Origin of the sequence: Acidithiobacillus marinus (assembly GCF_002847505.1) — a bacterium.
Taxonomy (GTDB): Bacteria; Pseudomonadota; Gammaproteobacteria; order Acidithiobacillales; family Acidithiobacillaceae; genus Acidithiobacillus; species Acidithiobacillus marinus.
The window spans coordinates 1-55,556 of record NZ_MXAV01000027.1; the positions used below are offsets into that span (position 1 = coordinate 1).

Consider the following 55,556-nt stretch of genomic DNA (forward strand, 5'->3'; position numbering starts at 1 on the left):
AGGGTCTGTTGTTGGGCGGCCAAAGTGGACTGGGCCTGGGCCAGGGCGGCTCGCGCCTGGTATAGGGAGCCCACCGTCGCCTGTCCCGCCTGATGCATGACTTCCGCCGCCTCCAGATTTTTCTGGTTCTCGGCGACGGTTTTTTCATCGGCCAGCAACAAGGACTGGTTACCCAGGACCTGGTAATAAGCCTGGGCCACGCCAAAGGCCACAGACTGGATTTGTTGATTCTGAGTAAAACCTGCCACCCATTCCTGGGCTTTAGCGGCAGCGGTTTTGGCGGAGCGCAGGCCAAAGTCCCAGAGGGTGTAGCTCAGGGTCAGATTCGGATTGACGCTGTTGCGGGCCGGCACAGTAAAACCGGCGGTGGAGGCGGACTGACGGCGGGAGGCAGTGGTGTTGAGGTTCACCGTTGGCAACCAGGCACTTTCGGCAATACCAACGCCAGCGGCTTGGGCACGTAGGGCATCCCAAGCTGCCGCAGTCTGGGGATTGTGGGCGAGGGCATAAGCAGTGAGTTGGGACAGGCTCCAGACCTTGCCCTGCTCTGCTGGGTGGAGACTGTGCGCGTCGGGTACTGCAGGTAGTTTGCTCGGCCCAGTCCAGGGCTGTCCGGGTTGCTGGTTGATCCCGCCATCGGTATCAAAAGGATCGGCCAACCAGCCCGTTACCCCGGCTGTTGCCTGATTCAGGCCGACACAGGTGAGCAGCAAGACGCAAACGGCTGCACTTGGCATTTTGGGGGGCACGCTCAGGCTCCTCGTTCGTGGAGTCTGCATTCTCCTGAAAAAATCGGGTCGAGGAAAGCAGGATTTCATCCGAAATTGTTGCAAAGTGTGAATGGATACGGCGCCTTATTCACAATTTTTGACAATTTGCCGCTGGCAACCGAGAGGGTATGCCTTTAACGTGTATTTCACGGAAAGGAACCGTCCTTTCCCCCTGAGAAACGAGGAGCAGTGTGATGTCAAAACTGAAATATGTCGTATCCGGTCTGATGATGACCGTCTTGGGTGTGGCCACAGTGTCAGCATTTGCCGAAGATGCTCTCCCGCAGCCCATGGCCGGACATGGTCCCATGGAAGGTGGCATGGTGCCTGGTGGGCATTCCGGACACTGGCAGCATGGATCCATGCGCAGAGCCTGGATGCAGAACATGCCGGTGCCCATGTTGATGCCCATTGTCTGGCGCCACGCCATTGACCTGAAGTTGACCCCTGCCCAGGAAAGTGATCTGAAAAACTGGCGTACTACCCAACGCAAGGATTTTCCCACATGGCGCCAGGATGTGATGGCGCACAACAAGGCACTGCGTGAGGCCTTGCTTCATGGGGAATCGGGTGCAGCGCTGACGCCCCTGAAAGCTGCGGTGGTCAAGGATCATGAAATGATGCTGGATCGGGGAATTCAACAGGTCCAGTACCTGCACAAAATCCTGACTCCGGTGCAGTGGCAGCAGGTGGTCAAAATGACGCAGGATATGGGGCATCGTCACGGATCCTGGAGAAAATAAAATGGCAGAGAGCGGCAAGATTCTGTTGGTAGATGATGATCCCCGGGTGCGGACCATGTTGGTCCGTTATCTGGAGGGGCAGGATTTTGCCGTTCATGCCGTGGGTTCGGGACAGCAGATGGATCGCTATCTGGAGCGGGAGTATTACGATCTGCTGCTGCTGGATGTGATGATGCCCGGTGAAGATGGTTTCAGCATTTGTCGGCGTCTGCGCGAGCAGGAGCCCCATCTGCCTATCATCATGCTGACCGCCCGTGGCGACCTCAGTGATCGGGTGGCGGGTCTGGATGTGGGCGCGGATGATTATTTGCCCAAGCCTTTTGAACCGCGTGAACTGACGGCCCGTATTCGTGCAGTACTGCGTCGTAGCCAAGAAATCAGGACGGTGGATCCGGTGCCCGGAGCCATAGAATTCGGTCCTTTTCGACTGGCCCTGGATACGCGCAGCCTGTGGCGGGGAGAGGAAAAAATCTCTCTGACCGACCGTGAATTTTCTATTTTGCATGCGCTTGCCAGCCATGCCTGGCAGCCCTTGTCCAGGGAGCGTCTGCTAGCCATGAGTCATGGCACTGATGAGGTGACTGCCGGTTCCCGGGGGGTGGATGTATTCATTTCCCGGCTGCGACGCATGGTAGAAGCTGATCCGGGAGATCCACGTTACATCCAAACGGTGTGGGGGCGCGGTTATGTCCTGGTGCCCGATGGCGCCAAAGTTTCTGTGGTGGGAGATAAAACCTAGGGCAGCAGATTGTTTATGCAGTATTCATTTTGCCGTCCATGATGGAAAGTAGATGAAAAAAAATCGGGTCGGGTGGCCGGACACTTTGTTCAACCGGATGTTTCTGATTATTGCCGGGCTGCTTTTTTTGAGTCAGCTGGCGGTATTCTGGTTTTTCAATATTTATCAGGCCAATCCCCAGGCGGAGCACATGGCCCAGAACTGGGCGCAGATTCTGACCCTGAGTGAAACCCTCAGTCCTGCGCAGCGCATCGCCATAGAACCGATTTTGTTCCGGCAAGGTTTGCAAGTACTGCCGGCCACGACAATACATGGGCGTCATCCATCCATGCCGCTTCTGGTCAATGCCTTGCAACAACTCCGGCGGATGGGTTGGCCGGATGCTCAATTGCGTTTTGATCGCCGCTCCGGGATTTTATGGCTACAAACCCGTCCTGGCGCCACTCTGGCCCTGGCTATGCCGATGCCGCGTCCGGCGGGCTTGCCTTTGCCCTGGTTCAAACTGGCTGCCATTTTGCTCTTGTCGTGGTTGGGTGCTTATCTGGTGGTGCGTCAGGTGACGCGGCCACTGACCCGGCTGATGCAGGGAGTGGATGACTTGCGCAGCGGTGATGCGCCGGCAGATCTGCCGGAAGCGGGGCCAGCCGACTTACGCCGTCTGGCGGAAAAATTCAATCAAACTCTGAGAGATCTGCAACGCTTGTGGCGGGAGCGGGAAATGGTTCTGGTTGGAGTATCCCACGATTTGCGCACGCCCCTCACCCGGATGCGCTTGAGTGCCGAGTTTTTGCCCGCCGAAGAAGAGGCGCGGCAGGAAATCATCGACAATATTCAGGAAATGGACAAGGTCATCCATCAGTTCATGGGTTACGCGCGCAGCGGCGAGCGAGAGTTACTGGTGGATACGGATCTGGGCCGTTGGTTGCAACAACTGGTTTTGCGGCAGCAGGCCGAAGTGCGCTGGCATCCGGCCAGCACGCCCTTGCCGAATCTGCCCATTCAGGAGGTCGGTCTGGCGCGGGCCCTGCAAAACCTGATTGATAATGCCCAGGCCCATGGGGCAGGACCAGTGGATATTCAGGCGGAAAAAGTGGGCACACAGGTGCTGATCCGGGTGCGGGACCATGGTCCCGGCATTCCTGAGTCGGAACTGGCTCATGTTCGAGCCCCTTTTGCCCAGGCGGGGAAGGGAGGTGGCATTGGTCTGGGCCTGGCTATTGTCGAGCGAGTTATGGCCTACCATAACGGTCGCTTGAATTTGTACAATGCTCCGGAGGGGGGCTTGGTGGCCGAGCTGGTATTGCCCTTGCATCAGTCACACTGAAGTCAAATGAGCGTCGGTTCAGGACGCCGGTTTGGGCGCCGGGCACAACTTACGCAGATTGGCTTCGGCAGCAGGGCTGAGATCATGCCAGGCAATATTGCCACATCTTCCGCTGAGTGGACCCTCCAGGGAGCCTTCCTGGGAAATGGTTTTCCCCACCGGGAAATCGATGACGGACACGGTCGAAACGGTCGGGGCGGCCAGTTGCACTGCGGCCGCCGCTTCGGCTGCCTTGGGCGATTGGCGAGCTGACGAATGATGTTGCCAGAAGAAAAATGCCAGCACCGCTATCAACAGCAGGATAATGACCACGATCAGCCAGCGCCAGCTTTGGGATGATTGCTCTTGCTCCATTGCTTTGGTCCCCCCATGGTGTTTCGCTGCTTAACTGTAGCAAGGCGACGGGCAGATTGCGAAATCTGTCTGCTGCTGCGGTAAGGTTGGAGCGCCAAGGTCAAGGCTGAGGCATGGACTGGCGAAACAGGGGGCCTTTTCGCTATAGTCGCGGGCAGAAAGGAGGTGCGGGCATGAGTGAAAAAATGTGGGGCGGGCGCTTTGCGGCCGCGACAGACAGTTTGGTGGAAGCATTTACGGCGTCCATTCAGGTGGACAGTCGTTTATGTGCGGAGGATATCCGGGGCTCACAAGCCCATGCCCGCATGTTGGGGAAAGTCGGGGTGCTCACAGCCAGTGAGGCGGAAGCCATTGTTGCCGGGCTGGACCAGGTCCGTCAGGAAATTGCCGAAAATCGCCTGCCCTTTGTGGACAGTCTGGAAGACATTCACATGCACGTGGAATCCCGGCTGACGGAAATCATCGGAGATGTAGGTAAAAAACTGCATACTGGCCGTTCCCGCAATGACCAGGTGGCCACCGATCTGCGCTTGTATACCCGCAGCTGCCTGGATGATCTGCTGGTTTCCCTGCGCCATCTCCAGACCGTATTTGTGGACCTGGCCGAGCGCGAAGTGGAAACCATCCTGCCGGGTCTGACCCATATGCAGGTGGCCCAGCCCGTCAGTTTCGGGCATCACTGCATGGCCTATGTCGAAATGTTTCAGCGCGATGCCCAACGCCTGCAGGACGCCCGCAAGCGGGTCAACGTCCTGCCCCTGGGCGCCGCCGCCCTGGCGGGAACGACTTTTCCTATTGACCGCTGGGATGTGGCCCGACAACTCGGTTTTGAGGCGGTCGCGGAAAACAGCCTGGATGCGGTGTCTGATCGGGATTTTGTCATGGAGGTGCTGGCGGATCTGACCATGATTGCCGTGCATTTGTCGCGGCTGGCGGAAGAGCTGATTTTGTGGATGTCCGCGCCCTTCGGTTTCATCGATCTTCCCGACAGCTTTTGCACGGGCTCCAGTATCATGCCCCAGAAGAAAAATCCGGATGTGGCTGAAATCATTCGCGGTAAAAGTGGCCGTGTTGTGGGTGATCTGGTCGCCATGCTGGTACTCATGAAGGGCCAGCCCCTCACCTACAATCGCGATAATCAGGAAGACAAGGAAACCTTTTTTGACGCGCTGGATCAGGTGCGGACCAGTGTCGAAATCATGGGACGCATGTTGCCGGGCCTGAAAACTCGCCCGCAAGTCATGCGTGCCCAGGCCGAGCGGGGCTATGCCACGGCTACGGATCTGGCTGATTACCTGGTTCGCAAGGGCTTGCCCTTTCGGGATGCCCATGCGGTCGTCGGCAAGGCTGTGCGCTGCGCCCAGGAGCGCGATATCGGCCTGGAAGCTATGCCCCTCGACGATTTGCAGGCCCTGTCGCCGCTGATTGATCAGGACGTTTATCAGGTGCTGACGCTGGAAGGTTCTCTTGCCGCCCGCAATCATCTGGGTGGGACAGCACCTGAACAAGTCCGGGCAGCCATTGTCCGTGCCCGTGCCCGCCTGGCCCAGGAGTCATCGGCATGAAACGTCTGGTGACACTGGGCTTCATGTGTCTGTTGGTGACCGGCCTCGCAGGCTGTGGGCGGAAAACCGCGCTCAGTCTGCCACCACCTCCGGCGAAACATCCCGTTTCCACTGCGGCAGCTCCTACATCGCCGCCAGATAGTCCGCTCAGCGCGGCCACTGGGAGTGCACACTCATGAATACCTTTCACTATCGTCAGGGGGAGTTGTATTGCGAGGATCTATCCCTCGCTGCCATTGCCCAGCATTATGCCACCCCCTGTTATGTGTATTCCGAAGCCGCCCTGCGCGAACGCTATCAGTCCTTCAGCAAGGCGCTGGGTGAAAGCACGTTGGTCTGTTACGCCGTCAAAGCCAATAGTAACCTGGCGGTGCTGCGCGTATTTGCAGAGCTGGGCGCAGGTTTTGATATAGTTTCGGGCGGGGAGATGGAACGGGTGCTGCGTGCCGGTGGATCTCCCGATAAAATCATTTTTTCCGGGGTGGGCAAGTCTTCTGCCGAAATTCGTGCAGCCCTGTCCGCCGGAATTGTCTGTCTGAACGTAGAGTCTGCGGCTGAGCTCTGGCGTATCGCCGATATTGCCGCCGATCTGGGCCTGCGCGCACCTATTGCTCTGCGGGTGAATCCCGATGTGGATCCGGGTACCCATGCCTACATTGCCACCGGCCTCAAGGAAAGCAAGTTCGGTATTCCCATGGACGCGGCGCGTGCCCTCTATTTGGAGGCCGCGCAACACCCGGCGCTGGAACTGAAAGGGATTGCCTGCCATATTGGCTCCCAGTTGCTGAATCTCGCCCCCCTGGCTGAAGCGGTTTTACGGGTTCGTAGTCTTTACGAAGATCTGTCCGCCCAGGGAATAATCCTGGAGCATCTGGATCTCGGGGGTGGGGTGGGGATTCGCTATCATGAAGAAAATCCGCCCAGTCCTGCAGATTATGCCGAGCTTCTGGAGCAGGCCCTCGGCGATTTGCCGGTCAAAAGAGCCGTAGAGCTGGGTCGGGCTCTGGTAGGAAATGCCGGTGTATTACTCACCAGGGTGGAGTACCTCAAGGATAATGGCAGCAAGCAGTTCTGTGTGGTCGATGCCGCCATGAATGATTTGCTGCGTCCGGCGCTGTATGGCGCCTGGCATGATATTTTGCCGCTTCGTCAGGGTACGGAACCGGAACAGGTCATGGATGTGGTGGGTCCGGTTTGTGAAAGTGGCGACTTTCTCGCCAAGAATCGTGTTATCTCTGCCGCAAGCGGAGATATGCTCGCAGTCATGGGGGCGGGCGCTTACGGATTCGCCATGAGCAGTAACTACAATAGCCGGCCTCGCCCTCCGGAAGTGCTGGTCCACGGCCATCAGCACCGAGTCATCCGCCGCCGCGAAAACGGGGACGACCTGATGGGGCTGGAGCTTCTCTGAGCACGTCCCGGCCTCACTTTTTCTGCTATCTTTAAAAGGTCAGTTTATTTGCGCGGGCATCGCCTTTGCACCGTTTATGGATGTTCCGGCCAAAAGCCCGCACGTCAGTGAGGAGGCAGATATGGCAGCAGAAATGAAAGTATTCAGTACCGGTATTGATCCAGAAGACTGGATTCCCCAGCGTTTTGCCCACCCCGGCGATGGGCTGACGCCCTCGATTTTCTGGCAACATCTTCCCACTCATACCCAAAGTCTGGTGTTGCTCATGGAGCACAGGGAAGCCGAAGCCGGGCAACGGGTACACTGGTTGCTCTATGACATTTCCCCCGGCCTGGAAGGGTTGCATGAAGGCGGTCCCTTGCCTGACGGTATCCGCACCGGGCGTAACAGCTTCGGAACCCTGGGTTACCGGCCTCCGGAAGCAGCGGACAACCATCAGCTGCAACATTATGATTTCCTCCTGTTGGCGACAGATCTCAGCACGCTTGGCCTTGCTGAAGGGGCCGATTGGGATGCCATAAAAGCGAGGCTCCATACGCCCGGCAATGATGCTGATCAACTGGGGCCACCCCCAGCTGCAGACCGCCGCGCACGTGAATTCCATGGGCTAGGACATGTGCTGGATCATGCTGAATTTTCTGGACATTTTGCGCTGGATAATCCTTGAGCTGCTGTTCGAGTCCCCTTCTGCCCGAGGGGGCATTGTTGTGTGACTAGCAGGAGGCTTGGCTGCTTTGAGCTGGTAAAGCGGGTTTGACTTGACCGATGTGCCTTCACCCCTGATAATACGCGGCCTTGACGCTGTTATAGTGTCACTTGCGTTGTTATGGGAATGTAGCTCAGTCGGTAGAGCAGCGGCCTTTTAAGCCGTGGGTCGCGGGTTCGAATCCCGCCGTTCCCACCATTAAAAACAAACGCTTACAAGCTATTCCCTTGGTTCAAAATGCTGTCATGGGGCACTGGTGGGACACCTAGCCGCAACTCGTGGGCATCTTTGGGAATAAAAACCGCACCCCTTTAGCCTTCCCTCTGGCGTTATTGTGACAAGTCACTTTTCTGCGGATAAGTGCCCCATTTTGCCCCGCACTGCCCCATCAGTGCCCCGTATCCGCTTTCATGGTGGACTGATGATATATAAATCATTGTGTTGTCTTTCATACGCTCCGGCTATGTAAGCCATTGTTGCGCTTTTTTGCCGTGTTTGCCATAATAAAAAAACAGGCCGGGGGTGTTCTCAGCACCCGCCCAGCCCTACCACCGCAAGCTATGAAGGAGCCTGCAAAATGGATAACGCGATTATATCAATCTGGCGGGGTGCATGACATGGCCGCCATAGAGAAGCGCACCGCCAGCGACGGCACCACGTCCTATAGGGTGAAGGTCAGACTACGGGGCCAGCCTGTCCAGTCCGCCACCTTCGCCAGTCTGACGAAGGCCAAACAATGGGCCACCCAGACCGAAGCCGCCATAAGGGAAGGTCGGCACTTCAAAACGTCTGAGGCCAAGCGTCACACTTTGGTGGAGGCCATCGAGCGATACGAACGGGAGAACCTGCAAGGTATGCGGGCCAAGGATGCCAGAAAACAGCATCTTGATTACTGGAAGGCCGAACTAGGCACTCTATCCCTTGCGGACGTAACCCCTGCCGCCGTGAAGCAGAAACTAGCCCAGCTTGCCGACAATCCCAGCGAGCGCACCGGGAGGCCGCGTAGTGCTTCGACGCTGAACCATTACCGCCAAGCGCTGGCGTCTGTACTCACGGAAGCCGTAAAAGATTGGGAATGGCTGGAAGCATCGCCTATGGTCAAGGTCGGCAAGAAAGCAGAGCCAAGGGGCCGCGTGCGCTACCTGTCAGACGATGAGCGCGAACGCCTGCTATTAGCCTGCAAAGAATCCGCCAATGATGATTTATATCTTGCCGTGCTGCTGGCGCTGACCACTGGCGGCAGGCAAGCCGAGACAATGGGCGCGTCATGGTCACAGGTAGACTTGAGCCGGGCCACCTTGCAGCTTGAGGAAACGAAGAACGGCAGCCGCCGCGCTTTGCACTTGGTCGGTCCCGTGCTGGATATGCTCAAGGAGCGGGCCAAGGTGCGCCGGATAGATACGGGCTTGCTGTTCCCAAGCAAGGTGAATCCTAAGCAGCCTGTAGACCTTCGTACCCCTTGGGAAAACGCACTCAAGGCGGCAGGCATCGAGGGCTTCCACTGGCACGACCTGCGCCATACGTTCGCCAGCATGGCCGCTATGAACGGGGCCAGCCTGCCCGAACTCGCCGCGTTACTCGGTCATAAGACCTTGGCAATGGTCCAGAGATACGCGCACTTGTCGCCTCAGCATACCGCTTCACTGGCGGAACGGGTCGCCGCCCAGATGGTGGGTGGGGGTGCGGCATGATGCGCGAACTCACTCAAGAGCAAACGGAAGCCTTAGCCATTGCAGAGAAATGGGAAAAAAGGGTTTCCGAAGAAATCGCCGCCGCCACCATAGAACCATACTGCCCTACTGAAGCCGAGCGGCAAGAATTCGCCCAAGCCTTCGAGCGTGCCCACGAAGCAGGGGAAATATCTGACAAGGATTTTGCCCGCGCCCGCATTGAAGGAACGCTTGCACGGTGGCAATTGGAAGCATGGGAAGCGGCAGGCAAGCCCGAACCTGTGCCCGACAACATCACGGACGGCAGGCCGCCAATAGAAAGTGTTGGCGTGCCCGTTGTGGATAAAGCCCTACAGTATATCAACATGCCCGCGCATGTATTCCTGCGTAATGTTGCCTATCTGCTGAACGAGAGCGACGACGCCCTAGAGATTGCCGAGCGCCGGGCCAAGGATTGCGATAAGGCCGCCCGACTACTCAAGGAAGCCGCCGCGTTGCTCAGGGAAGCCGATAACGAACCGCTAGCCCGTAACGTGGAAGCATTGGCACCGTGGGCAGAGCGTGGCAAGTATGGGCGTGTGTATCCCGCCGGGCTGTCCGGGCGGCACATGCACGCAAGCCAGCACGGGGATGCTCTATCCGCTGCGTTTGCAGGGAAGCGAGGCACGCCCAGCCGTAAAGGGGCTATTGTTCGCGCCTTGGCGGGGTGTTTCACCGTTGACGGGCCTTTTGTTGAAGCAGGGGGATTTACCATCATCGCCAGAATAGCCAATCTCTGCGAGCTGGGCACTACGCCAAACTTTGTCCGCTCAGTGATGGAGCAGTCAAAGCGCACGGCAGAACCCAAGCCGGAGCCGCGACGGGATAGCAGCATAATCGGGCTATTGTCCAAACCTAAAATATAATCGCCTTTTTTACCCACTAAATATTTTAGCCCCTTTTTTGGGGCATTTCCGTTTATAGGCTTCCGTTTTTTAGCCTTTGCCCATCGCCGCAAATCGCGGCAACTTTGGAGCAAAGACAAATGCAAGATTTACCCGATTACAAATCAGTGAAGCAGTTTTCAGAATGTCACCCGGCTTTCCCTATTGGCGGACTCAGAAGCGCGATATTTTGGAAGGGCGACGAACTCGAAGCCGCCGGAGCCATCGCCCGGCTGGGGCGTAGAGTCTTGATTAATGAACCTGTATTCCTGCGCTTTGTGCAGGATGGCGGCCTGCGGAACATCCGGGGGGCAGCATGAGTGCCGGGCTTTGGTTTAGCGGTGATACCGCCATTGCGTGGACGTGCCGGGAGTTAATCAAGGGCCGCACCATATCCCATGCCGATGAAATCGCCGAAGTTGGCGCGTGGAGACTGGGCGCGATAATCCACGTTTTACGGACACGTTATAAATGGCCGATTACCACCGAGCGCCGGGGTGTCGAGCGTATCGCGTACTATCGGCTAGGCCGGAGCGCCGAACCGCTGAAACTTCCGAAAAGCGCAAGGGAAGGCGACGCCGCAAACGCCGCCAAGGATACCGAAAGCAAGCAGGCAACCACCCAAGAGCAGGGGGGAAACCATGCAGAAGCATAGCACATACAAGCAGATACGCCACAACCTAGCCCGCATGTTCTGGAGCCTGCGGAAGCTGCGCCGGGCTATGGGGGTGCAACATGGCAAATAACCCCATTGCAGCCTTTCGTGAAGCCTTGGCGTCTGCTGGTGTAATCCTTCACCCGTCCGAAACAATCCGCGCTGATGGTGTCTTGCATCGCGCCAGAAGTGCCGACGATAGGCCCGGTAAAGTGTCCTGCTGGTATCGTTTGCACCTTGACGCGCCCATTGCTGGCGCTGGTGGCTCTTGGAAGTCCGGGGCTTCCGTGCGCTGGTGCAGTAAGAGAGAATCAGCACTCACCGCCAAGGAACGCGCCGAACTCGCCGCCCGTATCCTGCGGGAACGTGCCGAAGCTCAGGCCGAACAAGAAGCCCGTTACCGTAACGCTTCCGAGCGTGCCGCCCGTATCTGGGCAGCTTCAGCGCCAGCCGACGCCATGCACCCATATTTGCAGCGCAAGGGCATACAGCCAGGTATTAGCCGCCAGTCTGGGCCTGCATTGGTTCTGCCTGTTCAGGGCTACGCCGGGAAACTTTGGGGCTTGCAATTCATCCAGCCGGACGGCGGCAAACGCTTTCTATCCGGCATGAAAAAATCAGGCTGTTTTATCCGCACCGCTGACATGCCCGCACCTGATACCCGGCTGATAATCTGCGAAGGCTGGGCGACGGGCCAAACCTTGGCGGCACTCAGCCCGGGGGCTTGTGTTATCAGTGCACTGGATGCAGGCAATTTGCAGGCCGTGGCAACCGAAGCCCGCCGCCTGTTCCCTGCGCTGGATATGGTAATTGCTGCGGACTTGGGCGAAGTCGGTTTATCCAAAGCCAAGGCCGCTGCTATTGCAGCCCGTGCCCGCTGGATATGGCCCAGACTGCCCGCTGATGCACCTGCATGGGTAAATGATTTTAACGATTGGCACACATGGCGGAAATCTCAGCGGCAGGGGGTGGCGTCATGAGCTGGGCCGACGATATACCGCCATTGGAAGCATACGACGAGTTCGAGCCATCACCGCCGCGCCTGTCCGTTGTGCAGGATACTGGGACTGCTGACGATGTTCTGCCGGAATCGGAACCCGCCGTAAACATCCCAACCGTGGACGTGGCCGGAGTCTGGGACAACCCCAGCCCTGAGCCGGATTTTGTCTGGGATAAATATATCCCGCGTGGGCATGTTTGCCTGTTATCTGGGCATGGTGGAAGTGGCAAGAGTACCGCCGCGCTTCAACTATGTGTTGCAGTGGCAATGGGTTTGCCGTTGTTCGGTGTCCCGACGACGCAAGGCCCTGTTGTGTTCTTCTCAGGTGAAGATGCAGGGCCAATCCTGCGCCATCGTCTCGCTGGCATCTGTCACAACCTGAACGTCAACCCGCATCTTCTGGCGGAGCGTTTGACAGTACTGGATGCCACCAGCGAGCCTGTTTTATATCGAGAGCTTGCGGAGTTTGGGCGGCACACCTTGGAACCTGCGCCCGTGTTCCACCGACTGGCGGAAATACTCACCGAGCGCCAGCCCGCGTTGTGCGTGGTGGATAACGCAAGCGACGCATACGAGGCCAACGAAAACGACAGGGCGCAAGTGCGGGCTTTCGTTCGTGGGCTGGCATCGCTGGGCCGCCAAGGAAGCAACCCTGCAATCATGTTGCTTACCCATACACCCAAGGCCAGCGTAAGGGGTGGCGGAGAGTCATACAGCGGCAGCACGGCATGGCATAACTCAGCACGCGCCCGCCTGAGTCTGGCACCGGACAGGGACGACACCAGCCGCGTTGTGCTGAGTCTGGATAAAATGAACCTTGCACCCATGACTGCGGAACCGTTGCGCCTTGCCCGGACAATGGGCGGGGTGCTGGTGCTGGATGAGCCTACCCACGACGCGGCAGGCGAACCAACCGAGCCACCACAAACGGCGCTGCTGCGAGTGCTGGGCGACTTTAACCACCGTGGCGAGCATGTATCAGCCGAGCAGTCAGCGCACACCAACGCATGGAAGCTATGCCGCCCAGAGCCATCATTCCCTAAGCGGGCATTCCCTGTTGCCGGGCCGTTGTTTGCCACTCTCCGCCAAATGGAACGCGACGGGCTTATTGAGAAAGGCACCTACGTCAACGCCTACCGGAAAGACAGGCAGGAATGGTTACTCACCGCCAAAGGATGGGATGCAATCGGGGAATCTGCGCCAACCGCGCCAACCGCGCCAACGTATGGGGATGGCGCACTTGACGCAGACAGCACCAGCGTTGCGCCAACCGCGCCAACGTATGGTGCAGGGGGTATGGGGGATTTTTTAGCGCAAGACGTTGGCGCAAATCTTCCCGATTCACCCTTGGCGGAAAAATCAGTCTGTCCACGTTGCGACGGTGAAGGGTGCGGGTTCTGCCAGCCAGAAGGGGCTAGCCAATGAAAACCGAGAACGTTGTCATTTTGTGGGACTACTCGCCAGCTAAGGGCGTGCATAACGTCCTTTTGGCGGAGCGAGGCAACTACCCACAAAGATTTTCAGACGGGGCCGTATATTCCGACTGGCGGGAACGGGGCGGCTTGTCGGTAGTCTTTGGCATGAAGCGCCGGAAATCCGCCCCAGCCGTAACCCCTGCATATATGGCGGCATGGGCGAAACTGTTTGCCCGCACCCCCGACGAACTGGAAGCCGAACGACAGGCCCGGAAGCCAGCACCAGCACCACAGCCACCGGGCAGCCGTGGAACAGTAAAATAGTGGAAATTGCTGGAACCGCCAAAGGCAACCCAAAGGCAACCGCCATCCTCACCACTGGCGGCACCTCCAAGGCCAAAGGCAAACGCTCAGCAAGGCTCTTTCCTTGCCCTGTGCTGCATTCTACGGCATAGGGTGCGGCCACCGTACCACTCACACGGAAAAACGCCTTAAACGCGCCCGTCATCGTGACCGCTGATAGTCAGCATTGGCAGACATTACAGCCCCATGATGGACGGATGGTGGACGTCTGTATGAATTTTGCTCACGTCCTGATGACGCAAAGTGGCAGGTGTGGTTGCACCCTGCCACCACAAAAAAAGTGGCCGGGCAAGTAGCCAGTGGCCGCCACAAAAAAAAGAGGTCGCGCCCTAGTCGCACCCTGCAACCATAAAAAAGGCTGGTGCTGTTACTGCGTAACGACACACTGACTAACTGCCCCGTGGGGCACTCATGGGACACTCAGGGGCAAAAAACGGGAGTTATTCACAATCAACAGGAAACAGCGCCAGCGTGTAAGGCTCTGTTTTTATAGTCGTATTTATTGCCCGTTTATTGCGGAGTGTGCAACGTCCCTGCCCTTTTAAGCCGTGGGTCGCGGGTTCGAATCCCGCCGTTCCCACCATTATGAAAAGCATCATAAAACCATCAGCTAGGCTCTTCACCACGAAGACCGTAGTGACGGCATTTTTTCGCCCAGTAGATTTTCCAGCTTATCCAGATCGGGAGCGTAAATGTCTTGCAGATATTGCCGCGCTGCTGGATCTATCTGGGGTTTTTTAGCGGCTTTGAGGATCAGGTTCTGATAAAGCCACCACTGCATTTTACGCGGTATGAAATGATAGCCAATCCAGCGGGCCAGGGGGCTGGAGGCACAACGACGGGACCAGTTCCCTCTGGGGGCTTTGAAGCCGTTGTGAACCTCATCGACGTCTATTTCACGAAAGGGCTGCGGGTCTATCCGCAGGTGCGCGGCCACCCGCTCTAGAGTCTGTTCGGGCGCATTGACCAGATCCTCAAATTGCAGAACCAGAACCTGGTCACGGCCAAAAGTGTGGAGATAACGCTGTACCTGATCGTGGTAAAGACCAAGATCTACGTACATATGCGAAACGCCCCAACCCTTTTGGGGCTGGGCAAAATCATCTTGCAGTAACTCCACCGAGAAGGGTTGGTCCACAAGACCTTCACGGAAATCCATCAGATAGTGGGAATGAGCGCGGCTGACGGGATCGCGCAAGAGCATGATGATGCGCGCATTCGGGGCGACGGCGTGGATGCGTTCCGCGGCCTGGGGATACCAGATATTGGAGGTGCTGGCATCGCCGATAGCCGCAAAACTCGCCGCATTCTCGTAAAGCTGGAGGTAGGCTTTCGTATCGTTCAGGTGTTCAATTAAGTGTTTGCGTTCAGGTTTGGGTTGAATCTGGGCAAAATAATGCGGTTCCTTGAAGGCAGGTAAGAATACCTCGGGATGTTTCTGAAGGTGGCGATATAATGAGGTTGTACCGCCTTTCACTGTTCCGGTAATGAAGAAATTGGGCCAAAGAGGAGTATTGAGTAGCTCCGCATGCTGAGGGACTGAACTGGACAAATCAACTCCTTATCTGAAGATTGAACACAACTTCTCCCGCCAGGGAATTCGGGACTGCTGAGAGTATAGCAGATTGAGGCTCAAACTCAGGTAAGGTATGGAGCAGAATGCGTGTCCAGGCTGATGCTTCAGGATAAATTTCGGGTCATGATCCGTAAGTAAGCCTTTTGCGCACCGGTGCTCAAATCTTCTACCTCATGCAAACGTGCTCTAATCCAGGCATCAGCTTTTTCGGCATTGCCTTTACAGGTGATCAGGCAGCGCCAGTCTTTTTCGCTGATGCCATAATGCTGCAAAATGGTACTTTCAGACGCTGCAGATTTCGTGATTGGCTGCATAACAAATTGACCCCGCTGTGTTTTTGAAAATAAAGATGCGACTTTCAAAGAGCTTAAAGGATTGGGTAGTCAAACCCTAACGATAATTATTAACGGGGATATCGATTCCGTGGAGAAGCAGCAGTTCGCCAATGCCCTTTGATTTATATTTCTTGTATGATTTCCAGAAACTTTTCCAGCATTTTCGAACGACGATCAGGCTGTGGTGCGGCCATGAAATTCAGGCAGACCATCTGGTGGCTTTCCAGTGTGGCAGTAGCAACCTGCCAGTCTGAACGCTGTTCCAGCACTCTCTGGCTCATGAAGCCTATGCCAAGATCCGCATTAATCATGGTGCCTACCGATTCGATATCAGCGACTTCAATAAAATGCCGGGGGACGATGCCACGCCGAACAAATTCCTTTTCGATGGCAGCGCGAACTGCTGAACCCGGTTCGCGCCAGATAATGGGGTAACTTTCCACTTCTTCAAAGGAAACGTCCTTGCGGCCGGCAAGAGGATGATGTAAAGGGGTGACAACGACTATTTCATTATCCTGCCAGGGAATGTTTTCAAAATAATCGGGTAGCTCAGGGAGTTCGCTGTCTCCTTCATAAAAAAATACATCCACTTCTCCTGCGGCGGCATCTTTCCAGTAACGTTCACCACTTTTGATGTAAAGATTGATGCCGGGATACTGTTGCCTGAAACGTGTCAGATAAGGCGGTAAATAGTAATTTGCGATGAGACTGGTGGAAACAATGTTGAGCTCTCCTTCTATCAGGCGTTGTCGACGAGCGATAACGCTGTCAATATCACGCATGACCCGGCGCAAGCGTTCAATATCGGGAATCAGTGCAGCCCCCGCCTGAGTCAGTTTAACGCCGTTGACTTCACGCACATACAACGGTTCGCCGACATACTCGGTCAGTTTTCTCAGGCGTTCCGAAATGGCTGATTGTCCACGATGTAAATACTCGGCTGCGGCACTAATGCTGCCAAGCTCGGCGACCGCCAAGAGAGAGAGAAGTTGTTCGTCATCTGCCATTATCGATTTCTCCGATCAAGATACCAGTAAAATACATTTGCCATGATGGTATGACTGTTCGTATGTTTGTAAGTTGCATAACACTCTATGAATATAGGAAAAAATTCCCATGGCCTCAAAAATCTCCACATCAGCAGATCCGCTTCCATCGAGCGCGGATCAATATCCCCCTCAAAATAGCGTCAGTCCGATAGATTCTGGTAAAGACGCTGATCCTGCTATCACGTATTTACAGGCTATTGGCTATCAGGAAGTCCTCACCCGGGCAGAAGAACAAACACTGCTGGAAGCTCTACAGCAGCAGAATCCCGAGGCCTGGCATACACTACTGGAAGCACATTTGCGTCTGGTATTGCGTATTGTCCGTAGCTATCAGGATAATACGGCCTTATCTTTGAGTGCTCTCCTGGAAACAGGTAATCTGGCACTCATTGCTGCAGCACGGCAATTTCAGTCCGGAAGTGATGAGCGTTTTTCCATTTATGCCACCAGGATGATTCGTGAGTCCATTGAAGCGGAGCTTTTACTGCACAATGCTGCGCTGGCATAGTTGGCCGGATAACAAAATGTCAGCAGGCAGAAAGGATGAACAACGGATCCGATGACGGCTGATCTTTTTGAAAACTTCCCTCGCTCGGCACCTGCTCTGGAATCCCTTGGAGAAGGGGCCATGATTTTGCGGGGCTGGGCCCTGGCTGACGCAGAGGCGCTCATCCATGGCGTAGAACAGGGCTTGCTGCAGTCAGGACTGCGACAGATGCTGACCCCGGGGGGCAGAAAAATGTCGGTAGCCATGAGTAATTGCGGCGCATGGGGTTGGGTATCGGACAAACAGGGTTATCGCTATGTATCGAAAGATCCGGAAACCGGACAACCCTGGCCGGAAATCCCGACGCTACTTTTCCGAATGGCGCAAACAGCAGCAGCAAAAGCCGGTTTTGCGTCTTTTATTCCCGATGCCTGTCTGGTGAATGTATATGTTCCCGGTGCACGCATGTCTTTGCATCAGGATAAGGATGAGCAAGATATGGGCGCGCCCATTGTGTCAGTTTCACTGGGCTTGCCTGCCACTTTTTTGTTTGGCGGGGCGGAGCGCCGGGATCAGGTGCAACGGATCACTATAGAGCATGGTGACGTACTGGTTTGGGGTGGTCCGGCCCGGCTCCGTTACCATGGGATTGCTCCCGTGAAAACAGGAGAACATCCCCTTGTGGGGGCGCGGCGTTTGAATCTGACCCTGCGTAAGGCGCGCTGATAACGTGTCACAACCACAGTTCATCCGGTTTTTATCCCGCCCATAATTGTTTTGTTCCTGGCGCCAGCTTAAAATCACCTCTTATGTCAGGAGGAACAATCAGCCATGTTGCCGACTGGTTGAAGAAAAACAGGAGTCATCATGAGCGTGGAAAATTCCGACGGAAAAGAATTGAGAAAGATAGCGCTGGCTATCGGTACGGCGCGGACCCGTTGGGGACGAAATCTGAAAATTGTGACCTTTTTTGTCACCTTTGTCTTGACCCTGCTCATTCCCATGGGGGTTATTGTCATCTACTATTTATGGAAGCACGGCGCAGAGATTATCCGGGAAAGAGAGTCAGTGTCAGCACCATGAGCCACGCTCGATTAAGGCAGCAGCACTGGTGAGGAGTACATGGATGCGGGAGCCGGTGGGGGTAGCAGTACCGTCGGTGGTCGCGTGACCGGAGGGCGGCCAGGGCGGGGCGGAGGGTGTCGCCAGGATGGCGGGGGCCGATGTCCATACGGAGGAAAAGGCCTTGGTCCGATATAAGCCGGTATATAGACATCATGCTGCCGGGGTTCTGGTGCTGGGCGCAGGCTGTTCTGGTAGTTGTTGAGTGCAGTTAGAAGGTTGAGACGCTCAATGGCGGTCAAAGCTTTCTCTGCTGCTGCAGGAGGAGAGCTGGGTGTTTTATGCGGGGGCGCCGACGGGTGCACGGAGGGTGGTGCTGGAGGCGCAGAAGGAAGCGATTGCAGCTTTTTGGCATTGGCCGGAGGCTGATCCCCGAAACTGACGGTCCCGTCAGGGGACACCCAGCGATAAATACGCTCAGCCTGAGCAGGTAGTACGAAAGTGCTGGCCGACACCATTACGGCAGCGGCCAGAACGGCCGCAGCCCAGCGACGGCTGGCAGGCTTCAAGAGCGGCCGATCCATGGTCGCGCGTTCTGTAAAAACCGGTCTTCTATGCCGGATATTTCTCGGGGCTGCCAGCCCCTCCGGCACAGGTCCGCAGCGGATTCAGTCATCAACATGCATGCCACCGATCGTCCATATTCCAAAACTCAGACCAACTGAGATATAGCATAGTTCAGCAGCGAGGCAAGTTTTGGGGAAAATGTGTCGTGGAGTTCCTTTATTCCGGCTTGCCCCAGTCATTCTGGGGCAGGTTGGCGTATTTGCCGGTATAGGTCTGTTTGATCATCTGGAAGGAGACGGGCACCGGATTCTGGCCCTGGTATTTGACGACCCAGAAATAATCGAAGGTATGTTTGGGCCAGGTTTTGGGAACTCCGCTCAGCTGGTTCAGATGCAGGAGCTGACGAAAAGTCACCTGCTGCCCCGGGTGTTTTTCCTCCAGTTTCTGACTGGCGATGCGCTTGTGTTCCCACATGACGATAACCACTTTGCCGTCATATTGCGGGTCGTGAAGCAGTGCCTGGGCCGCCTCCTGGGTCCGCAGGGTCTCGTGCGCCTTCTTTTCCTTTTCGGTCTGGAAATACTCCGGCACCGCGGTGAAAGCGGTCTCCGGCAAGCCCCAGCTCAGGGCGGTAGGGGTCATGGTCTCCACGGTGTGCAGGGTGACGGTCATCAAGGCAGCGGGCTTCACGCCCTTGGGCAGAATGCTGTGGCTGGCGTCCTTACCCAGATAGACCTGGGCTAGCGCATGCGCCCGCTCTTCGCCAATCGTGGACAATTTGAAGGAGTCCACTTTCTCACCATGCCGTACGAGAATGATCTCGGCAGGTACGGCCTGGGCTAGCAAAGGGGTGACACAGCCTCCCAGGATCAGGAATAAGCCGAGATTGCGGCGAAGGGACATGAACTTTCTCCTTTTGGTTTATCGACGGATGAGAGCCTTGCGGGCCAAACCCAGAATCAGGGCCGAACTGAAAATACCGATGACCGAAAGGGCCATGCCATTACCAATGACCCCCTGGCGAAAATTGCCATAGATATAGGTAGAAATCACCTGCATCCCTGCCGGTTGCAACATCAGCGAGGCCACCAGTTCGCGCATGGACAGGGCAAAAACCACTGTTGCCCCACCGACCAGCATGGGCCAGACCAGCGGCACCTGGATCCCCAGGGCAGTGCGCAGAGGCGAAGCGCCATGCACTCTGCCTGCCTGTTCCAGACGTGGTGGAATCTGGGCCAGACCCGTGCGGGCGTAGCGCAAGGCAAAGGGAAAAGTGACTGTGGCATAAGCCACCGCCAGGATGATGGGGTGACCGAAAACCGGTAACTGGTTCCAGGGGGCATTCCAGAAGAGGATCATTCCCACCGCCAGCACCACTCCCGGCACTGCCATGGGCAAAGTCCCCAGTAAATCGACCAGCGCGCCAATGCGTCCGCCCCGGCGCACCAGATTGGCGGCCAGTAGCGCCGAGGCCATACCAAAAACGGCCACCAGGGCAGAAATTTTGAGGCTGGTAAGCAAGGCAGCAAAGCCTGACGAGCTGTTGCTGAAAATATGATGGTAGTGCTCCCAGGTGAAATTGGACGCCTGCAAGCCTGCTGTCATGGCTTTCTCCAGGGAGATGGCGAGGACCGCCAACACCGGCATGATGGTGCCCACAAGGACGAAAACGGCGATGGGCAAAATACTCCACCAAACGGAGCGGGCTGGCGCACGGCGCTGGATTTGTCCCTCGTTGTTGCGAACCAGCGGGCGGTAGAGAAACCAGACCAATACCCCCATGGCACAAAGCACCAGACCGATGGCCGAGGCCATGGGCAGGTTCACGGGCCAGACATTGGTGGCGCCCTCGATGCTGGTACTCAGAACCTGCACCCCGGCATAACCGGCCAGCAGCGCCGGCACGCCGAACTCGGCAGAGGTGTCCATGAAAACCAGGAGCCCGGCCGCAGCGAGCGCCGTCAACAGCGTCGGCAGAATACCCAGGCGGAAGGCCGCCAAGGCCGAAGCTCCATGCACCCGCGCCGCCTGCAACAGGCGTGGGTTACCATTATCCAAAGCAGCACGTAATAAAATATAAACCAAGGGCGTCAGATGGAGGGCCATCATCATTCCCATGCCTGCCAGAGAAAACAGAAATCCCTCCAGGCTGCTGCCCAAAAATCCAATGACCTGCTCGATCATTCCTACGGGTCCGACCAGGAGGCTCCAGGCCTCGGCTGTCAGGTACGGAGGAATAAGGAAAGGAATCAGAATCAACGCCTCCCAGAAGGGTGTCCAACGGGGTGGCACGTAGTACATCAACATGGCCAGAGCAAAACCCATGGGCAAGGCGAAAAGCACGGCAAAACCCGCCATGCCCAAGGTTCCAGACAAGGAATCCAGGAAATGCTGGTCCACCCCCAGTTGCAGCAGGGCGACCCCATGCTGGTGGCCGGCTCCGGGCTGCAAGGCCTCGTAGACAATGGCCCCGAGGGGTGCCAGAACCAGCACCCCCAGAATCAGGTAGACCAATAGGTGATTGACGACCCGCGTCACTGGCCCAGGATTTCCTTCTTGAAACGGGCCAGAATGGCAGGCTGCTTGGCCGCCATCTGACTCCAGTTGACAGACATGACCTTGAAGCTGCCCATCTTGTTCATGATGGGTTTGGCCGGTACCCCCTGGCGGGCTGGATACAGATTGTTTTTAGCTACCAGCTTCTGCCCCGCAGGGGACATAGCAAAGTTCACGAACTGCTCGGCCAGCTTCTTGTCAGGAGCCGACTTGAGGATCAGGATGGGGCGCGGGATCATGATGGTGCCTTCCTTGGGGAATACCTGGACAATGGAGTTCCCCTGGGCCTTGGCAGCCACGGCCGCATGGCCCACGCACTCGAACATGCCGCTGCGTTCTCCCGACATCACCGGCAGGAGGGCGGCATGGTTGGTGCCCGGCCAGACAGTACCGTTGGCCTTGAGTTCTGACAGGAATTTCCAGGCCTTGTTGCCATATTGGTCCACGAAGGCGGTCAGAAAGCTGGAAGCCGTACCCGAGAGCAGCGGATTGGGAGCGGTGATCCGGTCCTTCCATTGCGGTTGGGTCAGGTCAAACCAGCTGTCGGGCAGCTTGGCACCTTTGGGCAGAGCCTTGGTATTGAAGACCATGGACACCGTATCCAGGCCGTAGGGTAGAAAAGGAGCCGACACCTGGGCGGGCTTCACCAGTGCCTTCTCGATGTCGGCCGGATGATAAGGATAGACCATTCCCTGCTGGGCTAGGTCCAGACCTGCCGACCAACCGGCCACCATGACCACGTCGGCATGGGGATGATTGGCCTCGGCGGCCAGACGGGCCATGACCTTGCCGGTGCTGGAGGTCCAGACTTCCACATGGTCACCGGTCTTTTTCTCGAAATCGGCGGCCAGAGTCCTGGCCAGGGTGGCCGGCGCGGCACTGTACAGGGTGAGGGTGGCGGCATGGGCGGCACTGGCCAGTCCCAGACCCAGCAAGGCAAGCATCAAACGTTTCATACGAACTCCTGTCATTAGTGATTTGCGGAAGACTGCAAGGGAATACACCAGCCCTGCCCCCGGCGCAGTTGCCAGCGACGGGGGCCCAGATCCCCTTGGCGGGAATAGGCTAGAAATTCCTGGCCATCACTGGCCTGGAGGGTCAACAGATACTGTCCGTCATGCCAGTGGGCGTGACGCACCTGGGCCTCAGGTGCAGCAGTGGGTGCCTCGTCCAGCTCCAGGTCACTGGGTCGCAGCAGCAGGGTCGCCTGGCTGGCACTCTGCAGTTCGGAAGCGGCTGGCACAGTCCAGCGCTGTCCTTCCCACTGTAGAACCGCCTCTTTGTCGCGTGATTCCAGAACCGGCACTTGAATGGCACGCACCGAGCCTCCCAAACGTGCCACCACCAGACTGGCTGGCTGTTGATAGAGGCGCTCCGGGGTATCCCATTGTTCCAGGTGCCCCCCATTGAGTACGCCCACCCGGCGACCCAGATAAAAGGCCTCTCCCGGATCATGGGTCACATGCAGGGCAGTGATACCTTCCTCGGCAAACAGTCCGTGCAGAAACTCCCGCAGGTTCTCTCGCACCCCGTGATCGAGGGCCGAAAGGGGCTCGTCCAGCAAGACAATACGGGGCTTGGCAATGATGGCTCGGGCAATGGCCACCCGTTGCTGTTGCCCGCCCGAAAGCTCATGGGGCCGACGACGGGCCGCAGCAGTTGGAATCGCCATGCGCTCCAGCAGGGCCATGGCCCGGGATTTTTCCACCGCCAGCCGCCGCGCCCGGAGCGGATAAAGTACATTATCGAGAATACTCATATGCGGCCAGAGTGCGGCATCCTGAAATACCATGCCGATCTCACGCCGTTCGGGCGGCAAAAAGGTTTTATCCTTGCTCACTACCTGGCCATGGATACTGACCTTGCCCTGCTGTGGACGAATCAAACCGGCGATAGTGGCCAGCAAGGTACTTTTGCCCGAACCCGACTCGCCGAGGAGGCAGGCATAGGTGCCTGTCTCCTGACACAGATTTACATCGGCCAACACCGCCCTTCCACCCAGTTCCACCCGTAAAGACTGAATCTGCAGCCCCTCAGATAGCTCAGAAGGCATACTGGATTTTCATGAGGTTATAGATGTAGGAGCATACTACGCTGTTGATTTCGTTCTTGTTGACCAAACGAGTCGGGAAGCCCCGTTGGGCGAGAATCGGAAGTAACATACCCATAGCACTGATCAGTAGTGCTTGAAGCAGTATGTTTCGAGGCATCACTATTATCTCCAACTATATTTTGGAGAGTAGTGTACGCCTCGAATATGACAGTTTTATGACAGTCTGCGCGCAGTGCAGGTTTTTATCACAATCCGGGGATGCTGGTCAGACCACCATAAACGCCCAGCCCCGCCGAGAGGATGACCACAAACAGCACCAGCCAGAGATAGGAGCCACGCAGCCGATGCTCGGCGGGCAGGGCTTTGACCGCCAGCGCAACCAGAAAACCCAGGACCAGAGGCAGCAGCAGGGCATTCATGACTTCCACGCCGATATCGAGGCTGACCAGATCGGGGATGCTGATGACGGCTACCGCTCCAGCGATGATGATGGCCGTGTAAATGCCGTAGAACCAGGGTGCATCTTTGGGATGATGTTCGAGAGAATGGCGAAATCCGGTGACTTCGCCCCAGCCCCAGGCCCCTGCCAGGGAGGCGACAATGGCGGCAACCATGCCGGCACCGAGAATACCCATGGAAAACACCAGGCGTCCCCAGGTGTCGCCGAGGTAAGGGGTGATGGCCTCGGACAGTTGATGAACGGTATTCAGGGGCGCGTTGGGATTCAGTCTGCCGATGGTGGCTGCGGTGGCAATCAGCACGGCGGCCATAATGGCCTGGGTAAGCACTGCTCCAATGGCTGTATCCCAGCGGGCATGGCGATAGTTTTCGGGATGAAGCCCTTTGTCGGCCACGGCCGACTGCTGATAAAACACCATCCAGGGCATGATGACAGCGCCGATATTGGCTGCAACGAGCATCATGTAATCCTTGTCGGTAATGGGGGCGTGGGTCAGGCCGTGGAGGATGTCCTGGATGTTGGGGTGAGCAACCCAGGCAATCCCGAAGAAGACGAGTTCAAACAGTCCCATGATCAGGGCGATACGTTCGACGCGGCGGTAGGAGCCCGTCCAGACAATGGTCAGCAAGGTGGCCGCAGCGAGAAGCACTCCGACAACACGCGGCAATCCATACAGATGGCTGACCCCTGCCACGCCGGAAAACTCGGTCAGCAGGGCACCGGTAGTGGCAATGCTGAGTCCGGCCACGGACAGGTAAGCCCAGCCGGTACCAAAGGTTTCGCGAATGAGTTCGCCGTGTCCCTTGCCGGTGAAAATGCCCAGCCGGACCGTCAATTCCTGGACCAGGTAAAGAATCGGCATGAGGATGAACTGCAGTAACAACAGTTTGAATCCCCACTGGGCGCCACTCTGGGCAGCGGTGATGATGCTGCCGACATCCGTATCGGCGAGCATGACGACGAGGCCGGGACCCAGTACAATCAAAAAAACCGACCAGCGTGAGTGCTTTTGTGGGACAGTGGGATTGCTTGCAGTCATTATTAAGAATAATCCGTATTTACGTTTTGGTTTGCGAATGATTCCTGTTTAGTCAATTTTTGTCAAGCTGTTTTGCCCGTATCCGTCGGGAAAAGCAGCTGGACGCTGAGTCCGCCATCTACTGCGTTTTCAAAGCCCAGGCTGCCATGATGCAGGTCCATGATACGCTTGCAAATGCGCACGCCAATGCCGGCGCCATGGCCAGACTGGCGGGGCAGTATTCCGAGGTTCATGGCCAGCAGATGGGCGGGGGAAACGCCCGGACCGTAATCCCGTAGGCGTATTTCAATGTGCTGCGCTTGCGGCGTGACCTGGATCAGCATGCGGCCGCCGCCGTAACGGTGAGCATTGTCAAAAATATTGCGAAAAACTCTCTCCAGGGCCAGGGGGCGGCATTGTAAAAAACAGGGACTTCCGGCAGGAATATCTTCGCTGCAACTGATCTGGAGCGCATAACGCTCCCGGGCGATGGCCTGCATTTCTTCCAGCCAGTCGCGGACAGCAATGGTCATGATTTTCTCCTGGTCGTTACTGCGCACGAGGGTCAGAAACTTGTCGATGGTTTCGTCCATTTCGTTTACATCGACACACATGGCTGATTTTTGCTCCAGAAAATCGACGTCCGGTAGATGCAGGGCCAAGAGCAGGCGGGAAAGTGGGGTCCGCAGTTCGTGAGAAATGCCGGTGAGTAACAGGGTGCGTTCTTCATGGAGATGGTGCAGATCGTTGGCCATACTGGTGATGGCCCGGGTCAGATGTTGCACTTCCAGTGGTCCACCAATGGGTTCCAGCGTATCAGGCGTGTCGCCCAAACCGATGCGTGGTGCTTCGGCGGCCAGTCGGGCGAGGGGGCGATTGATCTGGCGAACAATCAGCCAGGCCCCCAACAAGGTTACCAGGGCAATAACGCTTAGGCGCATGAACATGAACCCCTGTCCACCAAAATCCATGGGAGAGACAGGCATTCCCAGCCAGGGCTGGGACGGCCCGCCGCGTATCCACATCCAGGTGCTGTTACCCTCCTCGGCACCGACCCGGAGTCTGGCCCCGGGGGCCATCTGCTGCAGATAGCCCGCACTTTTATGTAGAAAATACCGATCAGGGGCTTTTCCGGGCGCGGCACTGGCCGGTCGCCACTGTAGATTACCGGTGGGCGCATATTGGGCACCGCTGCTGATGAGGGCGTGGTCGGTCTGCAGCAGAAACTCGGCAAAACGCTGGGCGGCAGGATTCAGAACGTACTGATGAAACAGGACGTAAACAGCTGCCTGGGTGCCCAGTAACAGTAGGCCGAGGAGCAGAAGCGTCCGCCCCAGGGTGCTGCGCGGCCAGAATCTGCGGATGTTCAGGGCTCGGCCACGAACAGATAGCCATGTCCCCAGACCGTACGAATATAGCGGGGACGGCCTGGCCCTTTATCCAGCAGGCGTCGCAGTCGGGAAATCTGCATGTCGATGCTACGATCGTCAGCCTCCAGCTGCCGGCCCCGGGTCAGCCACATCAGCTTTTCCCGGGTGAGGGGCTGGCCTTCATGCTGGATCAGGGTGGCCAGCGTGGAAAATTCGGCACTGGTCAGCGGGATCAGCTTGTCCCCATGACGAATTTCCTGACGGCTCATGTCTACTTGAAAAGCGCCCTTCTGGAAGCTCGCCGTCGTTGTCCTTGGCGCAGGGCCGCGAACCCGCCGCAAAATCGCCTGGATGCGGGCAACCAGTTCGCGGGGATGAAAAGGTTTGGCCAGATAATCGTCGGCCCCCATTTCCAGACCCAGAATACGATCGACTTCATCCCCGCGTGCAGTCAGCATGAGAATGGGAACGTCGTGCTGCTGGCGCAGGCGCCGGCAGATCTGTAAACCGTCCTCGTGGGGAAGGCCGAGGTCAAGAATGACCAGATCCACGGGGTTTTCTTCGAGAGCAGCTTCAATTTGGCGACCGTCACTCATGCCTTGCACTATGAATCCATAGCCTTTCAGGTGAGATTCCACCAGGCTGCGCAGGCGCAGGTCGTCGTCGATGATCAGAATACGGGATTTGTTTTTCATGATCACGATTATACCTCCACGCTGGACTTTGACAAAGTATAAATGTAACTCAATCGGTAATCCTGGAGTCAAGCTTCACTTAACAATTTTTTGAAAATATGAATATGTTCTGCAGCATTGAAACATTAAGGGTCGCGATGATATGCAAACTTTGATAACTGCCTACGTAACTTCTGTTTCTAGGCTGGCTGCTGCTATAGGAAGTAGTGAGAGGCTACGACAATCTACGGCAGCAAAAAAGTCATTGTTTATCGGGTGGGTTCAAAGAGGCCTTGATGATTTGTAAAAACTTCTGGCAGCGGTTGATCTCCGCATCCATAATAGTGATCTGGTCGTCGATTTCAGCACGCGTACGATGATCAATGGATTCCAGAACGTCCGTACATTGCTGCTCGACAATATCCAGCCGTGACTCCAACACATTGAGCACGTCCATGAGCGTTGGACGTGTCTTGTCAGCAGCTCCCGTGCTTTGCCGAGGATGCTGTAAATTTTTGCTCAAAGATTTTCTTTTCAAGATAAATGGACCAGACCCATATCCTGTCTGCGGGATACCAGGTTTTTGACGGAAGAGAAATAGTTTTTATAACGCATGATTTCGACGGATAGTTCAAAGCATTGATCGGAAATATCCGCTCTGTTTTCCGAGGGAATGGTTCTACGCACTTCATTCAATCGTTCGGCAAGTTGCTCATAACGGGATTCGATGTTCTCAATAATATCTATGGCGGTCATTAAAGATTGTTTATCATCATTGACGGACATTTTTTCACCTCACTCAATCAACAGGAGGCGATGTCCCTTTGGGAACATCGCCGCTGCACGCATTGATTAATGCGCTCCGTAAGCCATTTTTTTGCTGAAGCGACCACGGAATACCCAGATCTGATACCAGTTGTACATGATCATGATGGGGAAGAAGCCCGTCATGAACAGGGTAAACACGGCAATGGAATCTGCCGGGTTGGCCGCCTGCGCAATGGTCCAGGTATTGGGTACGATATAGGGGAAAATGGTCGCCCACATGGCCGTCCAGAGCAGGGCTACGACGCCGATACCCCACATCATGGCACTGAAGTCCCTGCGCGCTGCGTGATTAGTGGACGATTTGAAGGCAAAAAAGAGCACAATCACAAACCAGATCAACCATACCCACCAATCAGAGCCGGTCCATTTGTCAGATGCCCAAGGGAAAATGGCATAGGACCAGATGAGCGTGATCACGATAGCCGCGAGGGCCAGCAAAGAGACGACATTGGTCCAGGAGCGTGCGCGTTCATGAATGGGATCCCCGGGAATGAAGCGTGCGCATAAATACAAGCCACCGGCGAGGCTGGCAGCAATGACAGCGCCTACTCCTGTCCAGATAGAAAAAGGAGTGAGAAAGGCAAAAACTCCCCCAGAAAAATGCATGATCGGTGTGGTGTAATCGTGGACGTTGATTCCGTGTGCTGCCAGCGCAGACTGCATGGCGAGCCCCGATTTCATGGGGAACCCCTGCAAAACGGCACCCAGGGCAACACCGGCAAAAAAAGTGGGAAACAAACTCCCTACGGCAAAAGCCCAGCCCCAAAAACTTTTGCTTTTTTTGGCATGGACATGAAATTCAAAGGCTACAGCCCGGGAAATGATGCCCCAAAGTGCAAATGCCAAAGGAATCATCAGGTAATTGAAAGCCGAACCATACACTAGCGGGAAAGCGCCGAAGAGTACGCCGCCAGCCACCACTAGCCAGCTCTCGTTGCCATCCCACATGCCGGCCATGGAAGCCATGATGGCACCCCGTTCTTCTTCGTCGCGGGAAAACAAAGCGAAAATGCCAGCGCCCAGATCTGTACCATCGGTGGCTATATAAAGAAAAAAAGCAAGAGAAAGCAGCAGCCACCACCAGGTCGATAAGGTGCCGGTGATGCGTCCTATTGAGAGAAGATCCATAAAATATCTCCAGTAGCTGTGGGTGGGGAGTCGCGCACCCCACCATGATTATTAAAGACGGTTAAAGCCTGATCAGCGATCGGAACGCAACATGGGTTTGCTGGCGAAAGTAGGAGTGACATGACCGCCACCTGCTTTAATGTCGGCGTCATCCGTATGATCATGCTCAAACAGCGTACTGGAGTCGGGAATTCCGTCGACTCCCTTCTTGATGACCCGGGTGAAGAAATACCAGGAACCTGCCCAGACGGTCAGTTCGAAAATGATATAACCGATCCACCAGAAGATTTCTGCAGCAACAGGCATATGGCTGGCCCCTTGATAGGTCCGCATCAAGCCATTGACGACCCAGGGCTGACGTCCCACTTCACGGGTCCACCAACCGCACCAGATGGCGAGATAAGGCAGGAAAGCAGAAAACACCAGAGCACGGAGAAACCAAGGACGCTTCCGCAGTTCGCTGGCATTGAGCTTCCCACGCAGACGTAGCCAGTTACCCCAGATAGCGATAAAAAAGAGGAAAAAACCAATAGCGACCATCACCCGGAAAGAATAGAAAGGCACCCAGACATCAGGACGATCATTGGCCGGGAAACTATCCATTCCTGGCACCTTGCCATTGAGGGTATGGGTTTCCAGTATACTCAGTACATAGGGGATGGTAATGGCGAACACATTACCGTCATTCTTGGCATTGGGAATAGCGATGAGATGCCAGCCGGTATTGACCTTTCCGTCAGGCAGGTAAGTGTGATAATGCCCTTCCATCGCCGCCAGCGAGGTGGGTTGAGTCTGCGCCACTACCCGACCGATGCTGTCACCAATGTAAATTTGAACGGGCGTGACAATAATCAAAGCCAATAGCGTGGGCTTGAGAAGCTTGGTAAATAAATCCGCATTGCGATTTTTCAGGATGAAAAAACCGCTGAGTCCTACGAGTGCAAACAGTGCCAGCTCGACACAGGCGACCCACATGTGCGGGAAACCCCACTGGAAATTGTTGTTGAAAATGGCATGCCACCAGTTTTTGACCTGGAACAATCCATCTTTAAGGAAAATCCCGTCAGGCGTTTGCATCCAGGAGTTGGCGACCAGAATCCACATGGCTGAAAGGCTGGAGGCGAGAGCCACATTAAAAGTAGCAAACAGATGCATGCCTTTACCGATTTTACCCCAGCCGAAGACCATCAGCCCGATGAAGCCGGCTTCGTACATGAAAGCGGTAATGGTTTCAAAACCGAGGATGTTGCCAAAGAAAGGGCCCACGGCCTGAGAGAAAGGGCCATAGAGAATACCGAAGGCCATTTCCATGGTGACGCCGGTGGCTACCCCGGCACCAAAGTTGATAAGAAATATTTTTTCAACAAAACGGTTGATTTTGTACCAGCGTTCATCACCGGTGCGCAACCAGACAACTTCCATAATGAACAGCAACCAGGACATGCCGATCGTCATAGGTGTCCAGAGAATGTGCATGGAAGTGATCCAGGCAAAATCCAGTCGACTTAAGAGGATCGGCAGAGAGTTTTCAATAACCATAACTTCCACCCCTATATAAATTTTGTGAATGAGAAAGTTTTTGCTGCACCATAAACCTGCAAAGTATATGCCAACATTACAATATTCTGTAAATATATGATTTGTGGTGAAGCGGGCGTGCAAGAACATTGTTTTTGGTGGATATGCACCAGCTGAAGCTGGTTTAAATCAACCAATGGGGAAAATAAATAAAAACAAAAAACTATTATTATTTTTTTATACAATGCATTAAGTTTATCATGAGTTACTGATATTGGCTGGCTATGGCACCCTCAGCCGGATTGCGGATGAACGAGATGGTGCATGTGCTATATTGTGTTTTTTGAGTGACACAGACTGTGGATGCGCTTGCGAGATGAATATCAGTGTTGAACAGCAGCATGGAGGCTTTGCTGCAGAGGCCTTGAGTGCCCTGCTGGCCCGGCAGCCCACAGAAAAAGTGGTGCAGGTGCGGGCGTTACGCTGTACTGATGCTGTCAGAATCTCCCTGCTACCCTGTCCCGGAATTCCCGGGCGTCCGGATCGTCCCGAGCTGGTGGCCCCTAAAAAGTTGCCCCGGCGCCGGGCCTTGAGTACTCCAGCGGGGCGTTTCGCCCTGCTCCACGCTTTGGCGCATATTGAATTCAATGCCATCAATCTGGCGCTGGACGCCATTTGCCGTTTTGTCGATTTACCCGTGGATTACTACCGGGACTGGTTGCAGGTGGCCCAGGAAGAGGCCGAACATTTTGTCCTGTTGCGCGAGTTGCTCCAGGCGCTGGGTGGTGATTATGGCGATCTGCCCGCCCATGACGGGCTTTGGGAAATGGCCATGGAGACAGCGACGGATCCACTGGAACGTATGGCCCTGGTCCCGCGCGTCCTCGAAGCACGCGGTCTGGATGTGACCCCTGCTATCCGCGAAAGGCTCAGAGAGGCTGGTGATCTGGTTGCAGTGGCCGTGCTGGAACGCATCGAAAGGGATGAACGCGGGCATGTGGCCATCGGTACGCACTGGTTTCACTATTTGTGTGCGCAGCGCGGGCTGGATGCCGATCACACTTTCCGGAAGCTGCTTGAGGAGCGCTATCGGGGTCGCATTCAGGGACCTCTGGCCCTGGACGCCCGTCGTGCAGGCGGTTTTTCCGAAACGGAGTTGCGATGGTTACAAGCATGTATTGACCAGAACCCAGCACCGCCAGGAAATCAACATGTGGAGAAAACCCGGCATGTCTGAAGCACAAATCACGCGTGTTCTGGGTATTGAAAGTTCCTGTGATGAAACCGGACTGGCGCTTTATGACATCCAAAAAGGCCTGCTGGGTGAAGTGCTGTTCAGTCAGATTGCTCTGCACGCCCCCTACGGCGGAGTAGTGCCCGAACTGGCTTCCCGGGATCATGTGCGGCGCTTGCCCCTGCTGCTGGAAGAATTGATGGCACAAAGCGGCGGGCAGCGTCCCGATGCGGTGGCGGTCACCGCCGGACCCGGTTTGATCGGCGCTTTGCTGGTGGGGGTCAATTTTGCCCGGGCACTGGCTTACGCCTGGGATATTCCGGTGATTCCCGTGCATCATCTCGAAGGCCATCTGCTGGCGCCGCTGCTCAATGGTGTAGCGCCCTTTCCGGCCGTGGCCTTACTGGTCTCCGGAGGGCATACCATGCTCATCGAGGTGCGGGGGCTGGGGGACTATGTTTTGCTGGGCGAAACCCTGGATGATGCCGCCGGAGAAGCCTTCGACAAGGCTGCGAAAATGCTGGGACTCGGTTATCCCGGCGGGCCAGCCCTGGCGGCCCTGGCAGAGGGCGGTGATCCCGAGGCTTTTCGTTTGCCCCGCCCATTGCTGGACCGACCCGGCATGGACTTCAGTTTTAGCGGTCTGAAAACGGCTTTTCGTCTGGTTTCCTTGAAAGTGCCGGAAGAGGATTCAGTGCAGAGAAGCCATCTGGCCGCCAGTTTTCAGCAGGCAGTAGTCGACACCCTGTTCCGGAAATGCCAGCGAGCCTTGCAGGCAACCGGTCTCAAGCGCTTGATCGTAGCCGGTGGGGTGGGCGCCAACCGGGCCTTGCGTGACGCGCTGCAAAGCCTGACTGCCGATGGTGTCGAGTTATGCATCGCGGATCTGGCGCACTGTACAGATAATGCGGCCATGATTGCCCTGGCTGGAGCCCTGCACCCGGAAATGGCCCAGCCGGCCAGCGCTGAATTTCCGGTGCGGGCGCGTTGGTCTCTGGTAAAGGAGGAAACGTGAACCACGAACCTTTCTCTTTGGACACCGCCATCGAAGAACGGGCGGTAGTGGATGCGGATTTCCAGACGGGTCTGGACTGGCAGCAGACCGGCCATCCGGAAGAAGCCGCCGAAGCCTTCAAGCGCGCTCTGGATGCCGACCCTGACTCGGCCTTGATCTGGACCTTTTACGCCTGGGCGCTGGCCGCCTCGGGAGATAGTCACGGAGCGATTGCGGCTTGTCGCCGTGCCATCGCCTGTGATGCCGAATGGGGCCAGGCCTGGAATGACCTTGGTGAATATCTCATGGATACCGGGCGGGAGAGCGAAGCTCTGTTTGTGATCCGCCGGGCGCTCAAATCCCGGCATTTTGATGCCCCGCACCTGGCCCAGATGAATCTGGCCCGTTATTACCTGCATCAGGGCAGCATGCGCCGGGCTCTCGCCGCCGCCCGGCAAGCCGAGTTACTCGCTCCCGGTTTTCGGCCTGCCGAAAAGCTGGCCCGCTGGATAGACGAGCGCATGCGGGAATGGAATATCCACGATTAAGGCCGCAGTGATTAGTGGCTCAGTTTTTCTTGAAGGGGGTTTCGCGACCATCCAGCAGACGCTGGATATTGCTGCGATGCCGCCAGAGAATCAGCAGTACCAGCAAGACCACGAGGGCGCGCAAGCTGCTCTGGTCCGACAGGGCAAAGGCAATGGGTACAGCGCTGCTGGCGGCGAGGAGTGCGGCCAGAGAGGATACCCGGGTTATGGCAAAAATCAGGATCCACACCCCCAGTACGGCGAGTCCCATGAACGGCAGCAGCGCCAACAGGATTCCCAGCGCCGTAGCTACACCCTTGCCGCCGCGAAAGCCAAAATAAACGGGATAAAGGTGGCCCAGAAAAGTGGCCAGGGCGACAGCGGCGAGTATCCAGTCATCCACTCCCAGGCTGCGGGTGATGACTATGGGGATGACGCCCTTGATCAGATCACCAAAAAGCGTCAAGGCCGCCGCCTTTTTTCCGCCCATTCGCAAAATGTTGGTCGCGCCCGGATTTCCTGAACCGGATTGGCGTGGGTCACCCAGACCCATGGCCCGCCCCACCAGGATGGCGGTGGCTATGGAGCCGATCAGGTAGGCACCCAATATGCAAATAATATCGAGAATGACAGACATGCAGTGCGTTGGCCGGGAAAAGCGTTATTATAGGACGAGACGCGACGCCTTGTCGCACTTTTCGGGATAATTATGGATATTCTTTTTGTGCGGGAACTGAAAGTCGATACCCGCATCGGGATTTATGACTGGGAACGTCAGGTTAAGCAAACCGTATTGATTGATCTGGAAATTGCGGCCGATGCCCAGAGCGCTGCGCAAAGTGACAAGGTGGAATACACCATCAATTATCAGACAGTTTGCCAGCGTCTGGTCAGTCACATCAGCGCCTCTGAGGTGGAGCTGGTGGAAACCCTCGCCGAGCAGATTGCCGACATCATTCGCGGTGAATTTGCAGCCCGTTGGGTACAGGTGACGGTCCACAAACCCGCAGCAGTCAGAGGAACCCGGGACGTGGGTGTTCGTATTGAAAGGGGTTCGACCAGCTAAACCTGATATTAATTCAGGCCGAAGCAGTCTCCGTACAAGTCATGATCATCGGCCCGGGTGATGGGTACTACCAGGCGGTCACCCACTTTGAGGCCGCTGGCATTTTTCAGATGCACCACACCGTCTATTTCCGGCGCATCGCTGTAGGAGCGGGCCAGAGCCCGGCCGCCGGGTTCCATAGCATCTATAAGCACTTCGCGGCGTTGTCCCACATGGCGCTGCAGGCGGGCACGGCTGATGCTCTCCTGGACGCGCATGAATTCGGCGCGACGTTCTTCCCGGACCGCTTCGGGAATGGCTCCCGGCAGGGAGTTGGCGGGCGCTCCCTCCACCGGCGAGTAGGCAAAACAGCCGACCCGGTCGAGCTCAGCGGCGCGCAGAAAATCCAGCAGTTCAGCAAATTCCGCTTCACTTTCACCCGGAAAGCCGACAATGAACGTGCTGCGGATAGTGAGATCCGGCACTTCCTGCCGCCAGCGCAAAATCCGCTCCAGGGTTTTCTCGGCGGCAGCCGGGCGGCGCATGGCCTTGAGAATCCGGGGGCTGCCATGCTGCAGGGGCACATCCAGATAAGGCAGGATTTTTCCTTCCGCCATGAGGGGCAAGAGGGCGTCAATGTGCGGATAGGGATACACATAATGTAAGCGTACCCAGACGCCCAGCTCCCCCAGCGCTGCGCAAAGTTCGGTGATGCGCGTCTTGAGGGGTCGGCCATCGTGAAAGGCTGTCCGATATTGACGATCCACGCCATAGGCTCCGGTATCCTGGGAAATCACCAACAGTTCCTGCACTCCGCTGGACACCAGCGCTTCCGCCTCCCGCAAAATATCGCCGGGTTCGCGACTGACCAGTTTGCCACGCATACTGGGAATGATGCAGAAACTGCAGGACTGATTGCAGCCTTCGGAGATTTTCAGGTAGGCGTAATGGGCCGGTGTCAGACGCAAGCCTTGGGCGGGAACCAGATCCGTATAAGGGTCATGGAGCGGCGGCAAGGCCTCATGAATTGCCGCCATGACTGCCCCGGACTGCTGGGGACCGGTAACCGCCAGCACCTTGGGGTGGGCCTGGCGGATGAAATCGCCGTGATCCTTGGCGCCCAGGCAGCCGGTCACCACCACCTGGCCGTTTTCATTCAGTGCCTCGCCGATGGCTTCCAGGGATTCGGTGACGGCCGCATCGATGAAACCACAGGTGTTGACCACGACCACATCGGCCCCGGCGTAATCCCCCACCAGCATATAGCCCTCGGCCCGGAGCTGGGTGAGAATGCGCTCGCTGTCCACGGTGGCCTTGGGACAGCCGAGGCTGACAAAGCCGACTTTGGGAGGGCGGCTATTCAAAAGGTATTGCTCACGCTGACGACTCCGGGGACGGCACCGACAATGCGCTCCACTACCTGTTTGAGGTCAATGACCGCATTGGGGCAGCCTGCGCAGGCCCCCTTCATGCGCACCCGGACATCCCGCTCGATGATTTCCACCAGTTCAATGTCCCCGCCGTCGCGCATGAGAATGCGCCGTACGGTTTGCACCGCCTCACCGACGGCTTCGGGGTCGGGCAGGGGGTCGTCCGGTCCATAGCGTTTCTGGCGGTCCAGTCCCCGGGCGGCCATGGCCTGGGCGTGGGCAATTTTGGCGGCCGCCAACGGGTCCTGCTCTTCCAGGGCATCCAGTTCTTCTTCGCTGTAAAAGCGGATAGGGGTTTTCGTGCTCATGGACATCAATATAACATGCGCCCGCCATCGACGACGAGGTTGTGACCGGTGGTGTAGTGCGCATCAAAGAGCAGGTAGGCGACGGCTGCGGCAATGTCCTGAGGATCGCCTACCCGTTTGAGGGCGTTGCGATCCAGCAGGGCCTGCTTGTCGCCATCGGGAGGATCCTGGTTTTCTGCCCAGAGCACCACGCCCGGAGAGACGCTGTTGACGCGAATCTCTGGACCCAGTTCCTTGGCCAGTGAGCGGGTGAGTGCCAATAGCCCCGCCTTGCTGACGCTGTATGGGAGGTAGGAGCGCAGCGGAATCTCTCCATGAATATCACCAATATTGACCACCGCGCCCTGATTGCGGCGTAAATGGGGCGCTGCCGCCTGGGTGAGGAATAAGGGGGCACGCAGGTGGATGGCTTCCATGCGCTGCCAGTCTTCCAAGGTGATTTGCGCAAAGGGCGCCGCCTGATAAATCGAAGCGTTGTTGACCAAGCCATCCAGCCGTCCGAAATGGGCAAGACCTGCGGCAATCAGCTCGGCGGGGAAGCTGGCAGCGGCCAGATCACCCTCAACCAGCAGGCATTCACGGCCATATTGCTCCCGGACTGCGGCGGCCAGGGCTTCGGCCTCCGTTCGGGATCGCCTATAATGCAGGATCAGATGGCAGCCCCTGGCCGCCAGATCTCGGGCGATAGCGGCACCAACCCTGCGGGCAGCGCCAGTGATCAAAACCACTTTTTCAGATGCTTTCAAGAGGATTCCATGCGCATAGAGCGTCCCGATTTTTTAACCTATTCCCGAGGGGGGCGCAAGGTCGAGCTGCCAGTTCCAGACGACGCAGCGCAAGCGCATTCTGCACGCTTGCTGGAGCGGATTCGTGCGGCTATTGCGGAGGCTGGTGGGGTCATTGCTTTCCGCCACTACATGGATATGGCCTTGTATACCCCCGGTCTGGGCTATTACATGGCGGGACAAAATCGTCTGGGTGCGGATGGAGATTTTGTCACCGCTCCGGAGATGGGCGCTGTGCTGGCCAGAGTGCTGGTGCGGGTCCTGGCCGAAGTCCTGGCGACGGTGGCCAACAGTGACGGAATTCTCGAATTCGGCGCGGGTCGGGGCACTTTGGCGCAGCAGATCCATCAATGTCTGCCGGAACAGCCCTATGCCATACTGGAGCTGAGTCCGGATCTACAGGAGCAGCAACGCAGCGCTCTGCCCAATCTGCGCCATCTGCAGCAGCTTCCCAACCGCTGGCGCGGGGTGATGCTGGCCAATGAAGTGCTTGACGCCATGCCCGTGCAGGTCGTGGAGCGCGATGCCGGGGGGCTGTTGCGCGAGCGCGGCGTATGCTGGGACGGAGAAAAACTGGACTGGGACTGGATGCCGGGTAACTATGCGCTGGATGATCGCCTCAAGCCGCTGCTGGAGCAATGCCCCGCAAACTACCGAACCGAAATGCATCCCCTGGCCATCGCCTGGCTGCGGGAAGTAGCCACCTGTCTCCAGGCGGGCGCGTTGATCTTGATTGATTATGGTCAGGAAGCGGGAGAGTATTATCATCCGCAACGCCAGTCGGGCAGTTTGCGAGCCTACTATCGACAACACTGGCTGGATGATCCGTTCTATTGGCCCGGCCTCTGTGATCTGACCGCCCATGTCAATTTCAGCGCCTTGCTGGAAGCCGCGCCGGAACTGGGGCTGGAAGTGCAATTTTACGGCAATCTGGCGCGCTTTCTGGTGGAGCATGGCCTGGCTGAAGCTTATGCCGGGCTGGCCGCCGGACTGGATGCCCCAGGCCTTTTGGCCCTCAATAACGAAATCAAGCGCCTGACTCTGCCCCAGGAGATGGGGGAAAGCTTCAAGGTACTCATTCTGTGCAAGAGAGAAACTGCATGACCATACACATTTACGGCATTCGCAACTGTGACACCATGAAAAAAGCCTTTGCCTGGCTGGATGCTCAGGGAGTGTCTTACGATTTTCATGATTACAAAAAATCAGGCGTGGACCGCGCCGATTTGCAGCGCTGGGCCGCCCTGTGGGGCTGGGAGGCGCTGATCAACCGCAAGGGGACGACCTGGCGGCGTTTGCCGGAGAATGATCGGGACTGTCCGGACGCGGAAAGTGCTTTCGCGCTGATGACGGCTCACCCCAGCATGATCCGTCGCCCCATTCTCATCCGCGCGGAGCAGGGTCTGCTGGGCTTTGACGCCGAGCGCTGGCAGGCGTTTTTTCAGGACCGTTCCTGATCTTTGGATAAAGGCCACAACGCATTCCTGTAGCCATGAGATCATACCAATTTGCGAATGATGCGCTTTCTGCGAGCAGTTATATCACCCGGGAGTAGTGAACCGCCTTGTGCGGGAGGTAGGCATCAAAAATCATGCAGACGTGACGAATCAGCAGGCGACCCTGGGCTGTTACCCACAGACTATCTGAATCCATCTGAATCAGCCCGTCCTTTTCCAGTCTTTCCAGTGCGGGCAGGCAGTCACGAAAATGTATGTGGAAATCCATACCATACTGCTGTTGTAATCGATTAAAATCCAGGCGGAAATCGCAGGTCAGGCGGTTGATGACATGGCGCCGCAAAAGATCTTCAGCGCTGAGTTGAATGCCTCTTTCCACCGGCAGGTGCCCCTGGTCCAGACGCGCTCCCCAGGCATCCAGCTCCTTGATATTCTGACTGTAAGTCGAGCCGATCATGGCGATGGCGCTCATCCCGAAGGCCAGCAGATCACTCCCCGCGTGGGTGGAATAGCCCTGAAAATTGCGATACAGACTACCCTCCCGTTGCGCCAGGGTCAGCTCGTCCTCGGGCAGGGCGAAATGATCCATGCCGATGTACACGTACCCCGCCTCCTGCAGCGTCGCAATGCTTTCCGCCAGAATGCGCAGCTTGTTTTCGGGAGCAGGAATATCCCCATCGAGAATCCGTTTTTGCGCAGGAAAACGTTCGGGGAGATGGGCGTAATTGAACACCGACAGACGATCGGGACGCAGGGCGATGACCGCTTCCAGGGTGGCGGCAAAACGCTCTGGCGTTTGCAGGGGCAGGCCATAAATCAGATCCAGACTCACCGAACGAAAACCCAGGGAACGGGCTTCGGCAATGACGGCAGCCGTCAGCTCCAAACTTTGTTCCCGATGCACGGCTTTTTGCACGGCCGCATCCAGATCCTGCACCCCGATGCTGATCCGGTTGAATCCAAAGTCTCTTAATAAGGAAAGCGTGCCGGGTTCCAGAGCGCGAGGGTCGATTTCGATGCCATATTCCCCGTTATCATCGGGCAGGAGTTGAAAATGACGGTGAATACTTTCCAGCAAGGTACGCAAGTCCGGTTGGCGCAAAAAAGTCGGGGTTCCCCCGCCAAAATGCAGTTGCTCAACGGGTCTGCTGGCGTCCAAATGGGCCAGGTACAAAGCCATTTCTTGATCGAGGCGCGCCACATAGGGGCTGCCCCATTCGTGATGGCGGGTGACGACCTTGGTGCAGGCACAATAAAAGCAGAGGTTTTCGCAAAAGGGAATGTGAAAATACAGGGACAGGGGTCGGGCTTGCGCATTGGAGCCCTGCAATGCCTGAATGAGCTGCCTTTCGCCAAAATCGCTGTGAAAATGCGGTGCCGTAGGATAGGAAGTGTAGCGCGGCCCCGCCTGGTCATAGCGACGGATGAGATCGGCATCAAAAATGACTTTTTGTTCAAAAGCAGATGACATGGCGAAAGCCCCTATCTGGCAAACAGCACCTGCAGATCATACCCCCTGAATATCTTTTACTCCAGGGAGATTGGCCGCCACGCTGGCCCGCACTTCGGCCAGAAAGGCCTGCATGTGTGGCTGTTCGGCCTGTTCTGCCGTGGTCGCGGCCTGCAGGGTCTGCCAAAGTCCCTGCGGGCCGAGGGGCAGGGCACGGACGTAGCCTTTATCTCCGTAATTGCCAACCGCCCAGGCGGGCAGGGCGGCAATCCCTTGTCCCGAGGCCACCAGTTGCAAAATGATGACGGTCAGTTCGGCATGGCGCCGTCGCCAGGGCTGAATCCCGGCAGGCTGCAGAAACTCCCGGAACAGGTCCAGACGGCGATCCTCCACGGGATAGGTAATCAGGGTTTCTTCGAGGAAGTCCTCAGGTTCCAGAAATGCCCGACCGGCCAGGGGATGACGCGGATTGACCAGTGCCAGCACTTCATAGGCGAAGAGGGGATGGAGAACGATATCCGCCGCCATGGCGTCAGGCGTGCTGAGTACAGTCAGATCAGCCTGATGGCTTTGCAGCAGAGGGAGGGGATCCTGCTGGAATCCCGACACCAGATCCATCTCCACGTCCGCCCAGTTTTCCCGAAACCGATCCATGGCCGGGGTCAGCCAGTCAAAACAGGTGTGGCATTCCACCGCAATGCGCAGGCGGCCACTGTTACCCAGGGCCCGGCGCTGGAGTTCTTCCTGGAGTTGGCGCACCCGGGGCAGCACTTCCCGCGCGGCCGCCAGCAATTCTTCACCCGCCGGACTCAGCCGTAACTGACTGCCCCTTTCGCGATCCAGCAGATGCACACCGAATTCTGCTTCCAAGCCACGTAATTGATGGGACAGAGCAGACTGAGTCAGATGCAGTCGCTGTGCAGCCGCAGCCAGGCTTCCGAATTGGGCGACCGCTTCAATGGTGCGCATGTGGCGGATTTCAATGGGCATGATGATCTACGATCCGAAAAAAATTTAGCAGTCTTCATTGTCCCACGATCCCTGCTTTCTGCAAGATAAGCTATGACTCAATCCTGTATATATTTTTAGAGATTGTCACAAAAAGTTCATCTTAGTGTCATCATAGTGTCACATAACGCGCGTATGCTCTTGGCTATTATTAAATAAAAGACAGTGCCAAGAGCGTGGCCAATCCCCCTATCCCCCTGAGTTTCCAGGTGGATATATCTTTGTTTTGCGCTCTTGTCAGTGTTCAACTGAGAGGGAGTGTAGAAATGAAGAAAAAAGTGTGGTTTATACCGGTGTTGGCAGCTTTGGCCCTAAGTCCATTGGCGCATGCTGATGATAAGTCGCTGCTGAGTTCCAGTCTGGCCAAGGAAAAAAATGATGATTTCAACCTGAATCTGGGCGGGCGTATTCAGGCGGATTATGCGACTTATTTCAATAATCCCATTGAAGGTTCCGCAGGGGCCAAATTCCGGCGGGCGCGGATTTTTACCAGTGGCAATATTGCCCGGGAATGGGGTTTCAAATTCCAGTATGAATTTACGGATTCAGGCGCAGCCGGTTTCAAGGATGGTTACTTCACCTATTTAGGGCTCCCCAACTCGGTGATTACGCTGGGTCAATCCAAAACCTTCTTCAGTATGGATCAGCTCAACAGTTCCAATGATAACGTCATGATGGAGCGTCCTTTGCTGGAAGCTCTGGATGCTTATGGCGACCGGCGTATGGGTCTGAAGTTCACCACCCATGGAGATAACTGGATGCTGGGTCTGGGCGGATTCATGAATGCCCTGGATGAAAAGCAGGTGACCAGCTACAGCGGCATTGTCCGCAGTGGCAGCAATAAAACGACGGCTCTGGCTACCAAAACCAGCAAAACCAATCAGAGCGGCATTTATACCATCAGTGGTCGTGCCACCTATGTTCCGGTGCACAGTGAGGGCAGTGATCTGTATTTTGGTGCCAACCTGAATTACACCGGCTTTGGCGAACAGAACAAGGCGGCTTTGTATTCCACCCGTCCGGAAACTAGTGTGGCGGGCACCAAACTGTTGGAAACCTACGTCAGCAATCCCAGTTCCCAGTTTCAGTATACGCTGGAAACAGCGGCGGTGGCAGGACCTTTCTCCATTGAAGGAGCCTATGTCGGAGCCCATGTTTCCCGGCGCAACGGGTTGCCCACGGCGAGCTTCAACGGCTACTACGTGCAGGCCAGTTATATCCTCACGGGACAATCCCGTAATTTCAAACCCAAGATTGGTGAATTTCATTATCTCAAGGACATCGGACCCGGTGGGGCCTGGGAACTGGCCCTGCGTTATGATCGCCTGAACATGAATGATGCCAAGGCCGGAATTTATGGCGGGCGTGGCGATAATATTACCGCCGGGATCAACTGGTATGCCAATGAGCATGTCCGGCTGATGTTGGATTATTCCCATGCCCACATTGGCGATATCCCGACCACGACCCCGGTGGGCGCGAGCTATGTGAACAACGCCATCTACAACACGGATTTGAATATTCTCCAGTTCCGTGGGCAGTTTTTGTTCTGATCTGATGGATACGGACCGGGCGAATGAGTGCCCGGTCTCGGGAGGATTTCATGAAAAAAACGTGGATTTTTAACGCATTGAGTGTGTGGGTGCTGATGGCGGGACTACCAGCTGGCGCTGCGGAGTTGAATGTGGCCGCCTTGCAGGTTCCCTTGGCTGATGTATCTGTGGCAGGGCATCCCCTGCATTTGAGCGTTGGGATGGGTAGCGGGCTGGCCCATGCCCGGGGAACACCTGCACCGGTTTTTTATAGTGTGACCGACCGGGGACCGAATATAGCCTGTAACAAATCCGCGAAAATATTTGGATCGCAGCTTTGTCAGGGGAAGTCGGTCATATTCCCGGTGCCGACCTTTACGCCGAGGATTTACAAATTGGCGCTCGCAGGAGAAGAGGTCAAGGTGCTCCAGTCCTGGCCTTTGCATGCCGTCAATCAAACGGCCCTGACGGGACTTCCGCCTGCGTTGACCCACGCCGAAAAAGCACTGAATGCCGATCTGCAAGCACTGGCAAGCAGCCCGGACGGCGTGGATAGTGAATGTATTGCCGTATTGGACAAAGGCGGATTCTGGATTGGCGAAGAATATGGCCCCAGTCTGTTGCGGGTGAATGCCGAAGGAGCGGTATTGGAACGTCTGGTCCCCAAGGGTTCGGAGCAGGCTTACGCAGGAAGTGCCGTGCCCATTCGCGCGGTACTTCCTCCGTTGCTGGTCAAGCGCACACTGAATCGGGGTTTTGAAGGTATTGCCCTGGCACCGGATCAACGCACGCTGTTTGTGACTTTGCAGAGTCCGTTTTCCAACCCGGATGCAGAAACTTTCAAACATTCCCGTAACGTGCGTATTCTGAAAATCGCCCTGAATGCCCAGGGGGACTTTGAAAAAATGGCGGGTGCCTATGTATTTCAAGTGCCCCAGGTAGCGCAATTGGCTCCCGATAAAAAGCAGAAAGATGTCAAGGTGTCTGCCCTCAGTGCCGTCAACAATCATGCTGTGCTGGCCATGGTGCGCGCCGGTAAAGGGCTTCAGGTGTATTTACTGAACTTCGCCCATGCCAGTAGCCTTTTGGGGACAGCATGGGCCAAGGCGGAAACCACTCCCAGCCTGGAGGCCCAGCATGATCTCGAGAAAGTGGGGATTAAGCCCGCCAGGGCGACACTGATTTACGATGCGGCTGTGGGGAAAGGGAAACTTCCGGAAAAAGTCGAAGGCATGTCTTTAGTCGAAGGTCGGACATTGGTGTTTATTACCGATAATGATTTCGGGATTCGCGGTGAACAGACCGAGATGGTCCGTGTTCCACTGGATGCCGAGGCTGAGGCGCGGCTGCGGCTGTCTTCCGCCCCGGCTTGAAGACGTTTTGTCCTCTTCTGATTGAGAGGCGGCGCCTGCCGCCGCCCAGCTTTGCAGGCTTTTTCCGCAGTATGATTTGTGGAATACTCGATATATCTAAAAAGGAATAACGTCACAAAAGGTTCATAAAACTGTCATCATGTTGTCATATTCCTTCGTTAATATGCACACAGTGTTGCAAAGAACCCTAAATCGAGGAGGTCACATGTTGAAGAAAACCCGCGTTGCCGTTGCACTGTTTGCTGCCCTGAGTGGCTTTGCTGCGGTCGCCCATGCCGATACCAGCTCGACCGGAAATACCCTGGCTGATTTTTTCATGCACAGCAAGGTAGATGGACAGATTCGTTCTTACTATTTTGATCGTTTTTTCGGGAAGAACACCACTAATCTGCACGCATTTTCCCTAGGTGGCTACATCAATGTGCACACGCCTTCTGCAGCGGGGTTCAGTGCTGATGTGGGTTTTTACACGGCCAACAGTCTGGGGGCCAATCGGAATAATCCCGATACGACGTTGATGGGTAAGGCCGATTCCATCAATGCTTTGGGTCAGGCATATCTGCAATATGCTATCCCGGATGTGGTGATGATTCGTGCCGGTAATCAGGAGGTCAACACGCCTTTCGTCAATGGTTCTGACTCCCGCATGATCCCGGCCACATTTCAGGGTGTCTTTGCACAAGTAACCCCTTACTGCGGCTGGAATATCTACGGAATGCGCATGTTCCGTTGGAAAAGCCGTACTTCCGGTGATTATTATCGCGACAACTTGTACTACAAAACTGGTTTTGACGGTGATCCAATTTATGGTGGCGCTGCCAAGTTGCCCGAGAATGAGCAGGCTTCCAATGGTATTCTGGCGTTCGGTACGAGTTACAAACGCTACGGTATCAATGCCCAGGCCTGGTATTACAATTTCTACGATTTCACCGATATGTTCTACGGGGATGCCAGCTATACCCTGAAAACTGGTATGGGGCTGAATCCTTTCCTCGGTGGGCAGGTGGTGCGTGAATGGGGAGCCAATAGTCGTCTGAATGGCAGTAACATAGGTGTTGGTGAGATCGACAACTTCAAGGGGAACGGCGTGAACAGCACTGCCTGGGGTGTGAAGGGTGGTGTTGAATATAATCTGGATAATGCGATTCTCGGGAAAGGTGCATTGACCGTTGCATACAACGAAATCGAATATCATCCGGGGGCCATTGGTGGCGGTGCTATTGTTTCGCCCTATACCGTCGGTTATGCCACGGATCCCCTCTACACTACGTCCATGATTCGTGGTCTGGTGGAAATGGGTCCCGGTCATGGCTGGAAAGTGGGCCTAAGCCAGCACTTTCTCGATAACAGTTTCTTGTTCCAGACATCTTATGCCCAATATCAATTGCAGGCGGCGGGTTATGCCAACGATATTTACGGCGACCTGACATATTTCCCTAAGGGTTTCCTCAAGGGGCTGTCTATTCGTGACCGTGTAGGTGTGGCGCATGGCGATCTTTCGACCGGCTACTTCATCTATAACCGCGTGATGTTGACCTACGCATTCTAAGCAGGCGCATGCTACCAAATTCAGGGAGAACAACGATGATTGCCAAGAAACATGTATTGCTCGCAGTAATGCTTATGGCGGCGGCCGGTTGTGCCGAAGCCCCCTTTCAGGGCTGCCCGGCGCATAAAGCCCCGGTAGCGGCACCTGCGCCGGCTCCGGCTCCCATGCCTGTTGCTCCGGCACCCATTGCGCCGGTACAACGGACCGTCCTCCAGAGCAAACCCATTACCATCACCGGCATCAACTTCAAGCTCAACTCCTCCAAGCTGATGAGCCATGACATCAAGGTGCTGGACGAAGTAGCGGATTTTGCCGAGAAGCATGACAGTGCCGTCCTGGATGTGAATGGTTACTGCAGTAAGGTGGGCAGCTATGCCTATAACCAGCGCTTGTCCGAACAGCGTGCCGAAAGTGTGGCCCGTTATCTGGAAAATCACGGTGTGTCCCGCTCACGGATGGTCTTGAAGGGTCACTCCTATAATGACCCGGTCGCCAGCAACGCGACTCCCCAGGGCCGTTTTGCCAATCAGCGGGTGGAAATCAATTCGACCATTCAGGTGGAAAAAACCGTCAACTAACCCCCCAACCATCTGAACGCTACAGGTCCTCTGTAATGTAAAACTTTACCTCTGCAATGCTTCATGGCATTGCTCCTCCTCTCCTCGCCCCGCTTTGCGGGGCTTTTTTTGGCGGATTTTCTGGCCAAACTATGGAGGAGAGAGTTGCTGGAGTATCTGTTCGGGCAAAAGATCTTCCATACAGCGATGATGTTTGAGGGGGCAATCTCTTTTACCGCAGGGGCTGCAGGACAGCCCGAGGCGCAAGGCCACAGCCCCGCTGGATAATGGCGGGGTCATGTCCAGGGGGGTTGGCCCATAGAGGGCAATGACCTGGGTGCCGACGGCACCGGCAACATGCATCAGTCCCGAATCATTACTCACGGTGAATCTGGCCAGAGATAGCAGGTCGATGGCTTCCGCCAGAGAGGTTTTGCCGCCCAGATCAATCACTTCAGGTACGGCGGTGGCGATGGCCTGGGTGATTTCGGTATCCTTGGGGCTACCAAAAAGCCAGACTGACCATCCTGCGCGGATCAATTGTTGCGCCAGACGAATCCAGTGCCGGACGGGCCAGCGTTTGGCCGGGCCATATTCGGCACCGGGCGCCAGGGCCACCAGATTGGGACCGGGGCGGAGTATGCCCAGGCGCTGCAGCGTTGTGCCTAGCGCGTGTTGATCCACCAGCAGCCGTGGTGCGGGTAACCGGGTGGGTTGGGGCAAGCGGCGAGGCAGACCCAGGGCCACAAAACGATCGACGGTCCGTGGCAGCTGTTTTTTATGCAGTTGGCGGCGATCATTGAGAAGAATTTTCCGGGCCTGGCCGCCAAAGCCGGTGCGTACCGGAATCTGCGCCCAATAGGGAACCAGTGCCGATTTCAGGCTGTTGGGTAAACAGATGGACCAATCGTATTCTTCTTTCTGGAGTGTTTCGGCGATGCTGCGACGGGCTTTCCAGCCCAGTTTGCCGTGAGGAACATCCAGGGGGAGACAATGCCGTACTTCGGCCATACGTGAGGCAACCGGCAGGCTGGCTGGTGGGGCGAGGACATCAATCTGCAATTTGGGCCAGCGGCGGCGCATGACCTGCAATAAAACCTGGGCCATGACCATGTCTCCCACCCAGGCAGGGCCGACCAGCAGCAGGCGGGCGGGATCATAAGTTCGGGCCAGACGGGTGTTGTGCGCGGCGAAAGCGTCCTCTTCGGCGTAGGGCGGCTCGCTCTCGGCGGCCAGGGTCAGCTCCTCGCTCATGCTTATTTGCCCAGCAGCATGATCAGGGCTTCCACCGTAATCAGAATAATGATGATCCATTCGAGAATGGTTTCCCGATGATGGCGGCTGGCCACAATCATGATCTCCAGACCTTCATGAATGGCATCGAGTTTTTCATCCAGTGCTCGAAAGCGGCTGGTGAGTTCCAGATCGGCGGAGAGCTCCTTGGACAAGATTTCCAGACCCGGCGTTTCCCAGACAATATCGGGATTATCCAGCACGGCAAGGCGCGACAGGATTTCCGTGCGGGTGGCCGAGGTGGAGGCGAGAAAGCGTAAATGGCCGCCACGCCGCCCGGGCAGACGGCCCGTACGGGTGACTTCCGAGAGCAGATTCAGGGTGGTTTCCAGCAGGGTTTCGACGGCTTCTTCGTGAAGTTCCAGCGCCAGACTCTGGGCCAGGCGCAGGGCCACCAGGAGGATGCGCTCTTCATCCAGATATTTCAGGGTCACCCCGTCACGTCCGACGGCATCCCGTTCACCGGTCCTGATAGTTAATTCTTCGACATTCGGGTTGCTGATGGCGGTAAATTCCGCTTGCACGCTGGCGATGATTCGGGCTTGCAAAGCGGGTCCCGCCCCGAAAAAGCACAGCACCCCGGAGCGGAATATGGCGACCCAGGCATCGCCATCACGGAGCAGACGATGGGCCGGATTGTCATCCACCAGGTCCATATCAAAGGTTTCAGACCAGTTTTTCAGGGCAATATGACGCACGGGTTGAATCGCGTGAAGAATGCTACTCATGCCATTTATCCTTCCGGGAGCAGTTTGCCCGGATTGAGGATGTTCTCCGGGTCGAAGAGTTTTTTGATGGCGCGTTGTATGGCGAGATTTTCCGGGCTGAGCTCCAGGGGCAGAAAATCCCGCTTGCTGGTGCCAATGCCGTGTTCACCAGAGAGCGTACCCCCCAGCCGGAGTACGCTCTGAAACAGCTTTTGCAGCCCTTGTTGCGCTTGGCGCATTTCTTCACGCTGGTCGGGATGCACCAGGAAATTGACATGCAGATTGCCGTTTCCCGCATGTCCAAAGCTGACAATGTGCAGGGAGTGCTCCTCAGCAATGTCTTCGATGGCTTCCAGCAACTCACGCAGTCGACTGACGGGAACTACCACGTCTTCATTGATTTTCAGGGGGGCCATGGCCTTGGTGGCCGGAGACAGGGATTTGCGGGCGGCCCAGAGTGCCGCTGTTGCTACTGGATCCGTCGCTTCCAGGGTTTCCAGATGGCCATCACCGGCCAGGGCTTGCTGCATGGCTTGCAGTTGGGTGGGAATGGTTTCGCTTTCGCCATCGACTTCGACCATCAACAGTGCTTGACTGGCGGCTGGCAGGTCAGTTGCCGCGCCCATGCTGCGGACGGCTGCCAGGGCGTGGGGATCCATCAATTCCAGGGCACTGGGCGTGTGGCGCTGGGCCATGACCCGCTGGACAGCCGCGCAGGCGCTGGCGGTACTTTCATAGGCGGCGCGCAGAGTGGCCTTGGCGCCAGGCAGGGGTAGCAGGCGCAGGGTCACTTCGGTAATCAGTGCCAGGGTGCCTTCACTTCCCACCAGCAAGCGGGTCAGGTCATAGCCGACCACACCTTTGCTGGTGCGGACGCCGCAGCAGAGGGTTTCGCCGCAACCAGTGACGGCGCGCAGTCCCAGAACATAATCTCGGGTAACGCCATATTTGACCGCATGGGGTCCCCCGGCGTTCATGGCGAGATTGCCGCCAATCCGGCAGTAGGGGCTGCTACCGGGATCGGGCGGATAATAAAGTCCGTCCTGAGCAACATGGGCATTGATTTCTGCGGTGATGAAGCCTGCTTCTATGGTGATGGTCCGGTCCACGGGACTGTAGTCGCAGACTTTCTGCATACATTCAAAGCTGATAACCGCGCTGCCGGGTACGGGTTGGGCGCCCCCGACATTGCCCGATCCGGCCCCTCGGGGAACCAGAGGAAGATGATGACGACGAGCGATGTTGACGATGGCCTGTACTTCCTCATGACTGCGAGGAAAGAGGACCAGCGCCGGCATGCAGCTTCCCGGTGTATCATCGCGGCTATAAATCGAGAGGGTTTCCCGATCATCCCGGACTCTTTCGCTATCGAGGGCGGCGCGCAGTGCTGGAAGAATGACGCTGATACTCATGGTCGCGAATTCCTGATTTTTTCCAGTAAAGTGCTGGTGCTGCGCTGGTGGCGAAAAGGAATGCTGAGCACCCGTCCGCCCCGGGCTTGCACGACACTGGCGCCGACGATGTGCTCCACCGGCCAGTCGCCTCCTTTGACCAGCACATCCGGTTGCAGTTTTTGAATGAGCGGCAAGGGCGTGTCTTCATCAAATACAGTGACAAAATCGACAGATTGCAGAGCGGCAAGCACGGCCATGCGATCGTCTTGCGGGTTGATGGGCCGATCTGCGCCTTTGCCCAGGCGACGCACGGAAGCGTCACTGTTGACCGCAAGCACCAGGCAGGCGCCCTCAGACCGGGCTTCAGCGAGATACTGGACGTGACCACGATGCAGGACATCGAAAACCCCGTTGGTGAAAACTAGTGGGCGACGATAGCTGCAGGCCTGCTGGAGGGTATCCCAATCGCGCAGGATCTTGCTGGAAAAAGAGGGCGTGGTCTGATCGGTTAGCGGGAAGTCCTCGGCAAAGGCTGTATCGACCTCCGCACAAAGGGCGTGGATGAGCACCAGATGGACTTCCTGGATGCGGGCGGTACTGTTGTCGGGAACCCGCAGCTCAATATCTGCCGAACCCAGAAGGCCAGCCATCTGTCCACCATCCTTGCCGGTCATGGCCAGAATCCACATGCCCCGGGCCTGGGCAGAACGGATGGCCTCCACAACATTTTCAGAGTTGCCGGAAGTGCTGAAGGCTACCAGGCAGTCGCCGGGTTTGCCCAAGGCTTCCACCTGACGGGCGAATACCCGGGCATAGGAGGCGTCATTGGCAATGGCGGTCAGGACGCTGCTGTCGGTGCTCAAAGCAATGGCAGGCAGTGCCATCCGGTTGCTTTCAAAGCGGTTGACCAGTTCCGAGGCGAGATGCTGGGCGTCCCCCGAGGAACCGCCGTTCCCGCAGCTTAACACCTGACCGCCAGCCCGCAAGGTCGCCACCAGACGGGTGCTGGCCGAGGCGAAGGGGGCAGCAAGCATCTCTGCTGAGCGTTCCTTGCTGTGGATGCTGGCACGCAAGGCGGCATCCAGGGCGTTATTCCTGATCATGGGCTGGGTACTCTGAAAGCATCACGAATCCACTCTGGCGCTGCGTCGCCGTCAATGGCAATGACATCAAAGCGGCAAGGACGCAGACCCTGCCGGGGATTACGCAGTAAAAAAACTTCGGCTGCACGAATCAGGCGTTGCTGCTTACGCTGATTCACGCTGTCAGCAGCGCTGCCTTGCCGGTTGTGAGTCCGCTGGCGGACTTCCACAAAAACCAATGTCTCTTGGTCCAGGACGATCAGGTCGATTTCCCCGGAGCGACAACGAAAATTACGCCCCACCAATTTCAATCCGGCTTGTAGCAACAGGGTCAAGGCGCGATCTTCTCCTTGTTGACCGAATTGCTGGCGCGGGGAAGGCATAAACTCAGGGACCTGTTTTAGGAATCCCCGATAAGGGAACTATGGCACCATTTTCTATTTTCATCCAATCCATTTCCCGCCCGATGTGTCCTTCTTGGCCAAAATGCAGGGTGCCCGTGACTCCTGCAATGGGTTGATGGAAATTTTTGGCAAGAATGCTTTCGGCAAGTGCGTAGGCATCCAGTCCAAAAGCCGCCATCCGCCACTGCGTGGCGCTGGCATTGGGCAGGGTGGTATGGAGGAGCGTGGCGGCCCGGGGACGGGTAATGTTGGGCTGAATAATCCAGGGCATATCTACCGAAGCGATGCCGGAGAGGCTGCTGGCATCGGCAGGGAGCGATGCCCCATGTAACAATGCTGGACTGAAAATTGGAATGCTACTGTTGATGGCACGGATGGCGGTGACTGCCGCTTCGGCATTGTCTGCATTGGTCACCAGAAACACAAAGGCGTGGGAGGCGCTGCTCCCGCTCAATAGTTGCTGGGCCTGTCCGGTAAGAGAATGACCCGGTAAATAGGTCGCGACACCGGCCACGTTCCCTCCCAGTTTTTTCCAGGTCTGGATAAAATCGGCCTGGATGCTCGCGCCACTGGAATCCTGGGGATAAAGCACGTAAACCTGCCGATAGCTTGCCGCGTAGCTCTGCTGAGCGATTTGCCGGGCAGCCACATCCCGACTGAGGCTGAAAATATATAATCCCGGCTGCTGTACCCCGGCATCGCTTCCCAGGGCAATCACCGGAGGGTCAGAGGGTTTGCGGACCCCGGCAACGGCATTGATGTCTTGTGGCAACCAGGGACCAACAAATATCTGGCAGCCTTCCTTCACCCCGCGTTCAAAAAGTACCGCCGTAAAACTGGGATTGCCGGTGCTTTGTAGAATTTTGACGGCGGGACCAGCCTGGAGTTGTGCCGCCGTTTCCATGCCGGCACTGATGGCCTCGGATAATCCTGAATAGGGTCCAGAGGAGGGCAGGAGTGCACAGATTTCACCGCCTGACTTTGCGCTGGTATCGGCAACGTTCAGTTCGTCGTGGCTGGAGAAATTGATGGGCGGGTGCCCGGGATGGGTGGCCAGCCAGGCATCAATAGCTGCTTTGCGATGTTCTGGATCGGGATTATGGCGGGTGATCAGGGCGATGGCCAACCATTCCTGGACCAGTGGATTGCCACTGCGACCCTGCCAGTTCTGAATACGTGCCGAAGAGACGGAGTCGAGCAGGGCGTGAATGCGCTGGTGGTTTTTAGAAATAGCAGGGCCGCTGAGCAGGCTGTCCCGTTCTATCAAAAAATTCAGGGCGGTTAGTTCATGGCTTTCTTGGGTGTACAATGTGGCCAGAGTGCCCATGGCCTTTGCCCGAACACTCTGAGGCGTGCTGGCAATGGTCAGGAGTTCTTCCAGGTTGCCTTTGGCCCGGGGCGTTTGTCCCTGATCCATCAATCCCTGGGCACGCACCCACAGGGCTTCACCGCGGAGAGTATTATCCCCCTTTTGCAGACGCAGTACCTCATCGGCCAGAAGCACTGCAACCTGGGGCCTGTTTCCCTGTAGAGAAGCCTGTGCCGCCTTGAGGAGATAGCGCAACTGCTTTTGACCCTGAACAGCCGCTGCTGCCTGTATATAGTCCTTGGCTGCAGCCAGATCGTGCCCCTCTGCGAGCAGGTTGTCTGCCTGCCGGGCACTGGCGGCTTCCGGAGAGTTGACTGGCGTGGTCGCGATTTTCGGCGCCGTACTGCCCACGGGTGCCATGGTGTGTGGCATACTTGCGCAAGCGCTCAATGCGCCGGCGAGTGCGAGGGTCGCGGTCAGACGCGATAAACGGAACAGGCGGTCAGACAGTTTCATGTGCAGAGTGTATGGAGAATGGGGCAGTGGTTCAATGACTGAAATACGTTCGGGGCGTTTGACGATTATTGCAACGCCTATCGGCAATCTGGACGATCTTTCACCTCGGGCTGGGCAGGCGATTGCCGAGGCTGCTCTGGTTCTGGTGGAAGACCGCCGCCACGCCCAGCGTTTATTCCAGCATCTCGGTGTGCAGCCCAAAACCTTGGCTCTGCACGAGCACAACGAGCGGGCTTTGGCGCCGCAAATGGCCCAACGTATCGCCGAGGGGGAGAGCCTGGCCTTGCTCTCGGATGCCGGGATGCCGCTGATTTCCGATCCGGGGTTTCCCCTGCTGGCCTTGCTGCGCGAACAGCAATTGCCGGTGACCGTCATTCCCGGCCCCAATGCCGCCGTGGCGGCACTGTCCTTGTCGGGATTGCCCAGTGATCGCTTCAGTTTTGAAGGGTTCTTACCCGCCAAGGCGGGCGCGCGTCGGGCGCGCCTGAGCATCCTGAGCCATGAACCCCGGACCCTGATTTTTTACGAAGCCCCCCATCGCATTGTTGCGACCCTCACGGACATGGCAGAACTGTGTGGCGCCGAGCGGCCTGCAGCGCTTTGTCGGGAGTTGACCAAAATCTATGAGGAATGTCTGCGGGATTCCCTGGGCGGGATTGTGGAGCATTTGTCCCGGCATCCCGATAAGATACGCGGCGAAATGACCCTGGTACTGGGCGGAGCGCCGGAACGGGACCCTGAAGAGATGGAAGCCGATCGCTGGTTGACCCCGCTCCTGGAAGAATTACCCCTGACCCAAGCGGTGCGTATTGCCGAAGCGCAGAGCGGCTTGGCTCATCGCGTTGTATATCGTCGTGCCCTGGCCTTGACTTCCGGACGCGACCCCGCTTAAATACGCGCTCCTGGCCCAGATAGCTCAGTCGGTAGAGCAGAGGACTGAAAATCCTCGTGTCGGCGGTTCGATTCCGTCTCTGGGCACCATATAAATCAGCAAGTTGATGGATGGCTGTTGACAATCCTCTGCTACTCAGGTACAGATTCAGTACAGTGCTGAATTTGGACAGGGGAGTATTGTCTTATGGCTACCATCGTCAAGAACCCGTCAGGAACCTGGAAAGCAGTCATTCGCAAGCAGGGCTGGCCCACCACCGCCAAAATCTTTCGCACCCGACGGGATGCCGAAGACTGGGCGCGGCAGTCCGAAGATGAAATGGTCCGTGGCGTGTATATTCGCCGGTCCACCAGCCAGAAACTCACGGTAGACATCGCCCTCGACCGCTACCTGCGGGAAATTACCCCGACCAAGAAAGCCAGCAGCCAAAAACGCGACCATACCAGCGCCAAGGCGGTGCGTCCGCACTTGGGGCCATATGCCCTGGTGGCCTTATCTCCGGAGATTATTGGTCAGTATCGGGATGAACGCCTGGCCGAAGGGCGGGCGAATGATACCGTGCGTTTGGAACTCTCTTTGATTTCCCATCTGTTTACCGTGGCCATCCGCGAATGGGGCGTCGGCTTGCCCGGCAATCCCGCCCTCGCCGTCCGCAAGCCCAAAGGCCGTACCCGAGACCGCCGCTTGCACGGAGACGATGAAGCCGCTCGCCTGCTGCAGACGGTGCGTGCCCATAGTAATCCCATTCTGGCCTGGGCCACCGAACTGGCCATCGAAACGGCCGCTCGCGTGGAAGAAATCCTGACACTTGAGCTCCGGGACGTCCATCTAGACCGGCGCATCATGGTGCTTCGGGATACCAAAAATAAGGACACCCGTGGTGTGCCCCTGACGGCCCGTGCCACGGAAATTTTGCAGGAGGCCATTGCCACCTATCCCCGGCAGGACTCCCCCCTGATATTCCCCGGTAATCCCGGTCGGGATGGGGTGCGACGTCCCTACCGCATGGGTAAGGTCTGGAGAAACGCCTTGCAGCGCGCGAATATTCAAGGCTTGCGTTTTCACGACCTGCGCCATGAGGCGACCAGCCGATTCGTCGAAAAAGGGCTTTCAGACACCAAAGTGCGCACTATCACCGGCCACAAATCGCCCCAGATGCTCGCCCGCTATGCCCATTTGCGGGCAGAAGATCTGGTCGCGGAGCTGGACGACAGGCAGGGACATCCCACGATGTCCCCACCCATTCGGCACAAAGCACCCCCTGAAAAAACAGGACAGTCGGCGAAAATTGTGCCTTTCCGTCCCCAACGGGCAAAATAGAGCCAGTGAGACGGGCTCCAACGGTTTTGGGGGAGGATATAGATCATCAAAGGGTCAACAAAACCTGTTATCACAGCAAGGGTCGGGGCCGCTGCGCTCTGGAAATCTGCTGTTTAGCTGCCAGCAAGGATGGATGGTTTATCCCCACCCAGTTCCAGAGGTTCGCTAGAAAAAGTAAGGAAAGAGCAAAGAAGGCGGCGGCGATTATTGAGGAGATGGCCCATGATAGGGACCACAGATCGTTCTCCGGTTGTTGGCGATGCTTCCACCAGGCATAGAGGGCGACCGCCAGGGCAAGCAGGGAAATGGCCAGCAGCAGGAAGCCGATCAGGAGATGCTGCAGGGCATCCATATATGCAATTTGCGTGAGTTGGTGTGAGATTGGCATGAGCAGGATCCTCAAAGAGCATTGATGAAGTGGGGGAACGGGTGAAAGTGCAGGCCGGGCTATTCAGAGATTCAGAGGAGCGCCCGCCTGCACATGCGCTTTACGAATCCGCGAGTAGAAATCGTGGGACCAGACCCGGGCGGCGCTTCAATGCCTGCATCCGTTCCTGTCGTTCGGCCGGATCCTCAGCCTCCCACAAGAACTGGTACTGGCCGAGTGTCGCGATGGGGAACTCGTTTACCAGGAACTTGATGATGGGCTTTTCCATGAACTGGAACAGCGCCTGCGTCAATTCCATTTGGGGGTCAGCCCCTAGTGGCCCCAAGGGACGTGCCAACTGAGCGACCAAAATGATGGCCCGAGACTCGTCCCACATTTCGAGGGAGCCTGGCATGTGCTTCCAAGCCAATTGTTCGAGAAAGAGGGGATGCACCTGACAAAAATCCAGCAAGGTGGCCTGCCAGAGTTGCTGATGGGGAATGTCCCAGAGCCGTTTTTGCCCTTCCACCTGGTTTTGGAGGGTGGCGCTATTCAATCGGTAGTAGAGAAATTCCTTTTTTTGGTTGACCGCAACCAGCAGCATGTCCTGGTCAGGGCGCGGGACGAACCCAAAGAATGGCCATGTCCCCGAGGAAACGCAATAAGCACATCCGTTTTCTGCGAGGGACCATTGCTGGAAGTGT

At 56.6% G+C, this 55,556-nt stretch carries 61 protein-coding genes and 2 tRNA genes (1 of these 63 running past the window's edge); 31 read left to right on the forward strand and 32 right to left on the reverse strand.

Annotation, left to right across the window (positions count from 1 at the left end; genetic code table 11):
* On the reverse strand, positions 1-749 hold a 749-nt coding region (locus tag B1757_RS06585; RefSeq protein WP_253253753.1), incomplete at its 3' end, for a TolC family protein.
* A 215-nt stretch (positions 750-964) separates the two neighbouring features.
* On the opposite strand from B1757_RS06585, the gene B1757_RS06590 reads away from it, so the two are divergent.
* From B1757_RS06590 to B1757_RS06600, 3 genes are read left to right on the forward strand one after another with little or no spacing between them, the layout of a single operon-like run.
* Positions 965-1,513: a hypothetical protein gene (locus B1757_RS06590; RefSeq protein WP_101537563.1), complete on the forward strand. Its 549-nt coding sequence runs from the start codon at positions 965-967 to the stop codon at positions 1,511-1,513.
* 1 nt (position 1,514) lies between these two features.
* Positions 1,515-2,252, forward strand: coding sequence for a response regulator (locus B1757_RS06595; RefSeq protein ID WP_101537564.1), 738 nt, complete (start codon positions 1,515-1,517; stop codon positions 2,250-2,252).
* Between the two features lie 52 nt (positions 2,253-2,304).
* Positions 2,305-3,576, forward strand: a complete 1,272-nt coding sequence (locus B1757_RS06600) for an ATP-binding protein (protein ID WP_101537565.1) — start codon at positions 2,305-2,307, stop codon at positions 3,574-3,576.
* Between the two features lie 18 nt (positions 3,577-3,594).
* Here B1757_RS06600 and B1757_RS06605 read toward each other — a convergent pair whose 3' ends face one another.
* A complete protein-coding gene (locus B1757_RS06605; protein WP_101537566.1) occupies positions 3,595-3,930 on the reverse strand; it encodes a hypothetical protein in 336 nt (111 codons plus the stop codon).
* A 173-nt stretch (positions 3,931-4,103) separates the two neighbouring features.
* Here B1757_RS06605 and argH point away from each other — a divergent pair, with 173 nt between their 5' ends.
* From argH to B1757_RS06665, 12 genes are all read left to right on the forward strand, one after another.
* The gene (argH, locus tag B1757_RS06610) at positions 4,104-5,495 is read left to right on the forward strand and encodes an argininosuccinate lyase (protein ID WP_101537567.1); all 1,392 of its coding nucleotides are present in this window, start codon (positions 4,104-4,106) and stop codon (positions 5,493-5,495) included.
* Positions 5,496-5,518: 23 nt separating this feature from the next.
* A complete protein-coding gene (locus tag B1757_RS15760) occupies positions 5,519-5,674 on the forward strand; it encodes a lipoprotein (protein ID WP_253253759.1) in 156 nt (51 codons plus the stop codon).
* Positions 5,671-6,906, forward strand: coding sequence for a diaminopimelate decarboxylase (gene lysA / locus B1757_RS06620; protein ID WP_101537569.1), 1,236 nt, complete (start codon positions 5,671-5,673; stop codon positions 6,904-6,906). The genes B1757_RS15760 and lysA overlap by 4 nt, the downstream gene beginning before the upstream one ends.
* Positions 6,907-7,027: 121 nt before the next feature.
* The gene (locus B1757_RS06625; RefSeq protein WP_101537570.1) at positions 7,028-7,573 is read left to right on the forward strand and encodes a YbhB/YbcL family Raf kinase inhibitor-like protein; all 546 of its coding nucleotides are present in this window, start codon (positions 7,028-7,030) and stop codon (positions 7,571-7,573) included.
* Positions 7,574-7,734: 161 nt separating this feature from the next.
* Positions 7,735-7,810, forward strand: a tRNA-Lys gene (locus tag B1757_RS06630).
* 419 nt (positions 7,811-8,229) lie between these two features.
* Complete coding sequence (locus B1757_RS06635) at positions 8,230-9,303, forward strand: tyrosine-type recombinase/integrase (RefSeq protein ID WP_101537571.1); 1,074 nt, start codon at positions 8,230-8,232, stop codon at positions 9,301-9,303.
* The gene (locus B1757_RS06640) at positions 9,300-10,187 is read left to right on the forward strand and encodes a hypothetical protein (protein ID WP_101537572.1); all 888 of its coding nucleotides are present in this window, start codon (positions 9,300-9,302) and stop codon (positions 10,185-10,187) included. The genes B1757_RS06635 and B1757_RS06640 overlap by 4 nt, the downstream gene beginning before the upstream one ends.
* Before the next feature lie 119 nt (positions 10,188-10,306).
* Positions 10,307-10,525 carry a hypothetical protein gene (locus B1757_RS06645; RefSeq protein ID WP_101537573.1) on the forward strand — a complete coding sequence of 73 codons (219 nt, stop codon included), beginning with the start codon at positions 10,307-10,309 and terminating at the stop codon, positions 10,523-10,525.
* On the forward strand, positions 10,522-10,860 hold the full coding sequence (locus B1757_RS06650; RefSeq protein ID WP_101537574.1) for a hypothetical protein: 339 nt from the start codon (positions 10,522-10,524) through the stop codon (positions 10,858-10,860). The genes B1757_RS06645 and B1757_RS06650 overlap by 4 nt, the downstream gene beginning before the upstream one ends.
* Positions 10,861-10,940: 80 nt before the next feature.
* Positions 10,941-11,840, forward strand: a complete 900-nt coding sequence (locus B1757_RS06655; protein WP_101537575.1) for a toprim domain-containing protein — start codon at positions 10,941-10,943, stop codon at positions 11,838-11,840.
* 71 nt (positions 11,841-11,911) lie between these two features.
* Positions 11,912-13,285: an AAA family ATPase gene (locus B1757_RS06660; protein WP_172437628.1), complete on the forward strand. Its 1,374-nt coding sequence runs from the start codon at positions 11,912-11,914 to the stop codon at positions 13,283-13,285.
* Entirely contained in the window at positions 13,282-13,599 is a 318-nt protein-coding gene (locus tag B1757_RS06665) for a hypothetical protein (protein ID WP_101537577.1), read from the forward strand. The genes B1757_RS06660 and B1757_RS06665 overlap by 4 nt, the downstream gene beginning before the upstream one ends.
* Positions 13,600-14,257: 658 nt before the next feature.
* Here the strand turns inward: B1757_RS06665 and B1757_RS06670 are convergent.
* The 3 genes from B1757_RS06670 to B1757_RS06680 all read right to left on the reverse strand — a co-directional run bounded on the left by B1757_RS06670 (position 14,258) and on the right by B1757_RS06680 (position 16,556).
* Positions 14,258-15,190: a sulfotransferase family protein gene (locus B1757_RS06670; RefSeq protein ID WP_101537578.1), complete on the reverse strand. Its 933-nt coding sequence runs from the start codon at positions 15,188-15,190 to the stop codon at positions 14,258-14,260.
* A 128-nt stretch (positions 15,191-15,318) separates the two neighbouring features.
* Positions 15,319-15,528: a hypothetical protein gene (locus tag B1757_RS06675; RefSeq protein ID WP_101537579.1), complete on the reverse strand. Its 210-nt coding sequence runs from the start codon at positions 15,526-15,528 to the stop codon at positions 15,319-15,321.
* Positions 15,529-15,671: 143 nt separating this feature from the next.
* Positions 15,672-16,556 carry a LysR family transcriptional regulator gene (locus tag B1757_RS06680; RefSeq protein ID WP_101537580.1) on the reverse strand — a complete coding sequence of 295 codons (885 nt, stop codon included), beginning with the start codon at positions 16,554-16,556 and terminating at the stop codon, positions 15,672-15,674.
* A gap of 109 nt (positions 16,557-16,665) precedes the next feature.
* Here B1757_RS06680 and B1757_RS06685 point away from each other — a divergent pair, with 109 nt between their 5' ends.
* From B1757_RS06685 to B1757_RS06695, 3 genes are all read left to right on the forward strand, one after another.
* Positions 16,666-17,106, forward strand: coding sequence for a sigma factor (locus tag B1757_RS06685; RefSeq protein ID WP_101537581.1), 441 nt, complete (start codon positions 16,666-16,668; stop codon positions 17,104-17,106).
* 51 nt (positions 17,107-17,157) lie between these two features.
* The gene (alkB, locus tag B1757_RS06690; RefSeq protein WP_101537582.1) at positions 17,158-17,811 is read left to right on the forward strand and encodes a DNA oxidative demethylase AlkB; all 654 of its coding nucleotides are present in this window, start codon (positions 17,158-17,160) and stop codon (positions 17,809-17,811) included.
* Positions 17,812-17,952: 141 nt separating this feature from the next.
* On the forward strand, positions 17,953-18,168 hold the full coding sequence (locus B1757_RS06695) for a hypothetical protein (RefSeq protein ID WP_101537583.1): 216 nt from the start codon (positions 17,953-17,955) through the stop codon (positions 18,166-18,168).
* Between the two features lie 11 nt (positions 18,169-18,179).
* Here B1757_RS06695 and B1757_RS06700 read toward each other — a convergent pair whose 3' ends face one another.
* From B1757_RS06700 to B1757_RS06755, 13 genes are all read right to left on the reverse strand, one after another.
* On the reverse strand, positions 18,180-18,716 hold the full coding sequence (locus tag B1757_RS06700) for a DUF4124 domain-containing protein (RefSeq protein WP_172437629.1): 537 nt from the start codon (positions 18,714-18,716) through the stop codon (positions 18,180-18,182).
* Between the two features lie 214 nt (positions 18,717-18,930).
* Positions 18,931-19,617, reverse strand: coding sequence for a histidine phosphatase family protein (locus B1757_RS06705; protein ID WP_101537585.1), 687 nt, complete (start codon positions 19,615-19,617; stop codon positions 18,931-18,933).
* Between the two features lie 18 nt (positions 19,618-19,635).
* Positions 19,636-21,252 carry an ABC transporter permease gene (locus tag B1757_RS06710; RefSeq protein WP_101537586.1) on the reverse strand — a complete coding sequence of 539 codons (1,617 nt, stop codon included), beginning with the start codon at positions 21,250-21,252 and terminating at the stop codon, positions 19,636-19,638.
* Positions 21,249-22,226, reverse strand: a complete 978-nt coding sequence (locus B1757_RS06715) for an extracellular solute-binding protein (RefSeq protein WP_172437630.1) — start codon at positions 22,224-22,226, stop codon at positions 21,249-21,251. Before B1757_RS06715 ends, B1757_RS06710 begins: the two co-directional genes overlap by 4 nt.
* 14 nt (positions 22,227-22,240) lie before the next feature.
* On the reverse strand, positions 22,241-23,323 hold the full coding sequence (locus B1757_RS06720) for an ABC transporter ATP-binding protein (RefSeq protein WP_101537588.1): 1,083 nt from the start codon (positions 23,321-23,323) through the stop codon (positions 22,241-22,243).
* Positions 23,313-23,480, reverse strand: coding sequence for a hypothetical protein (locus tag B1757_RS15385; protein ID WP_172437631.1), 168 nt, complete (start codon positions 23,478-23,480; stop codon positions 23,313-23,315). Before B1757_RS15385 ends, B1757_RS06720 begins: the two co-directional genes overlap by 11 nt.
* 88 nt (positions 23,481-23,568) lie before the next feature.
* Positions 23,569-24,822: an NRAMP family divalent metal transporter gene (locus tag B1757_RS06725; protein WP_101537589.1), complete on the reverse strand. Its 1,254-nt coding sequence runs from the start codon at positions 24,820-24,822 to the stop codon at positions 23,569-23,571.
* Positions 24,823-24,884: 62 nt separating this feature from the next.
* Positions 24,885-25,880 carry an ATP-binding protein gene (locus B1757_RS06730; RefSeq protein WP_253253754.1) on the reverse strand — a complete coding sequence of 332 codons (996 nt, stop codon included), beginning with the start codon at positions 25,878-25,880 and terminating at the stop codon, positions 24,885-24,887.
* A 287-nt stretch (positions 25,881-26,167) separates the two neighbouring features.
* Positions 26,168-26,866 carry a response regulator gene (locus tag B1757_RS06735; protein ID WP_172437632.1) on the reverse strand — a complete coding sequence of 233 codons (699 nt, stop codon included), beginning with the start codon at positions 26,864-26,866 and terminating at the stop codon, positions 26,168-26,170.
* Positions 26,867-27,107: 241 nt separating this feature from the next.
* Complete coding sequence (locus tag B1757_RS06740; protein WP_143484231.1) at positions 27,108-27,368, reverse strand: hypothetical protein; 261 nt, start codon at positions 27,366-27,368, stop codon at positions 27,108-27,110.
* Positions 27,369-27,379: 11 nt separating this feature from the next.
* Entirely contained in the window at positions 27,380-27,631 is a 252-nt protein-coding gene (locus B1757_RS06745) for a hypothetical protein (RefSeq protein ID WP_101537593.1), read from the reverse strand.
* 66 nt (positions 27,632-27,697) lie between these two features.
* Positions 27,698-28,801: a cytochrome d ubiquinol oxidase subunit II gene (gene cydB, locus B1757_RS06750; protein WP_101537594.1), complete on the reverse strand. Its 1,104-nt coding sequence runs from the start codon at positions 28,799-28,801 to the stop codon at positions 27,698-27,700.
* Between the two features lie 72 nt (positions 28,802-28,873).
* Positions 28,874-30,340, reverse strand: coding sequence for a cytochrome ubiquinol oxidase subunit I (locus B1757_RS06755; RefSeq protein ID WP_101537625.1), 1,467 nt, complete (start codon positions 30,338-30,340; stop codon positions 28,874-28,876).
* A gap of 355 nt (positions 30,341-30,695) precedes the next feature.
* Between B1757_RS06755 and B1757_RS06760 the strand changes: the two genes are divergently transcribed.
* Genes B1757_RS06760 through B1757_RS06770 form a run of 3 tightly spaced genes read left to right on the forward strand, consistent with a single transcriptional unit; the run spans position 30,696 to position 33,095 of the window.
* Positions 30,696-31,556 carry a ferritin-like domain-containing protein gene (locus B1757_RS06760; protein ID WP_101537595.1) on the forward strand — a complete coding sequence of 287 codons (861 nt, stop codon included), beginning with the start codon at positions 30,696-30,698 and terminating at the stop codon, positions 31,554-31,556.
* Complete coding sequence (gene tsaD, locus B1757_RS06765; protein ID WP_101537596.1) at positions 31,549-32,568, forward strand: tRNA (adenosine(37)-N6)-threonylcarbamoyltransferase complex transferase subunit TsaD; 1,020 nt, start codon at positions 31,549-31,551, stop codon at positions 32,566-32,568. Before B1757_RS06760 ends, tsaD begins: the two co-directional genes overlap by 8 nt.
* Positions 32,565-33,095 (forward strand): tetratricopeptide repeat protein, encoded by a 531-nt coding sequence (locus B1757_RS06770; protein ID WP_101537597.1) that lies wholly within the window; start codon positions 32,565-32,567, stop codon positions 33,093-33,095. The genes tsaD and B1757_RS06770 overlap by 4 nt, the downstream gene beginning before the upstream one ends.
* A 19-nt stretch (positions 33,096-33,114) precedes the next feature.
* On the opposite strand, the gene plsY is transcribed toward B1757_RS06770, so the two are convergent.
* On the reverse strand, positions 33,115-33,711 hold the full coding sequence (gene plsY / locus B1757_RS06775) for a glycerol-3-phosphate 1-O-acyltransferase PlsY (RefSeq protein WP_101537598.1): 597 nt from the start codon (positions 33,709-33,711) through the stop codon (positions 33,115-33,117).
* 72 nt (positions 33,712-33,783) lie between these two features.
* Here plsY and folB point away from each other — a divergent pair, with 72 nt between their 5' ends.
* Entirely contained in the window at positions 33,784-34,140 is a 357-nt protein-coding gene (gene folB, locus B1757_RS06780) for a dihydroneopterin aldolase (protein ID WP_101537599.1), read from the forward strand.
* An 8-nt stretch (positions 34,141-34,148) separates the two neighbouring features.
* On the opposite strand, the gene rimO is transcribed toward folB, so the two are convergent.
* Genes rimO through B1757_RS06795 form a run of 3 tightly spaced genes read right to left on the reverse strand, consistent with a single transcriptional unit; the run spans position 34,149 to position 36,603 of the window.
* A complete protein-coding gene (gene rimO / locus B1757_RS06785; RefSeq protein WP_101537600.1) occupies positions 34,149-35,483 on the reverse strand; it encodes a 30S ribosomal protein S12 methylthiotransferase RimO in 1,335 nt (444 codons plus the stop codon).
* Entirely contained in the window at positions 35,480-35,857 is a 378-nt protein-coding gene (locus tag B1757_RS06790) for a NifU family protein (protein WP_253253755.1), read from the reverse strand. Before B1757_RS06790 ends, rimO begins: the two co-directional genes overlap by 4 nt.
* Before the next feature lie 5 nt (positions 35,858-35,862).
* Complete coding sequence (locus B1757_RS06795) at positions 35,863-36,603, reverse strand: pteridine reductase (RefSeq protein ID WP_101537602.1); 741 nt, start codon at positions 36,601-36,603, stop codon at positions 35,863-35,865.
* Between the two features lie 9 nt (positions 36,604-36,612).
* Here B1757_RS06795 and B1757_RS06800 point away from each other — a divergent pair, with 9 nt between their 5' ends.
* Positions 36,613-37,746 (forward strand): class I SAM-dependent methyltransferase, encoded by a 1,134-nt coding sequence (locus B1757_RS06800; protein WP_101537603.1) that lies wholly within the window; start codon positions 36,613-36,615, stop codon positions 37,744-37,746.
* Complete coding sequence (locus B1757_RS06805; protein ID WP_101537604.1) at positions 37,743-38,099, forward strand: ArsC family reductase; 357 nt, start codon at positions 37,743-37,745, stop codon at positions 38,097-38,099. Before B1757_RS06800 ends, B1757_RS06805 begins: the two co-directional genes overlap by 4 nt.
* Positions 38,100-38,178: 79 nt before the next feature.
* On the opposite strand, the gene hemN is transcribed toward B1757_RS06805, so the two are convergent.
* Positions 38,179-39,570: an oxygen-independent coproporphyrinogen III oxidase gene (gene hemN, locus B1757_RS06810; RefSeq protein WP_101537605.1), complete on the reverse strand. Its 1,392-nt coding sequence runs from the start codon at positions 39,568-39,570 to the stop codon at positions 38,179-38,181.
* A gap of 36 nt (positions 39,571-39,606) precedes the next feature.
* Complete coding sequence (locus tag B1757_RS06815; protein ID WP_101537606.1) at positions 39,607-40,539, reverse strand: LysR family transcriptional regulator; 933 nt, start codon at positions 40,537-40,539, stop codon at positions 39,607-39,609.
* A 284-nt stretch (positions 40,540-40,823) separates the two neighbouring features.
* On the opposite strand from B1757_RS06815, the gene B1757_RS06820 reads away from it, so the two are divergent.
* The 4 genes from B1757_RS06820 to B1757_RS06835 all read left to right on the forward strand — a co-directional run bounded on the left by B1757_RS06820 (position 40,824) and on the right by B1757_RS06835 (position 45,589).
* Positions 40,824-42,110: an OprO/OprP family phosphate-selective porin gene (locus B1757_RS06820; protein WP_101537607.1), complete on the forward strand. Its 1,287-nt coding sequence runs from the start codon at positions 40,824-40,826 to the stop codon at positions 42,108-42,110.
* A 50-nt stretch (positions 42,111-42,160) separates the two neighbouring features.
* Positions 42,161-43,462, forward strand: a complete 1,302-nt coding sequence (locus B1757_RS06825) for an esterase-like activity of phytase family protein (protein WP_172437633.1) — start codon at positions 42,161-42,163, stop codon at positions 43,460-43,462.
* Positions 43,463-43,667: 205 nt separating this feature from the next.
* On the forward strand, positions 43,668-45,011 hold the full coding sequence (locus B1757_RS06830; protein WP_101537609.1) for an OprD family outer membrane porin: 1,344 nt from the start codon (positions 43,668-43,670) through the stop codon (positions 45,009-45,011).
* 35 nt (positions 45,012-45,046) lie between these two features.
* Positions 45,047-45,589 (forward strand): OmpA family protein, encoded by a 543-nt coding sequence (locus B1757_RS06835; protein ID WP_101537610.1) that lies wholly within the window; start codon positions 45,047-45,049, stop codon positions 45,587-45,589.
* Between the two features lie 129 nt (positions 45,590-45,718).
* Here B1757_RS06835 and waaF read toward each other — a convergent pair whose 3' ends face one another.
* From waaF to B1757_RS06865, 6 genes are read right to left on the reverse strand one after another with little or no spacing between them, the layout of a single operon-like run.
* Entirely contained in the window at positions 45,719-46,822 is a 1,104-nt protein-coding gene (gene waaF, locus B1757_RS06840; protein WP_101537611.1) for a lipopolysaccharide heptosyltransferase II, read from the reverse strand.
* Positions 46,823-46,824: 2 nt separating this feature from the next.
* A complete protein-coding gene (locus tag B1757_RS06845; protein WP_101537612.1) occupies positions 46,825-47,589 on the reverse strand; it encodes an RMD1 family protein in 765 nt (254 codons plus the stop codon).
* 5 nt (positions 47,590-47,594) lie between these two features.
* Positions 47,595-48,980: an FAD-binding oxidoreductase gene (locus tag B1757_RS06850; RefSeq protein WP_101537613.1), complete on the reverse strand. Its 1,386-nt coding sequence runs from the start codon at positions 48,978-48,980 to the stop codon at positions 47,595-47,597.
* Positions 48,977-50,065, reverse strand: a complete 1,089-nt coding sequence (gene rfaE2, locus B1757_RS16175) for a D-glycero-beta-D-manno-heptose 1-phosphate adenylyltransferase (protein ID WP_101537614.1) — start codon at positions 50,063-50,065, stop codon at positions 48,977-48,979. Before rfaE2 ends, B1757_RS06850 begins: the two co-directional genes overlap by 4 nt.
* Positions 50,062-50,427 carry a YraN family protein gene (locus tag B1757_RS06860; protein ID WP_101537615.1) on the reverse strand — a complete coding sequence of 122 codons (366 nt, stop codon included), beginning with the start codon at positions 50,425-50,427 and terminating at the stop codon, positions 50,062-50,064. The genes rfaE2 and B1757_RS06860 overlap by 4 nt, the downstream gene beginning before the upstream one ends.
* A 4-nt stretch (positions 50,428-50,431) precedes the next feature.
* Complete coding sequence (locus B1757_RS06865) at positions 50,432-52,189, reverse strand: penicillin-binding protein activator (RefSeq protein WP_253253757.1); 1,758 nt, start codon at positions 52,187-52,189, stop codon at positions 50,432-50,434.
* 118 nt (positions 52,190-52,307) lie between these two features.
* Here B1757_RS06865 and rsmI point away from each other — a divergent pair, with 118 nt between their 5' ends.
* The 3 genes from rsmI to B1757_RS06880 all read left to right on the forward strand — a co-directional run bounded on the left by rsmI (position 52,308) and on the right by B1757_RS06880 (position 54,485).
* The gene (gene rsmI / locus B1757_RS06870) at positions 52,308-53,165 is read left to right on the forward strand and encodes a 16S rRNA (cytidine(1402)-2'-O)-methyltransferase (protein ID WP_101537617.1); all 858 of its coding nucleotides are present in this window, start codon (positions 52,308-52,310) and stop codon (positions 53,163-53,165) included.
* 13 nt (positions 53,166-53,178) lie between these two features.
* A tRNA-Phe gene (locus B1757_RS06875) sits at positions 53,179-53,254 on the forward strand.
* A 97-nt stretch (positions 53,255-53,351) separates the two neighbouring features.
* A complete protein-coding gene (locus B1757_RS06880; RefSeq protein WP_101537618.1) occupies positions 53,352-54,485 on the forward strand; it encodes a site-specific integrase in 1,134 nt (377 codons plus the stop codon).
* A 70-nt stretch (positions 54,486-54,555) separates the two neighbouring features.
* On the opposite strand, the gene B1757_RS06885 is transcribed toward B1757_RS06880, so the two are convergent.
* On the reverse strand, positions 54,556-54,873 hold the full coding sequence (locus tag B1757_RS06885) for a hypothetical protein (RefSeq protein WP_101537619.1): 318 nt from the start codon (positions 54,871-54,873) through the stop codon (positions 54,556-54,558).
* Positions 54,874-54,973: 100 nt separating this feature from the next.
* A protein-coding gene (locus B1757_RS06890; RefSeq protein ID WP_101537620.1) for a hypothetical protein crosses the window boundary here: on the reverse strand, positions 54,974-55,556 show its 3' portion. 77 nt of this gene lie beyond the right edge of the window; only the last 583 of its 660 coding nucleotides appear in the window; its start codon lies beyond the right edge, outside the window; it ends in the stop codon at positions 54,974-54,976.

Excerpts from the sequence above, each read along its gene's own strand:
- B1757_RS06590 (WP_101537563.1), top strand. The coding sequence starts at position 965 with ATGTCAAAACTGAAATATGTCGTATCCGGTCTGATGATGACCGTCTTG.
- B1757_RS06595 (WP_101537564.1), top strand. The coding sequence starts at position 1,515 with ATGGCAGAGAGCGGCAAGATTCTGTTGGTAGATGATGATCCCCGGGTG.
- B1757_RS06600 (WP_101537565.1), top strand. The coding sequence starts at position 2,305 with ATGAAAAAAAATCGGGTCGGGTGGCCGGACACTTTGTTCAACCGGATG.
- B1757_RS06605 (WP_101537566.1), bottom strand. The coding sequence starts at position 3,930 with ATGGAGCAAGAGCAATCATCCCAAAGCTGGCGCTGGCTGATCGTGGTC.
- argH (WP_101537567.1), top strand. The coding sequence starts at position 4,104 with ATGAGTGAAAAAATGTGGGGCGGGCGCTTTGCGGCCGCGACAGACAGT.
- B1757_RS15760 (WP_253253759.1), top strand. The coding sequence starts at position 5,519 with ATGTGTCTGTTGGTGACCGGCCTCGCAGGCTGTGGGCGGAAAACCGCG.
- lysA (WP_101537569.1), top strand. The coding sequence starts at position 5,671 with ATGAATACCTTTCACTATCGTCAGGGGGAGTTGTATTGCGAGGATCTA.
- B1757_RS06625 (WP_101537570.1), top strand. The coding sequence starts at position 7,028 with ATGGCAGCAGAAATGAAAGTATTCAGTACCGGTATTGATCCAGAAGAC.
- B1757_RS06635 (WP_101537571.1), top strand. The coding sequence starts at position 8,230 with ATGGCCGCCATAGAGAAGCGCACCGCCAGCGACGGCACCACGTCCTAT.
- B1757_RS06640 (WP_101537572.1), top strand. The coding sequence starts at position 9,300 with ATGATGCGCGAACTCACTCAAGAGCAAACGGAAGCCTTAGCCATTGCA.
- B1757_RS06645 (WP_101537573.1), top strand. The coding sequence starts at position 10,307 with ATGCAAGATTTACCCGATTACAAATCAGTGAAGCAGTTTTCAGAATGT.
- B1757_RS06650 (WP_101537574.1), top strand. The coding sequence starts at position 10,522 with ATGAGTGCCGGGCTTTGGTTTAGCGGTGATACCGCCATTGCGTGGACG.
- B1757_RS06655 (WP_101537575.1), top strand. The coding sequence starts at position 10,941 with ATGGCAAATAACCCCATTGCAGCCTTTCGTGAAGCCTTGGCGTCTGCT.
- B1757_RS06665 (WP_101537577.1), top strand. The coding sequence starts at position 13,282 with ATGAAAACCGAGAACGTTGTCATTTTGTGGGACTACTCGCCAGCTAAG.
- B1757_RS06675 (WP_101537579.1), bottom strand. The coding sequence starts at position 15,528 with ATGCAGCCAATCACGAAATCTGCAGCGTCTGAAAGTACCATTTTGCAG.
- B1757_RS06680 (WP_101537580.1), bottom strand. The coding sequence starts at position 16,556 with ATGGCAGATGACGAACAACTTCTCTCTCTCTTGGCGGTCGCCGAGCTT.
- B1757_RS06685 (WP_101537581.1), top strand. The coding sequence starts at position 16,666 with ATGGCCTCAAAAATCTCCACATCAGCAGATCCGCTTCCATCGAGCGCG.
- alkB (WP_101537582.1), top strand. The coding sequence starts at position 17,158 with ATGACGGCTGATCTTTTTGAAAACTTCCCTCGCTCGGCACCTGCTCTG.
- B1757_RS06695 (WP_101537583.1), top strand. The coding sequence starts at position 17,953 with ATGAGCGTGGAAAATTCCGACGGAAAAGAATTGAGAAAGATAGCGCTG.
- B1757_RS06705 (WP_101537585.1), bottom strand. The coding sequence starts at position 19,617 with ATGTCCCTTCGCCGCAATCTCGGCTTATTCCTGATCCTGGGAGGCTGT.
- B1757_RS06715 (WP_172437630.1), bottom strand. The coding sequence starts at position 22,226 with ATGAAACGTTTGATGCTTGCCTTGCTGGGTCTGGGACTGGCCAGTGCC.
- B1757_RS06720 (WP_101537588.1), bottom strand. The coding sequence starts at position 23,323 with ATGCCTTCTGAGCTATCTGAGGGGCTGCAGATTCAGTCTTTACGGGTG.
- B1757_RS15385 (WP_172437631.1), bottom strand. The coding sequence starts at position 23,480 with ATGCCTCGAAACATACTGCTTCAAGCACTACTGATCAGTGCTATGGGT.
- B1757_RS06725 (WP_101537589.1), bottom strand. The coding sequence starts at position 24,822 with ATGACTGCAAGCAATCCCACTGTCCCACAAAAGCACTCACGCTGGTCG.
- B1757_RS06730 (WP_253253754.1), bottom strand. The coding sequence starts at position 25,880 with ATGGCCCCCGGGGCCAGACTCCGGGTCGGTGCCGAGGAGGGTAACAGC.
- B1757_RS06735 (WP_172437632.1), bottom strand. The coding sequence starts at position 26,866 with ATGAAAAACAAATCCCGTATTCTGATCATCGACGACGACCTGCGCCTG.
- B1757_RS06745 (WP_101537593.1), bottom strand. The coding sequence starts at position 27,631 with ATGTCCGTCAATGATGATAAACAATCTTTAATGACCGCCATAGATATT.
- cydB (WP_101537594.1), bottom strand. The coding sequence starts at position 28,801 with ATGGATCTTCTCTCAATAGGACGCATCACCGGCACCTTATCGACCTGG.
- B1757_RS06755 (WP_101537625.1), bottom strand. The coding sequence starts at position 30,340 with ATGGTTATTGAAAACTCTCTGCCGATCCTCTTAAGTCGACTGGATTTT.
- B1757_RS06760 (WP_101537595.1), top strand. The coding sequence starts at position 30,696 with ATGAATATCAGTGTTGAACAGCAGCATGGAGGCTTTGCTGCAGAGGCC.
- tsaD (WP_101537596.1), top strand. The coding sequence starts at position 31,549 with ATGTCTGAAGCACAAATCACGCGTGTTCTGGGTATTGAAAGTTCCTGT.
- plsY (WP_101537598.1), bottom strand. The coding sequence starts at position 33,711 with ATGTCTGTCATTCTCGATATTATTTGCATATTGGGTGCCTACCTGATC.
- folB (WP_101537599.1), top strand. The coding sequence starts at position 33,784 with ATGGATATTCTTTTTGTGCGGGAACTGAAAGTCGATACCCGCATCGGG.
- B1757_RS06790 (WP_253253755.1), bottom strand. The coding sequence starts at position 35,857 with ATGAGCACGAAAACCCCTATCCGCTTTTACAGCGAAGAAGAACTGGAT.
- B1757_RS06800 (WP_101537603.1), top strand. The coding sequence starts at position 36,613 with ATGCGCATAGAGCGTCCCGATTTTTTAACCTATTCCCGAGGGGGGCGC.
- B1757_RS06805 (WP_101537604.1), top strand. The coding sequence starts at position 37,743 with ATGACCATACACATTTACGGCATTCGCAACTGTGACACCATGAAAAAA.
- hemN (WP_101537605.1), bottom strand. The coding sequence starts at position 39,570 with ATGTCATCTGCTTTTGAACAAAAAGTCATTTTTGATGCCGATCTCATC.
- B1757_RS06815 (WP_101537606.1), bottom strand. The coding sequence starts at position 40,539 with ATGCCCATTGAAATCCGCCACATGCGCACCATTGAAGCGGTCGCCCAA.
- B1757_RS06820 (WP_101537607.1), top strand. The coding sequence starts at position 40,824 with ATGAAGAAAAAAGTGTGGTTTATACCGGTGTTGGCAGCTTTGGCCCTA.
- B1757_RS06825 (WP_172437633.1), top strand. The coding sequence starts at position 42,161 with ATGAAAAAAACGTGGATTTTTAACGCATTGAGTGTGTGGGTGCTGATG.
- B1757_RS06830 (WP_101537609.1), top strand. The coding sequence starts at position 43,668 with ATGTTGAAGAAAACCCGCGTTGCCGTTGCACTGTTTGCTGCCCTGAGT.
- B1757_RS06835 (WP_101537610.1), top strand. The coding sequence starts at position 45,047 with ATGATTGCCAAGAAACATGTATTGCTCGCAGTAATGCTTATGGCGGCG.
- waaF (WP_101537611.1), bottom strand. The coding sequence starts at position 46,822 with ATGAGCGAGGAGCTGACCCTGGCCGCCGAGAGCGAGCCGCCCTACGCC.
- B1757_RS06845 (WP_101537612.1), bottom strand. The coding sequence starts at position 47,589 with ATGAGTAGCATTCTTCACGCGATTCAACCCGTGCGTCATATTGCCCTG.
- B1757_RS06850 (WP_101537613.1), bottom strand. The coding sequence starts at position 48,980 with ATGAGTATCAGCGTCATTCTTCCAGCACTGCGCGCCGCCCTCGATAGC.
- rfaE2 (WP_101537614.1), bottom strand. The coding sequence starts at position 50,065 with ATGATCAGGAATAACGCCCTGGATGCCGCCTTGCGTGCCAGCATCCAC.
- B1757_RS06860 (WP_101537615.1), bottom strand. The coding sequence starts at position 50,427 with ATGCCTTCCCCGCGCCAGCAATTCGGTCAACAAGGAGAAGATCGCGCC.
- B1757_RS06865 (WP_253253757.1), bottom strand. The coding sequence starts at position 52,189 with ATGCCACACACCATGGCACCCGTGGGCAGTACGGCGCCGAAAATCGCG.
- rsmI (WP_101537617.1), top strand. The coding sequence starts at position 52,308 with ATGACTGAAATACGTTCGGGGCGTTTGACGATTATTGCAACGCCTATC.
- B1757_RS06880 (WP_101537618.1), top strand. The coding sequence starts at position 53,352 with ATGGCTACCATCGTCAAGAACCCGTCAGGAACCTGGAAAGCAGTCATT.
- B1757_RS06885 (WP_101537619.1), bottom strand. The coding sequence starts at position 54,873 with ATGCCAATCTCACACCAACTCACGCAAATTGCATATATGGATGCCCTG.